The sequence below is a fragment of the Azospirillum melinis genome (genome assembly GCF_013340935.1).
GTDB classification, from domain to species: domain Bacteria; phylum Pseudomonadota; class Alphaproteobacteria; order Azospirillales; family Azospirillaceae; genus Azospirillum; species Azospirillum melinis.
On the sequence record NZ_WHOS01000064.1, the window covers coordinates 1 to 42,252 of the forward strand.

The 42,252-nt window shown below is 68.4% G+C and carries 46 protein-coding genes; 23 read left to right on the plus strand and 23 right to left on the minus strand.

From position 1 onward, the window contains the following. On the minus strand, positions 1 to 1,790 hold a 1,790-nt coding region (locus GBZ48_RS29885; RefSeq protein WP_246307556.1), incomplete at its 3' end, for an ATP-binding protein. A 162-nt stretch (positions 1,791 to 1,952) separates the two neighbouring features. Here GBZ48_RS29885 and GBZ48_RS29890 point away from each other — a divergent pair. Next, positions 1,953 to 2,558 (plus strand): helix-turn-helix domain-containing protein, encoded by a 606-nt coding sequence (locus GBZ48_RS29890; RefSeq protein WP_174474349.1) that lies wholly within the window; start codon positions 1,953 to 1,955, stop codon positions 2,556 to 2,558. Positions 2,559 to 2,569: 11 nt separating this feature from the next. Further along, the gene (locus tag GBZ48_RS29895; RefSeq protein WP_174474350.1) at positions 2,570 to 3,130 is read left to right on the plus strand and encodes a GNAT family N-acetyltransferase; all 561 of its coding nucleotides are present in this window, start codon (positions 2,570 to 2,572) and stop codon (positions 3,128 to 3,130) included. 18 nt (positions 3,131 to 3,148) lie between these two features. Here the strand turns inward: GBZ48_RS29895 and GBZ48_RS29900 are convergent, their stop codons facing one another. The 3 genes from GBZ48_RS29900 to GBZ48_RS29910 form a co-directional block, all read right to left on the minus strand. Continuing rightward, entirely contained in the window at positions 3,149 to 3,604 is a 456-nt protein-coding gene (locus GBZ48_RS29900; protein WP_174474351.1) for a PIN domain-containing protein, read from the minus strand. After that, complete coding sequence (locus tag GBZ48_RS29905; protein ID WP_174474352.1) at positions 3,601 to 3,849, minus strand: type II toxin-antitoxin system Phd/YefM family antitoxin; 249 nt, start codon at positions 3,847 to 3,849, stop codon at positions 3,601 to 3,603. The genes GBZ48_RS29900 and GBZ48_RS29905 overlap by 4 nt, the downstream gene beginning before the upstream one ends. A 105-nt stretch (positions 3,850 to 3,954) precedes the next feature. Then, positions 3,955 to 6,219 carry an NADP-dependent malic enzyme gene (locus GBZ48_RS29910; protein WP_174474353.1) on the minus strand — a complete coding sequence of 755 codons (2,265 nt, stop codon included), beginning with the start codon at positions 6,217 to 6,219 and terminating at the stop codon, positions 3,955 to 3,957. Positions 6,220 to 6,526: 307 nt separating this feature from the next. Between GBZ48_RS29910 and GBZ48_RS29915 the strand changes: the two genes are divergently transcribed. The 5 genes from GBZ48_RS29915 to GBZ48_RS29935 are packed head-to-tail and all read left to right on the plus strand — an operon-like array spanning position 6,527 to position 10,916. Next, the gene (locus GBZ48_RS29915; RefSeq protein ID WP_209798232.1) at positions 6,527 to 7,831 is read left to right on the plus strand and encodes an MFS transporter; all 1,305 of its coding nucleotides are present in this window, start codon (positions 6,527 to 6,529) and stop codon (positions 7,829 to 7,831) included. A 39-nt stretch (positions 7,832 to 7,870) separates the two neighbouring features. Beyond that, positions 7,871 to 8,590, plus strand: coding sequence for a ribonuclease PH (gene rph / locus GBZ48_RS29920; RefSeq protein WP_109074941.1), 720 nt, complete (start codon positions 7,871 to 7,873; stop codon positions 8,588 to 8,590). A 26-nt stretch (positions 8,591 to 8,616) separates the two neighbouring features. Next, positions 8,617 to 9,216, plus strand: coding sequence for an RdgB/HAM1 family non-canonical purine NTP pyrophosphatase (gene rdgB / locus GBZ48_RS29925; protein ID WP_174474376.1), 600 nt, complete (start codon positions 8,617 to 8,619; stop codon positions 9,214 to 9,216). Positions 9,217 to 9,218: 2 nt separating this feature from the next. Further along, complete coding sequence (gene hemW, locus GBZ48_RS29930; protein WP_174474375.1) at positions 9,219 to 10,388, plus strand: radical SAM family heme chaperone HemW; 1,170 nt, start codon at positions 9,219 to 9,221, stop codon at positions 10,386 to 10,388. A 33-nt stretch (positions 10,389 to 10,421) separates the two neighbouring features. Beyond that, positions 10,422 to 10,916, plus strand: a complete 495-nt coding sequence (locus tag GBZ48_RS29935) for a dihydrofolate reductase (protein ID WP_174474354.1) — start codon at positions 10,422 to 10,424, stop codon at positions 10,914 to 10,916. A gap of 27 nt (positions 10,917 to 10,943) precedes the next feature. On the opposite strand, the gene GBZ48_RS29940 is transcribed toward GBZ48_RS29935, so the two are convergent. From GBZ48_RS29940 to GBZ48_RS29970, 7 genes are all read right to left on the minus strand, one after another. Further along, positions 10,944 to 11,855 (minus strand): ParB/RepB/Spo0J family partition protein, encoded by a 912-nt coding sequence (locus tag GBZ48_RS29940; RefSeq protein ID WP_174474355.1) that lies wholly within the window; start codon positions 11,853 to 11,855, stop codon positions 10,944 to 10,946. Continuing rightward, positions 11,852 to 12,649, minus strand: coding sequence for a ParA family protein (locus GBZ48_RS29945; protein WP_063635622.1), 798 nt, complete (start codon positions 12,647 to 12,649; stop codon positions 11,852 to 11,854). The genes GBZ48_RS29940 and GBZ48_RS29945 overlap by 4 nt, the downstream gene beginning before the upstream one ends. A 62-nt stretch (positions 12,650 to 12,711) precedes the next feature. Next, complete coding sequence (gene rsmG / locus GBZ48_RS29950; protein ID WP_174474356.1) at positions 12,712 to 13,326, minus strand: 16S rRNA (guanine(527)-N(7))-methyltransferase RsmG; 615 nt, start codon at positions 13,324 to 13,326, stop codon at positions 12,712 to 12,714. After that, entirely contained in the window at positions 13,323 to 15,203 is a 1,881-nt protein-coding gene (gene mnmG / locus GBZ48_RS29955; protein ID WP_174474357.1) for a tRNA uridine-5-carboxymethylaminomethyl(34) synthesis enzyme MnmG, read from the minus strand. Before mnmG ends, rsmG begins: the two co-directional genes overlap by 4 nt. 115 nt (positions 15,204 to 15,318) lie before the next feature. Further along, a complete protein-coding gene (gene mnmE, locus GBZ48_RS29960; protein WP_174474358.1) occupies positions 15,319 to 16,650 on the minus strand; it encodes a tRNA uridine-5-carboxymethylaminomethyl(34) synthesis GTPase MnmE in 1,332 nt (443 codons plus the stop codon). Between the two features lie 10 nt (positions 16,651 to 16,660). Then, complete coding sequence (locus tag GBZ48_RS29965; protein ID WP_343049722.1) at positions 16,661 to 17,035, minus strand: (2Fe-2S) ferredoxin domain-containing protein; 375 nt, start codon at positions 17,033 to 17,035, stop codon at positions 16,661 to 16,663. Then, entirely contained in the window at positions 17,032 to 17,283 is a 252-nt protein-coding gene (locus GBZ48_RS29970; RefSeq protein WP_014249167.1) for a DUF6489 family protein, read from the minus strand. The genes GBZ48_RS29965 and GBZ48_RS29970 overlap by 4 nt, the downstream gene beginning before the upstream one ends. A gap of 184 nt (positions 17,284 to 17,467) precedes the next feature. Between GBZ48_RS29970 and GBZ48_RS29975 the strand changes: the two genes are divergently transcribed. From GBZ48_RS29975 to GBZ48_RS29985, 3 genes are read left to right on the plus strand one after another with little or no spacing between them, the layout of a single operon-like run. Further along, entirely contained in the window at positions 17,468 to 19,519 is a 2,052-nt protein-coding gene (locus tag GBZ48_RS29975) for a thioredoxin domain-containing protein (protein WP_174474359.1), read from the plus strand. Between the two features lie 19 nt (positions 19,520 to 19,538). Then, a complete protein-coding gene (locus tag GBZ48_RS29980; RefSeq protein ID WP_174474360.1) occupies positions 19,539 to 20,036 on the plus strand; it encodes a methylated-DNA--[protein]-cysteine S-methyltransferase in 498 nt (165 codons plus the stop codon). Positions 20,037 to 20,074: 38 nt separating this feature from the next. Continuing rightward, a complete protein-coding gene (locus GBZ48_RS29985) occupies positions 20,075 to 21,049 on the plus strand; it encodes a quinone oxidoreductase family protein (RefSeq protein WP_174474361.1) in 975 nt (324 codons plus the stop codon). Between the two features lie 51 nt (positions 21,050 to 21,100). On the opposite strand, the gene dnaQ is transcribed toward GBZ48_RS29985, so the two are convergent. The 5 genes from dnaQ to GBZ48_RS30010 are packed head-to-tail and all read right to left on the minus strand — an operon-like array spanning position 21,101 to position 24,766. Then, positions 21,101 to 21,784 (minus strand): DNA polymerase III subunit epsilon, encoded by a 684-nt coding sequence (dnaQ, locus tag GBZ48_RS29990; protein ID WP_174474362.1) that lies wholly within the window; start codon positions 21,782 to 21,784, stop codon positions 21,101 to 21,103. Continuing rightward, entirely contained in the window at positions 21,777 to 22,421 is a 645-nt protein-coding gene (gene coaE, locus GBZ48_RS29995) for a dephospho-CoA kinase (RefSeq protein ID WP_174474363.1), read from the minus strand. Before coaE ends, dnaQ begins: the two co-directional genes overlap by 8 nt. A gap of 10 nt (positions 22,422 to 22,431) precedes the next feature. Next, positions 22,432 to 23,328 (minus strand): shikimate dehydrogenase, encoded by an 897-nt coding sequence (locus tag GBZ48_RS30000; protein ID WP_174474364.1) that lies wholly within the window; start codon positions 23,326 to 23,328, stop codon positions 22,432 to 22,434. Then, the gene (locus GBZ48_RS30005; RefSeq protein ID WP_174474365.1) at positions 23,325 to 23,930 is read right to left on the minus strand and encodes a Maf family protein; all 606 of its coding nucleotides are present in this window, start codon (positions 23,928 to 23,930) and stop codon (positions 23,325 to 23,327) included. The genes GBZ48_RS30000 and GBZ48_RS30005 overlap by 4 nt, the downstream gene beginning before the upstream one ends. Continuing rightward, complete coding sequence (locus GBZ48_RS30010; RefSeq protein WP_109052255.1) at positions 23,927 to 24,766, minus strand: pyruvate, water dikinase regulatory protein; 840 nt, start codon at positions 24,764 to 24,766, stop codon at positions 23,927 to 23,929. Before GBZ48_RS30010 ends, GBZ48_RS30005 begins: the two co-directional genes overlap by 4 nt. 514 nt (positions 24,767 to 25,280) lie before the next feature. Here GBZ48_RS30010 and hemE point away from each other — a divergent pair. From hemE to rho, 4 genes are all read left to right on the plus strand, one after another. Next, entirely contained in the window at positions 25,281 to 26,306 is a 1,026-nt protein-coding gene (gene hemE, locus GBZ48_RS30015) for a uroporphyrinogen decarboxylase (protein ID WP_174474378.1), read from the plus strand. A gap of 81 nt (positions 26,307 to 26,387) precedes the next feature. Further along, complete coding sequence (hemH, locus tag GBZ48_RS30020; protein WP_174474366.1) at positions 26,388 to 27,509, plus strand: ferrochelatase; 1,122 nt, start codon at positions 26,388 to 26,390, stop codon at positions 27,507 to 27,509. Positions 27,510 to 27,550: 41 nt separating this feature from the next. Next, positions 27,551 to 27,979 carry a protoporphyrinogen oxidase HemJ gene (gene hemJ, locus GBZ48_RS30025; protein WP_209798233.1) on the plus strand — a complete coding sequence of 143 codons (429 nt, stop codon included), beginning with the start codon at positions 27,551 to 27,553 and terminating at the stop codon, positions 27,977 to 27,979. A gap of 380 nt (positions 27,980 to 28,359) precedes the next feature. Next, positions 28,360 to 29,616 (plus strand): transcription termination factor Rho, encoded by a 1,257-nt coding sequence (gene rho / locus GBZ48_RS30030; protein WP_109052252.1) that lies wholly within the window; start codon positions 28,360 to 28,362, stop codon positions 29,614 to 29,616. A 139-nt stretch (positions 29,617 to 29,755) separates the two neighbouring features. On the opposite strand, the gene secB is transcribed toward rho, so the two are convergent. Together secB and GBZ48_RS30040 are read right to left on the minus strand one after the other, a co-directional pair. Next, on the minus strand, positions 29,756 to 30,244 hold the full coding sequence (gene secB / locus GBZ48_RS30035; RefSeq protein WP_085086914.1) for a protein-export chaperone SecB: 489 nt from the start codon (positions 30,242 to 30,244) through the stop codon (positions 29,756 to 29,758). A 185-nt stretch (positions 30,245 to 30,429) separates the two neighbouring features. After that, positions 30,430 to 31,077 (minus strand): FxsA family protein, encoded by a 648-nt coding sequence (locus tag GBZ48_RS30040; RefSeq protein ID WP_174474367.1) that lies wholly within the window; start codon positions 31,075 to 31,077, stop codon positions 30,430 to 30,432. A gap of 221 nt (positions 31,078 to 31,298) precedes the next feature. On the opposite strand from GBZ48_RS30040, the gene GBZ48_RS30045 reads away from it, so the two are divergent. Next, complete coding sequence (locus GBZ48_RS30045; protein ID WP_174474380.1) at positions 31,299 to 31,994, plus strand: Tim44/TimA family putative adaptor protein; 696 nt, start codon at positions 31,299 to 31,301, stop codon at positions 31,992 to 31,994. Positions 31,995 to 32,010: 16 nt separating this feature from the next. After that, entirely contained in the window at positions 32,011 to 33,213 is a 1,203-nt protein-coding gene (gene mltA, locus GBZ48_RS30050; protein ID WP_174474368.1) for a murein transglycosylase A, read from the plus strand. 63 nt (positions 33,214 to 33,276) lie between these two features. Here the strand turns inward: mltA and hslU are convergent, their stop codons facing one another. The 3 genes from hslU to GBZ48_RS30065 all read right to left on the minus strand — a co-directional run bounded on the left by hslU (position 33,277) and on the right by GBZ48_RS30065 (position 36,741). Continuing rightward, on the minus strand, positions 33,277 to 34,620 hold the full coding sequence (gene hslU / locus GBZ48_RS30055) for an ATP-dependent protease ATPase subunit HslU (protein WP_174474369.1): 1,344 nt from the start codon (positions 34,618 to 34,620) through the stop codon (positions 33,277 to 33,279). A gap of 5 nt (positions 34,621 to 34,625) precedes the next feature. Then, entirely contained in the window at positions 34,626 to 35,189 is a 564-nt protein-coding gene (gene hslV, locus GBZ48_RS30060; RefSeq protein WP_098740902.1) for an ATP-dependent protease subunit HslV, read from the minus strand. Between the two features lie 103 nt (positions 35,190 to 35,292). Beyond that, on the minus strand, positions 35,293 to 36,741 hold the full coding sequence (locus tag GBZ48_RS30065) for a serine protease (protein WP_246307557.1): 1,449 nt from the start codon (positions 36,739 to 36,741) through the stop codon (positions 35,293 to 35,295). Positions 36,742 to 36,951: 210 nt separating this feature from the next. On the opposite strand from GBZ48_RS30065, the gene hisB reads away from it, so the two are divergent. From hisB to GBZ48_RS30100, 7 genes are all read left to right on the plus strand, one after another. After that, complete coding sequence (hisB, locus tag GBZ48_RS30070) at positions 36,952 to 37,575, plus strand: imidazoleglycerol-phosphate dehydratase HisB (RefSeq protein WP_044550958.1); 624 nt, start codon at positions 36,952 to 36,954, stop codon at positions 37,573 to 37,575. 61 nt (positions 37,576 to 37,636) lie between these two features. Continuing rightward, complete coding sequence (gene hisH, locus GBZ48_RS30075) at positions 37,637 to 38,281, plus strand: imidazole glycerol phosphate synthase subunit HisH (RefSeq protein WP_174474371.1); 645 nt, start codon at positions 37,637 to 37,639, stop codon at positions 38,279 to 38,281. A 4-nt stretch (positions 38,282 to 38,285) separates the two neighbouring features. Continuing rightward, positions 38,286 to 38,825 (plus strand): GNAT family N-acetyltransferase, encoded by a 540-nt coding sequence (locus GBZ48_RS30080; protein WP_109052245.1) that lies wholly within the window; start codon positions 38,286 to 38,288, stop codon positions 38,823 to 38,825. A gap of 49 nt (positions 38,826 to 38,874) precedes the next feature. Then, a complete protein-coding gene (gene hisA, locus GBZ48_RS30085) occupies positions 38,875 to 39,621 on the plus strand; it encodes a 1-(5-phosphoribosyl)-5-[(5-phosphoribosylamino)methylideneamino]imidazole-4-carboxamide isomerase (protein WP_098740906.1) in 747 nt (248 codons plus the stop codon). Continuing rightward, positions 39,621 to 40,406 carry an imidazole glycerol phosphate synthase subunit HisF gene (hisF, locus tag GBZ48_RS30090; protein WP_174474372.1) on the plus strand — a complete coding sequence of 262 codons (786 nt, stop codon included), beginning with the start codon at positions 39,621 to 39,623 and terminating at the stop codon, positions 40,404 to 40,406. Before hisA ends, hisF begins: the two co-directional genes overlap by 1 nt. Next, the gene (locus GBZ48_RS30095; protein WP_246307558.1) at positions 40,399 to 40,794 is read left to right on the plus strand and encodes a phosphoribosyl-ATP diphosphatase; all 396 of its coding nucleotides are present in this window, start codon (positions 40,399 to 40,401) and stop codon (positions 40,792 to 40,794) included. Before hisF ends, GBZ48_RS30095 begins: the two co-directional genes overlap by 8 nt. A 41-nt stretch (positions 40,795 to 40,835) precedes the next feature. Beyond that, positions 40,836 to 41,204, plus strand: coding sequence for a histidine triad nucleotide-binding protein (locus GBZ48_RS30100; protein WP_174474373.1), 369 nt, complete (start codon positions 40,836 to 40,838; stop codon positions 41,202 to 41,204). 21 nt (positions 41,205 to 41,225) lie between these two features. On the opposite strand, the gene GBZ48_RS30105 is transcribed toward GBZ48_RS30100, so the two are convergent. Both GBZ48_RS30105 and GBZ48_RS30110 read right to left on the minus strand, forming a co-directional pair. Then, complete coding sequence (locus GBZ48_RS30105) at positions 41,226 to 41,624, minus strand: helix-turn-helix domain-containing protein (RefSeq protein ID WP_098740909.1); 399 nt, start codon at positions 41,622 to 41,624, stop codon at positions 41,226 to 41,228. 126 nt (positions 41,625 to 41,750) lie between these two features. Continuing rightward, entirely contained in the window at positions 41,751 to 42,104 is a 354-nt protein-coding gene (locus tag GBZ48_RS30110; RefSeq protein ID WP_343049725.1) for a Smr/MutS family protein, read from the minus strand. Positions 42,105 to 42,252: the final 148 nt, after the last annotated feature.

Consider the following 42,252-nt stretch of genomic DNA (forward strand, 5'->3'; position numbering starts at 1 on the left):
CAAAACGGGGGGCGGGGTGGCAGGGGGGCCCCCCCCGGTAAAACGGGGGGTGGGCCCGGGGGAAGGGGCGGGACCAAACCCCCGGGGGGGCCCCTGTTTTTTGTTTTTTTTAGCCCTCTTCCAGCTGGCCCCCCCCCCCCCCCCCCGTCCCCCCCCCCCCCCCCCCCCCCCCCCCCCCCCCCCGGGGGGGGGGGGGGGGGGGGGGGGGGGAGCGCGGCGGGAGCCTTGGGAACAAGACGCAGCGTTTCCCCCTCACCCCGGCCCTCTCCCCGGGGGGGAGAGGGGGAAACCGTCTCCGCCACCGCCGGCAGATAAACCGTGAAGGCGCTGCCGACCCCAACCTCGCTTTCGATGGTCAGCCGGCCGCGGTGGCGGTTCAGGATGTGCTTGACGATGGCAAGCCCCAGCCCGGTGCCGCCCATGGCGCGGGAGCGCGCGGCATCGACGCGGTAGAAGCGCTCGGTCAGGCGGGGCAGGTGGGTGCGGGCGATGCCGTCGCCGCGGTCGCGCACCGACACCGACACCATGGCGGTGCCGCCGCGCCCGACCCGCCTGTCCTTCGCGGCAGCGCCGGGCGCCGGCAGGCCGGTGAAGCCCACCGCCGCACCGTCGGCCAGCGCCACGCTGACGGTCACGTCAGTGTCCTCGCGCGTGTATTTGATCGCGTTGCTGACGAGGTTCTGGAAGACCTGGGTCAGCTGGTCCTCGTCGCCGACGACCGGCGGCACATCCTCCGGCGCCTCCATGCGCAGGCGGATGCGGCGCTCCGCCGCCTTCAGCTGAAGCGCGGCGATGACGTTCTCCAGCTCCTCCACCACGTCGACCCGGTCGTTGGGCGGCATATGCTCGTCCAGCTCGATGCGGGACAGCGACAGCAGGTCGTTGACCAGACGGGTCATCCGGCTGGCCTGATCGTGCATGATCGCCAGGAACCGGTCCTGCGCCTCCGGATCGTCGCGGGCGGGGCCGCGCAGCGTCTCGATGAAGCCGAGCAGCGAGGACAGCGGCGTGCGCAGCTCGTGGCTGGCGTTGGCGATGAAGTCGGCGCGCATCTGCTCCGACCGGCGGGCGGCTGTCACGTCATGCAGGGTCAGGATCGCCATGCGGGCGACGGTGGGTGGACGCGGCGCCAGCTCCTCCTCGATCTCGCCATCCAGCAGCGAGGGGTCGGGTTCCTGCACCAGCCGCTGGAACGGCTTCACCTGCGCTTCGAAGCTGCGCTCCACCGGGACCGGCAGTGTGAACTCGATGATACGGGACGCACCGCCGCGCAGCACCGAATCCACCGCCTCCAGCACCGCCGGCGTGCGCAGGGACGAGGCGAGGTCGCGGTCGACAATCTTGTCGCCGAACAGCTCCCGCGCCGTCTGGTTGGCGCGCACCACCTGCCGGTCGGCATCCATCAGCAGCAAGGGAGCGGGCAGGGCGTCGATCACCGCCTCGTCGGCATCCAGCTGCATCCGCACGCTTTCGGCGCGGCGCAGGCCGACCCGGTGCAAGCGGCCGATGGTGGCGGCCAGCGCCTTCAGCGCGGGCGGCGTGCCGGCCGGGGCCAGTGGCTCGTCGGTTTCGGCCAGCCGGGCGGCATAGTCGGTCACCGCATTGGCGTCACGCCGGTAGGTCCGCAGGATCTGGACCGCCCCCGTCAGGGCGGCGATGCCCGCCGCCAGCGCCAGCCCGCCATGCAAGGCCCCGCTATAGACCGCCCAGGTCAGCACGCCGGCAAGCGGTGCCAGCATCAGCAGGATGGCGGTCAGAAGCGGGGTGGGCGGCGACGCCTTCTGGCGCATGGGGTGGGCACCGGATTTAAGGGTGGGGACGGAACGGGAATGCACGGGTCCAGCCCTTCTACACCATCGCCGCGACGCTCGCGCGGCGGTCATAAAAGATTCATGGCGGGGACTGTGCGGCCGACTGTTGACTCCAACATCCTGGATAGTTATTCTATCTTCATGGAAAATGCGGAAAACGATATCGACAGCAGGCTTGCCATCCGGTTGCGTGCCCTGCGGGCGGAGCGCGGCCTGACGATGGACGGCCTGGCCGAACGGTCGGGCGTCAGCCGCTCGATGATCTCGCTGGTGGAGCGGGGGGAGAGCAGCCCGACGGCGTCGGTGCTGGAGCGCCTCGCCGCCGGGCTCGGCGTGACGCTGGCGACCCTGTTCGCCGAGGCGGAACGCCAGGATGCCAGCCCGGTCGTCCGCCGTGCCGACCAGATCGCCTGGACCGACCCGGCCACCGGCTACCGCCGCCGCAACCTGTCGCCGCCGGGCTATCCGTCCCCCATCGAGCTGGTGGAAGTGGAGCTGCCCCCGGGCGCCCGCGTCTCCTACGACAGCGGCACCCGCGCCGCCATCGTCGAGCAGCAGATCCATCTGCTGGACGGCACCATCGAGCTGACGGTGGGGGAGGTGACGCACCGGCTGGACACCGGCGATTGCCTCGCCATGCGGCTCGACCGGCCGACCGGCTTCCACAACCCGACCGACCGCACCGCCCGCTACATCGTGGCGCTGACCACCGAGGGGCGCGGCGGTTCAAACGCCGTTAAACGCTGAAGGAGCTAACCATGGACGCTGCCTGCCTGGACCAGAACCGGCGGAGTGGAGACGGTGCGGTGATGGTCCGCGTGCTGACGGCGGACGAGGCCGACGGCGCCGTGCCGGGCCTGACCGACGTGCTGCTGGATTGCGTGGAGGGCGGTGCGTCGGTCAGCTTCATGGCCCCCCTCGACCGCGCCACCGCCGAAAGCTTCTGGCGGAGCGTGGCGGCCGGGGTGGAGCGGGGGGAACGCATCCTGCTGGTGGCGGAGGATGGCGACGGCGTGCTTGGCACCGTCCAGCTGGTGGTCGCCCAGCCGCCGAACCAGCCGCACCGCGCCGACCTGTCCAAGATGCTGGTCCACCGCCGCGGTCGCCGCCGCGGCGTCGGCGCCGCCCTGATGCAGGCGGCCGAGGATGCGGGACGCGCCGCCGGCAAGACCCTGCTGGTGCTGGACACCGCCTCACCCGAGGCCGAGCGGCTCTACACGCGCGCCGGCTGGGTGAAGGTCGGCGTCATCCCGAACTTCGCCCTGTGGCCGCAGGGCGGACTCTGCGACACGGCTTTCTTCTACAAGGCGTTGGGGTGAATGACAGTTCGAACGGCTCTAGAAGGTAAGGAGTTCTTCAAGAACCGATGCATTGGCCGAGGCAAATGGGTTCATAAACCGAACCCCTTCAAGCTCCCGGCCGTCTTGCAAATCTTCACTGAAAAGGACACGGCCGCCGGCACGCCTTATCACAGACCAGATCATGCCGTCCCAGAATTGGACGCCATGGTCACGGTGTATGCGCATAGCGTCGACGACATCTGCAAATACCGCCTCACGTATTGGAAAAACTGCGCTCCATACGTCGACATAACGTGAGGCTTGCTCCGGAGAAGCGCGGTACTTCCTGACCGCGACGGAATAAAACTCGGTCAAGGTCTGAAGCGGCAACACCCCACACCCACCAGCACCCAGCCGATCAAGAAGATAGACCGCCCTGCGATGCTTTTCGGGGTCGCCAGCACTATCGACAGCATAGAGAAGAACGTTGGTATCGATCCCAGCCAACTTCATCGCGAATGCACATCGTCGCGGTCGACACCGCCGCAGAAGCCAAGAGGAAGCCCTTGCGAAAGCATCGCCATCATCCGCCGATGCGCACTGCTGCGATCCACGTTCATGGATGCATCGGCAGGCGATAGCACGGCAACCGGTTTGCCATCCTTGGTGATGGTGATACGCGCGCCGCTTTCAACGTCGCGCAGCATTTTCGAAAAGTCGCGGTTCGCTTCCGCCGCACTGACGAGACCGTCCGGCATGGGCATCCCCTCCCAACACATGGTGTCTGGAGCAGAATATAGGATGCCCAGGCCGGCGAGGTCACGCCTCTTCCTCCACCGCGGCGGAAGAAGAGGCGTCTCAGCTCACCACGGCAGCGAGTCATGTGCCGCCAATGCGGCGGCGGTGACGATGTCGTTGACCGAGGCGCCCATGGTGACGATCTGCGCCGGCTTGTCCAAGCCGATCAGCAGCGGGCCGATCATCTGGCCGCCGGCCATCTTGTTCAGCAGCTTGGCCGAGATGTTGGCCGAATGCAGGCCGGGCATGATCAGCACGTTGGCCGGGCCGGACAGCCGGCAGAACGGGTAGACCCGCTTCATCAGCTGGTAATCCAGCGCCACATCGGCCGACATCTCGCCGTCATACTCGAAATCGACCCGGCGGCTGTCGAGGATCGACAGGGCTTCCCGCAGCGGATCGGTGTTCGGATGCGGCGTCTGGCCGAAGTTGGAGAAGGACAGCATCGCGATCCGCGGCTCGTGCCCCATCTGCCGCGCCTTGGCCGCGGCTCCGATGGCGATGTCGGCCAGCGTCTTGCCGTCGGGACGGACATGGACGGTGGTGTCGGCGATGAAGACGGTGCGGTTGCGGGTAATCGAAAGGTGCAGGCCGAACACCGGCTCGCTCGCCTTGGGATCGATGACGCGGCGGATTTCCTCATAGGCGACGCCGAAGCTGCGGGTCAGGCCGGTCACCATGGCGTGGGCGTCGCCCTGCGCCACCATGCAGGCGGCGAAGACGTTGCGGTCCTGGTTGACCATCCGCTGGCAGTCGCGCAGCAGCGCGCCCTTGCGCTGCAGGCGGCGGTAGAGGTGGTCGGCGTAGCGGCGGTTGGCGTCCGACAGGCGGGCGTTGTGGATCTCGAACTGGACGTTGGGCTGCCCCATCGCCGTCAGCTGTTCCCGGATGACCTCTTCCCGGCCGATCAGCACCGGCGTGCCGTAACCGTGGGCCCGGAAGGCCATGGCGGCACGGATCGTCCGTTCCTCCTCGCCCTCGGCGAAGACGACGCGGCGCGGGTTGGTCCGCACCTTCTCCAGGATCAGTTCCAGGCTGTCGGCGGTCGGGTCCAGGCGGGTGCGCAGGGAATGCTTGTAGCTGGTCAGGTCGAGGATCGGCTTGCGCGCCACCCCGCTTTCCATGGCGGCCTGGGCGACGGCGGCCGGGACGGTGACGATCAGGCGTGGGTCGAACGGCACCGGGATGATGTAGTCCGGACCGTAGCGCAGCCGGCGCCCGGAATAGGCGGCATCGACCTCGTCCGGCACATCCTCGCGCGCCAGCGCCGCCAGCGCCTTGGCGGCGGCGACCTTCATCGCCTCGTTGATGGTGGTGGCGCGGACGTCGAGCGCGCCGCGGAACAGGTAGGGGAAGCCCAGGACGTTGTTGACCTGGTTCGGGTAGTCGGAGCGGCCGGTCGCCACGATGGCGTCGCCGCGCACCGCCTTGACCTCTTCCGGCGTGATTTCCGGATCGGGGTTGGCCAGCGCGAAGATGATCGGCTTGGCCGCCATCGACTTGACCATTTCCGGCGTCATCGCCCCCTTGGCCGACAGGCCGACGAACACGTCCGATCCGGCCACCGCCTCTTCCAGCGTGCGCTTGTCGGTCTCGACGGCGAAGGACGACTTCCACTGGTTCATGCCGTTGGTGCGGCCGCGATAGACCACGCCCTTGGTGTCGCACAGGATGATGTTTTCACGTGAAACACCCATCGTGCAGAACAGCTCGGCGCAGGCGATGCCCGCCGCACCGGCGCCGTTCACCACCATCGTCACGTCCTCGATTCGGCGGCCGGTGATGTCGCAGGCGTTGATCAGGCCGGCGGCGGCGATGATCGCGGTGCCGTGCTGGTCGTCGTGGAAGACCGGGATGTCCAGCAGTTCGCGCAGCCGCTCCTCGATGATGAAGCAGTCGGGCGCCTTGATGTCTTCCAGGTTGATGCCGCCGAAGCTGGGGCCGAGGAAGCGCACGCAGTTGACGAATTCATCCACGTCGCGGGTGTCGACCTCCAGGTCGATGCCGTCGACATCGGCGAAGCGCTTGAACAGCACCGCCTTGCCTTCCATCACCGGCTTGCCGGCGAGCGCGCCCAGGTCGCCCAGCCCCAGCACCGCCGTGCCGTTGGAGATGATGGCGACGATGTTGCCCTTGGCCGTGTAGTCGTAGGCGAGCGACGGATCTTCGGCGATGCGCAGGCAGGGCACGGCGACGCCGGGCGAATAAGCCAGCGCCAGATCGCGCTGGGTGGTCAGCGGCTTGGTCGGGGTGATTTCCAGCTTGCCGGGCCGGCCGCTGGAATGCAGCAGCAGGGCCTCTTCATCGGTGACGCGCTTGGTGTCGGACATGGATGTCGTGTTCCTCAACGGAGTGTACAGCCCGTCGGTCGTCGTTGATGCTTTTTGTGCGGTGCGCTGCCGACGGTGGGGCCGCGATGGTACACGCCGCACGCGCAACTCGCCAAGCCTCCAAAGCCTGCTTTTTGTACGAATCATGCATTTCTTTGACGATTGAAGACACATTCAGTTGGGATTGCGTCCTATCTGCTGCGCTCGCCTTGCATGACCATGGCGTTTGGAAGGGCCGGGCGGCGGCTGTTACCATACGGTGCGCCCCCGCAACCCGCGCTTTTCCGCCTCTGCCGGAGCCTCCATCTTGTCCCAGGCCACACGCCCTGCGGCACCCACCGCTTTGACGCCTGACGAACGCCGCATCACGCTGGTCATCGCAGCGGTGCAGTTCATCAACATCCTGGACTTCATGATGGTGATGCCGCTCGGTCCCGACTTCGCACGGGCGCTCGGCATCCCGGCGGCGCACATCGGCTATATCGGCGGCAGCTACACCGCCGCCGCCGCGGTGGCCGGGCTGATCGGGTCGATGCTGCTCGACCGCTTCGACCGGCGCCGCGCGCTTGCCGTGGCGATGGCCGGGCTGATCGTTTCCACCGCGCTCGGCGGTCTGGCCTGGGATTTCCCGTCACTGCTGGCGGCGCGTGTGCTGGCCGGGCTGTTCGGCGGCCCGGCCGTCGCGGTCGCCATCGCCACGCTGACCGATCAAGTGGCGCCGCAGCGGCGCGGGCAGGCCATGGGGGCCGTCATGTCGGCCTTCTCGCTGTCGGCCATCGCCGGGGTGCCGGTGGGGCTGGAACTGGCGTTCTATGGCGGCTGGCGCCTGCCTTTCTTCGCCGTGGCCTTTGCCGGGCTGGTCGTCGCCGTCGCCGCCATCGCCATCCTGCCGCCGCAGCGCGGCCATCTGACTGCCGGAACCGGGGCAGGGGTGAAGACCGGCGCCTGGGTGCGGATGACGGCGCTGCTGTCCCGCCGCAAGGTCTGGCTGGCCTACGCCACGGTGGCGCTTGTGCAGGTCCAGCAATTCATGATCGTCCCCAACATCGCCGCCTATGTGCAGGGCAATCTGGGCTTCCCGCGCGACCATCTCAGCCTGGTCTACATGACCGGCGGCGCGCTGAGCTTCTTCGCCTCGCGCTGGGCCGGCCGGCTGGTCGACCGCCATGGGTCCAGCGCCATCACCTTCGTGGCGACCGTGGGGTTGAGCGTCGTGATCTTCACCGCCTTCGTCGGCTATCGCCCCTGGATGCCGGTGCTGGGACTGTTCCCCTTCTTCATGACCTTCGTCGGCGTCCGCATGGTCGCCAACGGCGCCGCCTTCTCCCGCGTGCCCGACCCGCAGGAGCGCGCCGGCTTCATGGCGCTGGTGTCGGCGGTCCAGCATCTCAGCTCGGCCTTCGGCGCCTTCCTGTCGGCGGAGATCCTGACCAACGCGCCGGACGGCCGGCTGGAGCATGTCTCGACCATGGCCACGGTCTCCATCGCCATAGGGCTTGCCATCCCTGTGCTGACGCTGTGGCTGGAGCGGGCGACGCGCCCGGTGGTGACGCCTTCGCCTGCCACGATGATCACGGACACCGTGCTGGACGGGGCGGGGCAGAGCCGTTAGCTTGCCGCCGATCTGCAAACGACCTTCGGAATGATGCCCATGCGCCCCTCCGGCCGCGCCTTCGACCAACTGCGCACCGTCTCTCTCGAACCCGGCTTCAGCCGTTATGCCGAGGGGTCCTGCATGGTGCGTTTCGGCAACACGCATGTGCTGTGCACCGCCAGCGTCGACGAAACGGTACCGCGCTTCCTGAAGAACACCGGGCTGGGCTGGGTCACCGCCGAATACGGCATGCTGCCGCGCTCCACCCACAGCCGCACCGACCGCGAGGCGGCCAAGGGCAAGCAGTCCGGCCGCACCCAGGAAATCCAGCGCCTGATCGGCCGCGCGCTGCGCGCCGTCACCGACCGCTCGGCGATGGGCGAGAAGCAGATCAAGATCGACTGCGACGTGATCCAGGCCGACGGCGGCACCCGCACCGCCGCCATCACCGGCAGCTATGTCGCCCTGCATCTTGCCTTCCAGCACCTGATGCAGATCGGCGCGCTCAAGACCATGCCGCTGACCGACCAGGTCGCCGCCGTCTCCTGCGGCCTCTATCAGGGCAACGCCGTGCTCGACCTCGATTACGACGAGGATTCCAAGGCGCAGGCCGATGCCAACTTCGTCCTGACCGGCAAGGCCGGCATCGTCGAAATCCAGGGCACCGCCGAGGAAACCCCCTTCTCCGAGCCGCAGTTCATGGAGCTGCTGGCGCTCGCCCGCAAGGGCGTCAACGAGCTGGTGGCGTTGCAGAAGCAGGTTCTCGGCATCAAGTAAGACCGTTTCAGCAGAGGTTCATGACCATGTCCGCTCCCCGCCGCTTCACCGGCGACACCCTCGTCATCGCCAGCCACAACAAGGGCAAGGTGCGCGAGATCGCCGAGCTGCTCGGCCCCTATGTCGCCACTTTCACCTCGGCCGGGGAACTGGGCCTGCCCGAACCTGAGGAAACCGGCACCAGCTTCATCGCCAATGCCGAACTCAAGGCCAGGGCCGCGGCCGCCGCCGGCCACATGGCGCTCGCCGACGACAGCGGGCTGGTGGTGCCGGCGCTGAACGGCGACCCCGGCATCTACTCCGCCCGCTGGGCCGGCCCGGCCAAGGACTTCGCCATGGCGATGCAAAAGGTCGAGGACGGGCTTGTCGGCAAAGCCGACCGCAGCGCCTATTTCGTCTGCGCCCTGTCGCTCGCCTGGCCGGACGGGCATGTCGAGACGGTGGAGGGCCGCTGCACCGGCACGCTGGTGTGGCCGCCGCGGGGGCCGCATGGCTTCGGCTATGACCCGATGTTCCTGCCGGACGGCCACGGGCTGACCTTCGGCGAGATGGACCCGGTGAAGAAGCATGAGATGAGCCACCGCGCCGACGCCTTCCGCCAGCTGGTGGAGCGGTGCTTCCGGTGACCATGTCCGATCCCGGCTTCTCCGGCCCTGGTTTTGCCATCTACGTCCATTGGCCCTTCTGCAAGTCGAAGTGCCCCTACTGCGATTTCAACAGCCATGTCCGCGAGCGGGTCGACCATGACCGCTGGCGGGCCGGGCTGCTGCGAGAGTTGGACCATTACGCCGACCTGACCGCCGGGCGCACCGTCACCTCGATCTTCTTCGGCGGCGGCACCCCCTCGCTGATGGAGCCCTCCACCGTCGGCGCCATCGTCGACCGTGTCGCCAAGCGCTGGACGGTCGCCGATGGGCTGGAAGTGACGCTGGAGGCCAACCCAACCTCCGTCGAAGCCGACAAGTTCCGCGCCTTCCGCAGCGCCGGGATCGACCGGGTTTCGCTGGGCATCCAGGCGCTGGACGACGCCAGCCTGAAGTTCCTCGGCCGCGAGCACAATGCGGCGGAGGCGACCGGCGCCATCGAGCTGGCTGCACGGACCTTCGACCGCTTCTCCTTCGACCTGATCTATGCCCGTCCGGGCCAGACGGTGGCGGGGTGGCAGGCGGAGCTGGCGCGGGCATTGGACTACGCGGTCGGCCACCTGTCGGTCTATCAGCTGACGATCGAGCAGGGCACAGCCTTCTATCCGCTCCACGCCCGCGGCGATCTGGTGCTGCCCGACGAGGATCTGGCCGGCGATCTCTATGAGGCGACGCAGAGCCAGCTGACGGCTGCCGGGCTGCCGGCCTACGAGATTTCCAACCACGCCCGTCCGGGCGAGGAAAGCCGCCACAACCTGACCTACTGGCGCTATGGCGATTATGTCGGCATCGGTCCCGGTGCCCATGGCCGGCTGACGCTGGACGGCGAGAAGTTCGCCACCCGTGCCCATCGTGCCCCGGAAATCTGGCTGGAGCGGGTGGAGCGCGACGGCCACGGCGCCGCCGCTCCGGATCCCATCGACCGCGACGCCCGCGGGACCGAGCTGCTGATGATGGGGCTGCGCCTGACCGAAGGCGTGCGGCTTGCCCGCCTGACGGAGGAAACCGGCCGGAGCCTGGACGATTTTGTCGATCCGGCAGCCCTGTCCTGCCTGATCGATGGCGGTTTCCTGGCCCGCGATGCCAACCGTCTGGTTGCCACACCGGAGGGGCTACAGCGTCTGAACGCGGTGCTTGGCGCAATTCTGGCGTAAAATCGGTCAGCTCCAGCAGGGAAAGGGCATGGGATGCTCATCACTCTGATCGTCGCCGCCGCAACGAACGACGTGATCGGCCGCGATGGCCGGCTTCCCTGGAGCCTTCCCAGCGACCTGCGCCGGTTCAGGGAGCTGACGATGGGCAAGCCGATCCTGATGGGTCGGAAGACCTGGGAATCCCTGCCGCGCCGTCCGCTTCCCGGCCGGGACAATCTGGTGATCAGCCGTCAGGCTTCCATCGGCGAAAAGGACGGTGCCCGCTGGTTCAGCGGGCTGGGTGCGGCGGTGTCGTGGGCGCAGGCGTCCGGCGCCGCCGAACTCTGCGTCATCGGCGGCGCCGCCCTGTTCCGCGAGACGATGCCGATTGCCGACAGCCTGCACCTGACCCGCATCGAAAGCGCGGTCGACGGCGACACGCTGATGCCGCCGATCGGCGCGGACTGGGCCGAAGTGTGGTCGAGCGCCCCCATGGAAGAGAACGGGCTGATCTACCGTTACATCGACTTCGGGAAGGTGAGGGGGTAGGGGGCAAACGCCCCCGGCAAAGCTCCGTTACTCCTCCCCGCCCAGCCGGTGCAGCACGTCGTCCAGCTGGTCGAGCGTCTGGTAGTGGATGGTGATCGTCCCGCGCTGACCCTGCGGATTGATGGCGACCTTCAACCCGATGCGGGCGGAGATTTCCTCCTCCAGATTGATCAGGTCGACGTCCTTCATCGCAGGCGCGGCTCCGGCTCCGCCGGCCGCGGCCTTGCCCTTCTTCGCCTTGGGCTGGTCGCCGCGCATCAGGTCTTCGGTCTGGCGCACGTTCAGGCCGCGGGTGACCACCTCGCGGGCGACGGCGGCCGGATCCGGGGCGGTCAGCAGGGCGCGGGCATGGCCGGCGGTCAGGGCACCGTCCTGCACCATCGACTTGACCGGCTCCGGCAGGGCCAGCAGGCGCATCATGTTGGCGACATGGCTGCGGCTCTTGCCGACGGCGCGGGCCAGATCCTCCTGGGTGTGCTCGAACTCCTCCATCAGGCGGCGATAGCCTTCCGCCTCTTCCAGAGGGGTCAGGTCCTGGCGCTGAATGTTCTCGATCAGCGCGATTTCCAGCGCCTCGCGGTCGCTGAGATCGCGGATGATGACCGGAACCTCGTGCAGGCCGGCGATCTGCGCCGCGCGCCAGCGCCGTTCGCCCGCGATCAGCTCATAGGAATTCGCGTCCTCGGCGTCGCGGCGGACCAGCAGCGGCTGGAGGATGCCCTTGTCCCGGATGGACTCGACGAGGCCCTGGATCGCCTCGTCGTCGAACTTCCGCCGCGGCTGGTACTTGCCGGGATGGACGAACTCGATCGGCACCTGCTTGGACTGCCGCACCTTGTCGAGCGCCGAGTAATCCTCGGTCGCCTCGCCGAACAGGGCGGACAGGCCGCGGCCCAGGCTGGCGCGGCGGGCGCCGCCTTGTTTGGTGTCGTCGATCATGCGGTCAGTCTCTTCTCACGGCGAAGCACCTCGCCCGCCAGATGGATGTAGGCCTGCGATCCGGGGCAGCGCATGTCGTAGATCAGCACCGGCTTGCCGTGGGACGGCGCCTCCGACACCTTGACGTTGCGCGGGATCACGGTATCGTACACCTTCTCCCCGAAGAAGCCGCGGACATCCGCCGCCACCATGTCCGACAGATTGTTGCGCTTGTCGAACATGGTCAGCACGACGCCGTGGATGTCGAGGTTGGGGTTGAAGGCACGCTTCACCCGCTCGATGGTGCGGACCAGATGGCTGAGACCTTCCAGCGCGTAGAACTCGCACTGGAGGGGAACCATCACAGCATGCGACGCGACCAGCGCGTTCAGCGTCAGCAATCCCAGCGCCGGCGGGCAGTCGATCAGGACGTAATCATATTCCAGCGCACTGTTGGCGACCGCCTCGCGCAGGCGGAACTCGCGGCGCTCGGCACCGACCAGTTCGATCTCCGCACCCGACAAATCGACCGACGAGGTGATGATCGACAGGTTCGGCACGGAGGAGGGGGTGGCGGCCTCCTCCAGCGACACGTCGTCGAACAGCACGTCGTAGATGCCGACGCGGCGGTCGGAGCGGGGGATGCCGAGACCGGTGGAGGCATTGCCCTGCGGATCGAGGTCGATCACCAGCACCCGCTTGCCGATGACGGCGAGAGCGGTGGCGAGGTTGATCGTCGTCGTGGTCTTGCCCACGCCGCCCTTCTGGTTGGCAATCGCAACCACGCGGGCAAGGGGACGGGTGACGGCAGACATGGCAGCCTCTCGGGAGTCCGGTTGGCGGGAAGAGGGCGGGGGAACGGTGTCAGGCACGGTCTTCACGCACGCTCAAGATGGCTCACACGCAGGATGGTCCCGCTCGGATCGGTGCGGCTGTCGAATCGCTCAGGAACCAGTGTCCAATATTGCGTTGCAGCGGTCAATTCGTCGTCCAGTGCCGCGCCTTTCAGGAACAGGCACTTGCCGCGCGATCCGATGAAGGGATAGGCCCAGCCGAACAGGTCGGCCAGCGGTGCCAAAGCGCGGGCGGTGACGACATCGGCTTCGATGCCGCTGACGGTTTCGATGCGCTTGGTGTGGACGGTGACCGGCGCCTCGCAGACGCGGGCGACCTCGCGCAGGAAGGCGCACTTGCGCACGTCGCTCTCGATCAGGTGCACCTGCGGCACCCCGAGGATGGCGAGCACCAGACCGGGGAAGCCGGCACCGCTGCCGAGATCGACCAGCACCCGCGTGCCGTCCGGCAACAACGGATAGAGCTGGGCGGAGTCGAGGACATGCCGCTTCCAGGCGTCCGGCAGGGTGGAGGGGCCGACCAGATTGATCTTCGGCTGCCACTTGCGCAGCAGAGCCTCATAGGCGATCAGGCGGTCGAGCGTTTCACGTGAAACACCGGTGGCCTCCTGAAATGCAACCGCATCGAATCCGCTCATTCCGCAGCCACCCCGGACGAAGTGACATCGCGGCGCTTCACGTGGCGGAGCAGGGCGACCAGCGCCGCCGGGGTCATGCCGGGGATGCGCGCAGCAGCGCCCAGCGTCGCCGGGCGCGACTGCCGCAGCTTCTGCCGGATTTCGGCGGACAGGCTGCCGATGCCGTCGACATCAAGATCGTCAGGCAGGGCGAGCGACTCGTCCTTGCGGAAGGCGCGGATGTCGGCCTCCTGCCGGCCGAGATAGCCGGCATATTTGCCGTCGATCTCCAGCTGCTCGGCAATCTCAGGGGCGATTTCGCCAAGCTCCGGCCACAGGCGGGCGAGGGCGGCGAGATCGATGTCGGGATAACGCAGCAGGTCGGCGGCACTGCGGCGCACGCCGTCCTGGTTCACCGCGACGCCCTGGCGTGACAGTTCGACCGGCGTCGCCTGCAGCGATGCGACCAGGGCGCGCCCGGCGGACAGGGCGGCGCTCTTGGCGGCAAAGACATCGCGACGCTGGGAGCCGACGCAGCCGATGGCAACGCCCTTGGCGGTCAGCCGCTGGTCGGCATTGTCGGCGCGCAGCAGCAACCGGTATTCGGCGCGCGAGGTGAACATGCGGTAGGGCTCGTTGGTGCCCCGGCCGATCAGATCGTCGATCAGCACGCCGATATAGGCGTCGGCACGGTCGAGCACGAAGCCGTCCCGGTTGCCGCTCGCCGCCAGCGCCGCGTTGATGCCGGCCATCAGCCCCTGCGCCGCCGCCTCTTCATAACCGGTGGTGCCGTTGATCTGGCCGGCCAGGAACAGGCGGGGCGCCCGGCGGGTCTCCAGAGTCGGCTTCAGCTCGCGCGGATCGACATAGTCGTATTCGATGGCGTAGCCGGGACGGATCATCACCACTTTCTCAAGCCCCGGCATGCTGGCGAGGATGCCGAGCTGCACGTCGCGGGGCAGGGAGGTCGAGATGCCGTTCGGGTAGACGGTGGGATCGTCCAGCCCTTCCGGTTCGAGGAAGATCTGGTGCTTCTCCTTCTCGGCGAAGCGAACGACCTTGTCCTCGATGGACGGGCAATAGCGCGGGCCGGTGCCGGTGATCTGGCCGGAATACATCGGGGCGCGATGCAGGTTGGCGCGGATCAGTGCATGCGCCTCATGCGTCGTCCAGGTGATCGCGCAGTCGATCTGCGGCGTGTCGATCCGCTCCGTCATGTAGGAGAAAGGCGGCGGCGGCATGTCGCCGGGCTGCTTCTCCAGCGCATCCCAATCGATGGTGCGGCCGTCGAGACGCGGCGGGGTGCCGGTCTTCAGACGGCCGAGCGGGAAGCCGAGACGGGCCAGCGTGTCGGACAGGCCGATGGACGGCGCCTCACCGACGCGGCCGGCGGGAGTGCGCTCCTCGCCGATGTGGATCAGTCCGCGCAGGAAGGTGCCGGTGGTCAGCACCACGGCGCCGGCGCGGATGGACTCGCCGGCCCCGGTGACGACACCGGTGATCTTCTGCTCGCCATCGACAATCAGGTCTTCGGCACCGCCGGCCTCGATGAACAGGTTCTCCTGGTCCGCCAGCAGAGCCTGCATCGCCTGCCGGTAAAGCTTGCGGTCGGCCTGGGCGCGCGGGCCGCGGACGGCCGGACCCTTGCTGCGGTTCAGGATGCGGAACTGAATGCCGCCGCGGTCGATGGCCTTCGCCATCACCCCGTCCAGCGCATCGATCTCCCGCACCAGATGGCCCTTGGCCAAGCCGCCGATGGCGGGGTTGCAGGACATCTCGCCGATGGTTTCGACCTTGTGGGTCAGCAGGAGCGTGCGCGCGCCCATGCGCGCTGCCGCCGCGGCAGCCTCACAGCCGGCGTGACCGCCGCCGACAACGATGACATCATAGCTTCGCATGCGCGGGACCATAGCGGAACGACGGCGCGGATCCAAGAGGGAGGCGGGGAGGCAGGCGAGGACAAGTGCCGCAGGTCAGCCCTGTTTCACGTGAAACACGCCCTCACTTCCCCTCTCATTTGCCGATGCAGAAGTCCCGGAAGATCACGTCGAGCAAATCCTCGACATCGACGCGCCCAGTGATGCGTCCCAGCGCCCGGCTGGCGAGACGCACATCCTCCGCCGCCAGTTCCGGCAGCGGCGCGTCCAACGCCCGCAGCAAAGACTCCCGGCAGTCGGTCAGCGCGGCCCGGTGACGGGCGCGGGTCAGCGACGGCGCGCTGCCGATGGCAAGCCGGTCGGCGCTGAACTCCGTCAACTTTTCTTCCAGCAGCTTCAGCCCGTCACCGGTCCGGGCGGAGACCAGGATCGGCGACAGATCCGGCCGCAGGTCTACCGCTGTCGCAAGATCGGTCTTGTTGAAGACCACCACGGTGTCGCTGTCGATCAGGGCCAGCGTCGCCGGGTCGAGATCGGGCAGGGTGGCAGCATCGAACACCGCGACCTTCACGTCGGCGCGGGCGGCCCGGTCCCGGGCGCGGCGGATGCCTTCCTCCTCGACCTCGTCGGCGGCGGCCTCCCGCAGGCCTGCGGTGTCTGCCAGCACGACCGGATAGCCGCCGAGGTCGAGATGCACCTCGATGATGTCGCGGGTGGTGCCGGCGCGGGCGGAGACGATGGCGGCGTCCCGGCGGGCCAGCGCGTTCAGCAGGCTCGACTTGCCGGCATTGGGCGCGCCGACGATGGCGATGTGCAGGCCCTCGCGCAGACGCTCGCCACGGCCGCCGTCATCGAGATGGCTGGCGATTTCCCCGGCCAGCCCGGCGATCACCGGGCGGACGGCATCGGCGACGCCGCCGGGCAGGTCGTCCTCGGCGAAATCGATGTCGGCCTCGATGTGGGCGAGCGCGCGGGTCAGCCGCTCCCGCCAGCCGTCATAGAGCTTGCCGAGCGCACCCTCCATCTGCCGCAAAGCCTGCCGGCGCTGCGCGGTGGTCTCGGCGTCGATCAGGTCGGCGACCGCCTCGGCCTCCGTCAGGTCGAGCTTGCCGTTCTCGAAGGTGCGGCGGGTGAACTCGCCGGGTTCGGCCAGCCGCAGGCCGGGCAGGGTGGCCAGCGCCTCGATCACGCCGGTGACGACGGCACGGCCGCCATGCAGATGCAGTTCCACCACATCCTCGCCGGTGAAGCTGGCGGGGGCGGTGAAGCGCAGCACCAGCGCGTCGTCCAGCGCATCGCCGGTCTTCGGATCGCGCAGCTTGGTCAGCACGGCGCGACGTGGCGCAGGCAGGGGTCGGCCGGTCAATGCCACGAGGGCGGATCCGGCCTCGGGTCCCGAAATGCGAACCACCGCCACACCGGATCGTCCGGGGGCGGTGGCGAGCGCGTAGATGGTGGTGAAGGACATCGCCGTCGGATCAGCCCTGCTGCTCGGGCCGCAGCTCGCGCTGCTCCGTGGTCAGCATCAGCCGCTCGACCCGGCGGCCCTCGACCAGATGGGTCTGGAGAATTTCATCGACGTCGCCGGTGCTGCGGTAGGTGTACCAGACGCCTTCCGGATAGATCACCAACGTCGGCCCCAGCTCGCAGCGGTCGAGACAACCGGCGGAATTGATCCGCACCTTGCCGTCGAAGCCGAGTTCGCGGGCGCGGGCCTTCATATAGTCGCGCAGCTTCTCCGACCCGTGGGCGGCGCAGGATCCGCGCCGGTGCCCGTCGGGGCGGCGGTTGGTGCAGCAGAAGACATGGGCTTCGAAGTAAGGCTTCTGGGAATCGATCGAACGGTCGGTCACTTTCTTCCTTCCTGGCCCAGGGCCGAGGCCATCTGGGACCAAAACATCTTCTGCATCTGCTCCATGCCCTGGATGCCGGCGGGGAGCCAGGTCTTGAGCATGGTCTCCGGGTCCATGGCCTGGAGGTTGGCACGCATCCGTTCCTGGATCTCGTGCATCATGGCATCCTGCATCGGCTTCACGTCGGGCAGGCCCAGGAAGTGCCGTGCCTCGTCCGGGGTGCAGTCGATGTCGACGGTGATTTTCATGGGAACCCCCTCCAGAGCCGGAGCCGGCACCCGTGGAGGGAGCTGTCCAGCCATTGGCCCTTGTTGATTTTGGGGTTGAGCGCCGCGGCGGCTCATGCCCCACTATACAGATAGGATGCACTGGCGCAACGCCACCCCGGCGCCACCTATTGTCTAACGACACACCAACAGATCGGACACCGCCATGCCCGCCACTCCGTTGGGCGCGAACCTGCTAGGCCGGGAGACCAGCCCCTATCTGCTGCAGCACAAGGACAACCCGGTGCACTGGATGCCCTGGGGCCCGGAGGCCTTCGCCCGTGCCAGGGCGGAGAACAAGCCGGTGCTGCTGTCGGTCGGCTATGCCGCCTGCCACTGGTGCCACGTGATGGCGCATGAAAGCTTCGAGAATCCCGAGATCGCCGGGCTGATGAACGAGCTGTTCATCAACATCAAGGTCGACCGGGAGGAGCGTCCGGACCTCGACACCATCTACCAGTCGGCATTGGCGCTGCTGGGACAGCAGGGCGGCTGGCCGCTGACCATGTTCCTGACGCCGGATGCCGAGCCTTTCTGGGGCGGCACCTATTTCCCGCCGGCGGCGCGCTATGGCCGCGCCGGCTTCCCCGACGTGCTGCACGGCATCGCCGACACCTATGCCAACGAGCAGGACAAGGTCGTCAAGAATGTCGACGCGCTGAAATCGGCCCTCGCCGGGATGGGGGAGAACCGGTCGGCCGGCGCTGTCGATGCCGCGGTGCTGGACCAGGTGGCGCAACGGCTGCTGCGCGAGGTCGATCCGATCCATGGCGGCATCGGCAGCGCGCCGAAATTCCCGCAGGTGCCGCTGTTCGAACTGCTGTGGCGGGCCTGGCAGCGCACCGGGCGCGAACCCTTCCGCGAGGCGGTGACCCACACGCTGGCCAACATGGCGCAGGGCGGCATCTACGACCATCTCGGCGGCGGCTTCGCCCGCTATTCGGTCGATGAACGCTGGCTGGTGCCGCATTTCGAGAAGATGCTCTACGACAACGCCGAACTGCTCGACCTGATGACGCTGGTCTGGCAGGAGACGCGCGACCCGCTGCTGGAGACCCGCATCCGCGAGACGGTGGGCTGGCTGCTGCGCGAGATGATCGCCGACGGCGGCGGCTTCGCCGCGACGCTGGACGCCGACAGCGAGGGCGAGGAGGGACTCTTCTATATATGGCAGGAGCATGAGGTCGACCGGCTGCTCGGTCCCGCCCTCGGCGACAACGGGCTGGCGACGTTTAAACGCGTTTACGAGGTGCTGCCCCAGGGCAATTGGGAAGGCGTCACCATCCTGAACCGGCTGGGCGGCCTGACGCTCGCCGACGACGCCACCGAGGCGATGCTCGCCAAGGGCCGGGACATCCTGCTGCGGGCGCGGGCCAAGCGGGTGCGGCCGGGCTGGGACGACAAGGTGCTGGCCGACTGGAACGGCCTGATGATCGCCGCCCTGACCCATGCCGCCCTGGCGCTCGACGAGCCGGAGTGGCTGGACGCCGCCGGCCGCGCCTTCGCCTTCGTCCGCGACCGCATGGATACGGACGGGCGGCTCTGCCACAGCTGGCGGCACGGGCAGGGCAAGCACGCCGGCATGCTGGACGACTATGCCCACATGGCGCGCGCCGCCCTGGCGCTGCATGAGGCGACCGGGGATCCGGCCGCCCTCGACCGGGCCAGGGTCTGGGTGGCGACGCTCGACGCCCATTTCTGGGACGGCGCCAACGGTGGTTATTTCTTCACCGCCGACGATGCGGAGGGTCTGATCGTCCGCACCAAGAGCGTCCACGACAACGCCACCCCCAGCGGCAACGGCACCATGCTGGCGGTGCTGACCACGCTGTTCCAGCGCACCGGCGAGGATGCGTACCGCGAGCGGGCGGAAGCGCTCGCCGCCGCCTTCTCCGGCGAGCTGACGCGCAACTTCTTCCCGCTGCCGACATTCCTCAACGCGGTGGAGCTGATGACGGCGCCGTTGCAGATCGTCATCGTCGGCCCGCCCCGGACGGCGGAGACGGAAGCGCTGCGGCGGACGGTGCTGGAGCGCTCGCTGCCCAACCGCATCCTGACCGTGCTGGCACCGGAGGCGGATCTGCCCGCCGGTCATCCGGCGCAGGGCAAGGGGATGCGCGACGGGATCGCCACCGCCTATGTCTGCCGCGGCATGACCTGTTCGGCCCCGGTGACGGCGCCAGCGGATCTGGCGGCACTTCTGACGACGAACAGCTGACTTACCGCGGGAGGACCCCATGGCGCGCCTTTCCATCGACAGCCCGCTCGGCCCCCTGATGCTGGCCGGGGACGGATCCGCCCTGACCTCGGTCGGCTGGGGCCGCTTCGATCATGACGAGCCGGACGCTGTGCTGGTCGAGACGGCGCGTCAGCTGGACGCTTATTTCACCGGACGGCTCCAGCGCTTCGATCTGCCGCTGAAGCCGGCGGGCACCGCCTTCCGTCAAAGCGTCTGGGACGCGATGCTGGCGATCCCCTATGGCGGCACCGCCACCTATGGCGGGATGGCGAAGATGCTGGACAGCGGGCCGCGCGCGGTCGGCGGGGCCTGCGGTGCCAATCCGATCCCCATCGTCATCCCCTGCCACCGGGTGCTGGCCAGCGGCGGTGCGCCCGGCGGCTATTCCGGCCATGGCGGGCTCGACACCAAGGCGTGGCTGCTGGCGCTGGAGCGCCGGCATGCCGGCATAAGTCAGGGCAACGGCGCGGCGGCGGAGCAGTTCGCGCTGCTCTGAAACGCCTGAGAACTCAAAAGAAGGGAGACCAAACCACCATGGTTCACGCGATCCGCATCCACGAGCACGGCGGGCCGGAGGTTCTGCGCTGGGACGAGATCGAGGTGGGAGAGCCCGGTCCGGGACAGGTGCGCATCCGCCAGACCGCGGTCGGGCTGAACTACATCGACACCTATCACCGCTCCGGCGCCTACAAGCTGCCGGATCTGCCGGCTGTGATCGGCATGGCGGGCACCGGCGTGGTGGAGGCGCTGGGTCCGGACGTCACCACGCTGAAGCCCGGCGACCGCGTCGGCTACGCCATGTCCATCGGCGCCTATGCCGAGAGCCGGCTGATCGCCGCCGACCGGCTGGTGCCGCTGCCGAGCTGGCTAGACGAGCAGGCGACCGCGGCCACGCTGCTGCAGGGGCTGACCGCGCAGTATCTGCTGCGCAGCACCTATGCGGTCCAGCCCGGCGACACCATCCTGGTGCAGGCCGCCGCCGGCGGGGTGGGGCTGCTGCTGTGCTCCTGGGCCCGGCATCTCGGCGCCACGGTGATCGGCACCGTCGGCTCGGAGGAGAAGGCCGAACTGGCGAAGGCCCATGGCTGCCACCACACCATCGACTACACCCGCGAGGATTTCGTCGTCCGGCTGAAGGAGCTGACGGACGGGCAGGGCGTGCCGGTCGTCTATGACGGCGTCGGCAGGACGACCTTCCTCAAAGGGCTGGATTGCCTGCGGCCGCGCGGTCTGATGGTGCTGTTCGGCGCCGCGTCGGGCGCGCCGGAGCCGCTGGATCTGGGGCTGCTGGCGGCGAAAGGATCGCTCTACGTGACGCGGCCGACGCTGGCGACCTACACCGCCAAGCGCGAGGATCTGATGGCCTCGGCCGCCGATCTGTTCGATGCGGTGAGGAATGGCGGGGTGACGTTCACCGTCAACCAGCGCTTCGCGCTGAAGGACACCGCCGACGCGCACCGGGCGCTGGAATCGCGGGCGACCACGGGGTCGACGGTGCTGGTGCCTTAAAAACTGGAACCGAGGGGCGGAGAGCCGGATCCGCCCCTTCCTTCCACCGCCTCACTCCACGGCCCAGAGCGGGTTCTTGATCTTCTTCAGCATCTCGGCATGAGCCGCGGCCTCGTCGTCGCTGACGGCGAAGACGCGGGCTTCGCGGAAGGGGCGGTCGATACGGACCGGGCTGGCGACGCCGCCCTTCGAGGCCGGCCCGCCGGCGAAGGACAGGCCGGTCTGCCGGCCGCCCAGCAGCTCCAGATAAACCTCGGCCAGCAGCTGGGCGTCGAGCAGCGCGCCGTGCAGGGTGCGGTTGGAGTTGTCGACGCCGAAGCGCTTGCACAGCGCATCGAGGGTGGCGGGCGAGCCGGGGAACTTCTGCCGGGCCATCAGCAGGGTATCGACGGCACGGTCCTTCGGCATCACCGGATAGCCGGCGATCTTCAGCTCCCAGTTCAGGAAATGCATGTCGAAGGCGGCGTTGTGGATCACCAGCGGCGCGTCGCCGATGAACTTGACGAAGTCGGCGGCGACGTCGTTGAACAGCGGTTTGTCGGCCAGGAACTCCGTGCTCAACCCATGGACGGCGAAGGCCTCCGGCGGCATGTCGCGCTCGGGGTTGAGATAGACGTGGAAGCGCTCACCGGTGGCGAGGTGGTTGACCAGCTCGATGCAGCCGATCTCGACCAGCCGGTGACCTTCCTCCGGCTTGAAGCCCGTGGTTTCGGTGTCGAGAACGATTTCACGCATGATGGATCTGCCCTGGTTGATAGCCGCGCGGCGGCCAGTGCCTTCCGGTCCGCCGTACCACGTCGCGCACAATGCCCTGAAGCGCCCGCCGCGTCACCAGCCGACCGGCGCCGGTCGGAACGACATAGTCGGCACGCTGCCGCTTTTCCATATCCGGCATCTGGCGGGCGAGGATGCCGGCGAACTTCTCCGCCGTCATGCCCGGCCGGGCCAGCACGCGGGCGCGCTGGACGGCGAAGGGGGCCGAGACGACGATGGTCGCATCGACCCGCCGCTCGCCCCGGGTTTCGAACAGCAGCGGGATGTCCAGCACCGCGATCCTGGCACCGCGACGGGCGGCACGGGCAAGGAAGTCGCGCTGTGCCGCCTGGACCATCGGATGCAGGATCGCTTCCAGCCGCTTCAGCGCATCCCCGTCGCGGAACACCGCAGCCCCCAGCGCCGGCCGGCTGACCGCCCCGTCGACCACCACGCCGGGAAAGGCGGCGTCGATCACCGGCACCGCCCAGCCGCCGCGGCCAAGCAGCCCATGCACCACCGCGTCGGAATCGCAGACCGGGGCGCCCATCGCCTTCAGCATGCGGGCGGCGGTGCTCTTGCCCATGCCGATGGAACCGGTCAGGCCCAGCACGATCATCGCCCTTGCCTCAGCCTTCCAGAACGAAGCGGACCAGATCCGGGGTCACCTGCGGCTCGACGCCGAACCAGGCCTTGAAGCCGGGACGCGCCTGATGCAGCAGCATGCCGATGCCGCCGGCCACCGGGTTGCCGCGCGCCCTGGCCTCGGCCAGCAACGGGGTTTCCAGCGGCACATAGACGATGTCGTTGACGACGGCGGAGGCGGGCAGGGCGCGCAAGGACAGGTCCAGCGCCGGCTGGCCGGCCATGCCCTGGGTCGTGGTGTTGACCAGCAGGGACGCACCGTCGAGCGCGGTTTCACGTGAAACCCAATCGACCACAGTCACGCCGCCGTTGAGACCGACCGCAGCCAGATCCGCCGCCAGTTCCTCGGCACGGGCGCGGGTGCGGTTGACCAGACGGACCTCCGGCGCCCCGGCGTCGAGCAGCGCGACCACCACGGCGCGGGCGGCCCCGCCGGCACCGATCACCACCGCCGGGCCGCGCTCCGCCGTCCAGTCCGGCTGTTCGGCACGCAGATTCTCGATGAAGCCGAAGCCGTCGGTGTTGCCGCCTTCCAGCGCGCCGTCATCGGCCACCACGATGGTGTTGACGGCTCCCATCCGCCGCGCCGTCCCGTCCAGCCGGTCGACGGTGCGGAAGGCGATCTCCTTCAGCGGGACGGTGACGTTGCAGCCGCGGAAGCCCAGGGCGGGCAGGGCGCGGATCGCCTGCTCGGCACGCTCCGGCGCCACCGCCAGCGGCACATAGGCGCCGTCGATTCCATATTGCCGCAGCCAGAATCCGTGCAGCCGGGGCGAGCGCGAATGGCCGATGGGCCAGCCCATCACGCCGGCGATCTTCGCCTTGCCGCTGATCGCACCGCCGCTGATCCCCCCGGCACCGCTCGAAGAATCCGCCGTCATTCCCTGCCCACTCCATGCACGCGCAGAAAGCCGAGCAGCGGCAGAAGCGGCAGCCCGAGGATGGTGAAGAAGTCGCCCTCGACCCGGTGGAACAGCTGCGCCCCCAGCCCTTCCAGCTGATAGGCGCCGACCGAGTGCAGCACGTCGTCGCCGACGCGATCAAGGTAATCGTCGAGGAAGGCTTCGCTGAAGTTGCGCATGGTCAGGCGGGCGCTGTCGGTCTTGTGCCACATCCGCTCGCCGTCGCGCACGACCACGGCACAGCTGACCAGCTGGTGGGTCTTGCCGCGCAGGTCGAGCAGCTGGGCGCGTGCCGCGGCGCGGTCGGCCGGCTTGTCGAACCAGCGCCCCTCGCAGTCCAGCATCTGGTCGGCGCCGACCACCAGCGCGCCCGGATGGCGGCGGGTGATGCGCTGGGCCTTCAATTCGGCCAGGGCCTCGGCGACGGCGTCGGCGGGAACGCCCTCGGCCCGGCCGGTGGCCTTCACCTCGTCCTCGTCGACCAGCGGCCTGTCGAGGATGGCGGGAAGGCCGGCCTGCTCCAGCATCGCCGCCCGCGTGCGCGAGCCGGACGCCAGGACGAGCTTGGGAGCCGCGCTCACGTCTTCTTCCCTTCCGGGCTGAAATTGCCGCTCTGGCGGCGGGCGAGCAGCATCATGATCTCGGCCGCGGTCTCCTCGATGGAGCGGCGCGACACGTCGATCACCGGCCAGCCTCGCCGGCTGAACAGCCGCCGCGCCTCCTGCACCTCGGCACGGACCAGCTCGGGATCGGCATAGCTGGAGCCCTCGCCCTGGTTCAGCAGCTTCAGCCGGTTGCGGCGAATCTGCACCAGCCGGTCGGGGTCCTTGGTCAAGCCGACGATCAGCGGCCGGGTCAGCAGGTCCAGCTCCGCCGGCAGCGGACTGCCCGGCACCAGCGGGATGTTGGCCGCTTTGATGCCGCGGTTGGCCAGATAGATGCAGGTCGGCGTCTTGGAGCTGCGCGACACGCCGATCAGCACCACGTCGGCCTCGTGCAGGTCCCAGTTCGACTGGCCGTCGTCATGGGACAGGGCGAAATCGACGGCGTCGATCCGGCTGAAATATTCGGCGTCGAGGACGTGCTGGCGGCCGGGCTGGCGCTGCGATTCCACGCCCAGGAAGGCGGCGAGCGCGTTGATCAGCGGATCGAGCACGGGGATGCAGGGCACCTGCATCTCGCGGCAGAAATCCTGGAGCCGGCGGCGCAGCGTCTCGTCGACCAGCGTGAACATCACCAGCCCGTGGTTGTCCCGGATTCCCTCCAGAACGAGGTCGAGCTGGCGGTCGGTCCGCACCAGATTCCAGAAATGTTCGATCGGCCGCACGTCGTCGAACTGGATGACGCAGGCGCGCGCCACGCTGTTGATCGTCTCGCCCGTCGCATCGGATACGAGATGTAGGTGGAACTCTTTCATCCGTCCCCAACATTCTGTGGAGAATCCGGCCCAGATCTGTGGACAACCGGATTCACCGTCGTTTCGTCCCGGCTGGGGGACTCCTCCTCCCCGATACGGCCAAGCGCGGAACAACTCCGCCGACCGCTTCGGAAGCTGGGAAGATCCGGTCCCGTCCGCCCGGTTATCCACGGGACTCCCGCTCGTCCAGCTATAGCATTTCCGCCGTTTCCGGCGGTAGTGCTCCGAATCGTCCACAGATCCGCACACATGCCCGCACAAGCCCCCGGATCTGTGGACAGATTCTCCAGAATCGGGGATCACCGTTATCCACAGCCATCCACCTCATCCTCTTCCTTTCTCCCTTTAAAAAATATAGTGAAGAAGAGGGGATAAACCCGTCCCGGATTCTGGCGCGGAATCGGCGCCGGAATCGCACGGGGCTTTTCGGATTCGCATGTCAGGGGAACGCACCGTCTTGTCCGCCACCAGCTCCGACGTCCAGAATCGGGCTTCCAAGCCTGCCCTGAAGCCGATGCTCGCCGCCCTGGCGGGAGAGGTGCGGCCGCGCCCGCCCTTCTGGCTGATGCGTCAGGCCGGACGCTATCTGCCGGAGTATCGCGAACTGCGGGCCAAGGCCGGCAGCTTCCTCGACCTCTGCTACAATCCCGACTTCGCGGTCGAGGTCACCTTGCAGCCGCTGCGCCGCTACGGCATGGACGCGGCGATTCTGTTCTCCGACATCCTGGTGGTGCCGCATGCCCTGGGGCAGCCGCTGGCCTATCTGGAAGGGGAGGGGCCGAAGCTGGATCCTGTCCGCAGCGTCGAGGACCTCAAGCGCCTGTCGCGCGACCGCTTCCACGAGACGCTGGCGCCGGTCTACGAGACGGTGCGCCGGCTCTCCACCGCGATCCCCGCAGAGACGACGCTGATCGGCTTTGCCGGGGCTCCCTGGACCATCGCCTGCTACATGGTCGAAGGGGCCGGCTCCAAGGAGTATGCCCACGTCAAGCGCTGGGCCTACGGCGATCCGGTCGGCTTCGGCCAGCTGATCGACCTGATCGTCGAGGTGACCGCCGACTATCTCTGCCGCCAGATCGAGGCCGGGGCCGAGACGGTGCAGCTGTTCGACAGCTGGGCCGGCGTGCTGCCGGTGGCCGAGTTCCGCCGCTGGGTGATCGAACCGACGCGGCGGATCGTCGCACTGGTGAAGGCGAAGCACCCGGACACGCCGGTCATCGGTTTCCCGCGCGGCGCCGGCCACGCCTATGAGGAGTATGTCGCCGGGTCCGGCGTGGACGCCGTCGGTCTCGACACCACCGTTCCGCCGGTGTGGGCGGCGCAGACCCTCCAGACGCGGCTGCCGGTGCAGGGAAACCTCGATCCGATCATGCTGGCTGCCGGCGGCAAGGCGCTGGAGACGGCGACCCACGACATCCTGGCGGCGTTGGCCGGTGGGCCCTTCGTGTTCAACCTGGGCCATGGCGTCATCCAGTCGACCCCGCCGGCCCATGTGGAGGCGCTGACGCGCATCCTGCGGGACTGGCCGGGGCAGGGCTGAGGCCATCGGTGCTAAGCGGCTGAAAAAGCGACGGCGGGGGTCTGGACAGAGCGGCGGCAACGCTCCAGTTTAGCGGGCACCATGAGCCAGCAATTCCCCCAGACCTCCGCCTCGACCCCTGCCGGCCCCGGCGACCGAATTTCTGGGAGCCGGCCGCGTCGCGTCGCCGTCGTGCTGTTCAACCTCGGCGGTCCGGACGCGCCGGAGGCGGTGCGGCCCTTCCTGTTCAACCTGTTCGCCGATCCGGCCATCATCCGGCTGCCGAACCCGTTCCGCTTCCTGATCGCCAGCCTGATCAGCGGACGGCGGGCGAAGCCGGCGACGGCGATCTACGCGCAGCTCGGCGGCAAGTCGCCGCTGCTGGAGAACACGGAAGCCCAGGCGGCGGCGCTGGAAGGGGTGCTGGCGGCGGATCCGGCGGCCGGTGGCGCGGAGACCAGGGTCTTCATCGCCATGCGCTACTGGCACCCGATGAGCGCCGAGACGGCAGCAAAGGTGAAGGCCTACGACCCGGATCTGGTCGTGCTGCTGCCGCTCTACCCGCAATTCTCGACCACCACCACGGCGTCGAGCGCCAAGGCGTGGCATCAGGCGGCCAGCACCGTCGGGCTGACGGCGCCGACGAAGCTGCTGTGCTGCTACCCGACCCAGGCCGGCTTCATCGACGGCACGGCGGACCTGATCCGCCCGCTCTACGAGGCCGCCAAGGCCCATGGCAAGCCGCGCGTCCTGTTCTCCGCCCATGGGCTGCCGAAGAAGGTGGTGGCCGCCGGCGACCCTTATCAGTGGCAGTGCGAGCGCACGGCCGAATCCATCGCCGCGGCGCTGGGCATCGACGATCTCGACTGGATCAACTGCTACCAGAGCCGCGTCGGCCCGATGGAGTGGATCGGTCCCAGCACCGACGCCGAGATCCGCCGCGCCGGCCAGGACGGCGTGCCGATCCTGGTGGTGCCGATGGCCTTCGTGTCGGAGCATTCCGAGACGCTGGTGGAGATCGAGGTCGAATACCGTCACCTCGCCAAGGAGGCGGGGGTGCCGCACTTCACCCGCGTGCCGACGGTGGGGGTGCATCCCGGCTTCATCGACGGGCTGGCCAAACTGGTGCGGCAGACGGTCGCGGGCAAGGCGGCGATCTGCTCGCAGAAGGGCGACCGGATCTGCCCGTCCAACTTCTCCGGCTGCCCGCAGGCGCGGGGCTGAACCGCAACGGCTGAACAGTAAAGAAAAAGGGGACACGCCCGGTGCTGTACGAATGGATCAAGGCGCTGCACGTCATCAGCATCATCGCCTGGATGGCGGGGCTGCTCTATCTGCCGCGCCTGTTCGTCTACCACTGCCAGGCGCCGGCCGGATCCGAGGCGTCGGAGACCTTCAAGGTGATGGAACGCCGCCTGCTGCGCGCCATCATGAACCCGGCGATGATCGCGGCCTATGTGTTCGGCATCACGATGATCGTGCTGACGCCGGAATGGATGAAGCAGGGCTGGCTGCACGCCAAGCTGCTGTTCGTCCTGCTGCTGACCGCCAGCCACATGATGATGGCCCGCTGGCGCCGGGACTTCGCAGAGGACCGCAACACGCGGCCGCAGCGCTTCTACCGCATCGCCAACGAGGTGCCGACGCTGCTGATGATCGGCATCGTCATCTTCGTCATCGTGAAGCCCTTCTGACCGGTGGACAGGTGAATCCCCGGCCTTCCATCTCCCGGAAAAAGCGGAATCCGCGACCTTTGGCGGTTTCGCTTTCGTTTGACTTGCGTCCGCCGATCCGATAACCATGTCAGGACCACGGGGTTTTCGCCCCGCGGCCTCCCACGCCCACATCTGCCGATCCGACGCTCTGATCTTGAGCCGGGCCTGGTGGCTGGCGAATCGCTCCCGTGCGGCCATTTTCCGGACGCCCTGGCGCGCCTTCGCCGAAGCGCCACCCGCTGCCCACCCGACGCGACCGCGTTGCGGCGTCCGCCGCCCCCAGCCGCCGTCGGCCGGACCCTCCGGCACTCCCCACCTCCAAGGCCACTCCCCCGCATGACGATTTCACAGGCAATCCGATGCATCTCCAAGAGCTGAAGTGCAAAAGCCCCGCCGAACTGCTGGCGTTCGCGGAGGAGCTGCAGATCGAGAACGCGAGCACGCTGCGCAAGCAGGACATGATGTTCGCGATCCTGAAGCAGCTGGCGGAAAACGACATTCCGATCTTCGGCGACGGCGTGTTGGAGGTGCTGCAGGACGGGTTCGGCTTCCTGCGTTCGCCGGAAGCCAATTATCTGCCGGGTCCCGACGATATTTACGTCAGCCCCAGCCAGGTGCGCCGCTTCGGCCTGCGCACCGGCGACACGGTGGAAGGGCAGATCCGCTCGCCCAAGGACGGTGAGCGCTATTTCGCCCTGCTGAAGGTCAACACCATCAATTTCGACGCGCCCGACAAGGTCCGTCACCGCATCAACTTCGACAATCTGACGCCGCTCTATCCGGAAGAACGGATCCGGATGGAGGTCGAGGACCCCACCAAGAAGAACCTCACCGGCCGCATCGTCGACCTGGTGGCGCCGCTCGGCAAGGGGCAGCGCGGGCTGATCGTGGCGCCGCCGCGCACCGGCAAGACGGTGATGCTGCAGAACATTGCCCACTCGATCGCCACCAACCACCCCGAAGCCTATCTGATCGTCCTGCTGATCGACGAGCGTCCGGAAGAAGTGACGGACATGGCCCGTTCGGTGCGCGGCGAGGTCATCAGCTCCACCTTCGACGAGCCGGCCACCCGCCACGTCCAGGTCGCGGAAATGGTGATCGAGAAGGCCAAGCGCCTGGTCGAGCACAAGCGCGACGTGGTCATCCTGCTGGACAGCATCACCCGCCTGGCCCGCGCCTACAACACCGTCGTGCCAAGCTCGGGCAAGGTGCTGACCGGCGGCGTCGACGCCAACGCCCTGCAGCGGCCCAAGCGCTTCTTCGGTGCCGCCCGCAATGTGGAAGAGGGCGGGTCGCTGACCATCATCGCCACCGCGCTGATCGACACCGGCAGCCGCATGGACGAGGTGATCTTCGAAGAGTTCAAGGGCACCGGCAACTCGGAAATCGTGCTGGACCGCAAGCTCTCCGACAAGCGCACCTTCCCGGCCATCGACATCTCCAAGTCGGGCACCCGCAAGGAGGAGCTGCTGGTCGACAAGGGCACCATGTCGAAGATGTGGATCCTGCGCCGCATCCTGATGCCGATGGGCGTGACCGACGCGGTCGACTTCCTGGTCGACAAGCTGAAGCACACCAAGTCGAACAACGAGTTCTTCGAAAGCATGAACCAGTAAGGTCGTGCCGGATCCGCCCCCTTCTCTGCGGAGGGGGCGGCCTGCCGTCGCGGCACAGAAAAAGGGCGGGGACCTTCCGGTCACCCGCCCTTTTCTTTTTCAACTCAACCCGGTCCCTTCGACCGATCCCTGAGCGGGATCAGAAGGGCGGCTGCTGCGGCTGTTCGGCCTGCTGGGCCGACTGGCGGTGGTACAGCTCGGCGAAGTCGATCGGGTTGATCATCAGCGGCGGGAAGCCGCCTTCGCGGGTCGCGCTGGAGACGATGGCGCGGGCGAACGGGAAGATCATCCGGGCGCCTTCGATCATCAGGACCGGGCGGTGATGCTCTTCCGGCAGGCCGGGGAACTGGAACAGCGCGCCATAGGCCAGCTCGACCAGGAAGGCGACGGACTCGCCCTGGCGGGCTTCGCACCGCAGGTTCAGCGTCAGCTCGTAAATGTCGTCGCCGACCTTCTGGCCCTGGACGTCGACGCCGATGTTGACCTGCGGCTGCGGCTGGTTCGGCAGCAGGCTCTGCGGGGCGTTGGGGTTCTCGAAGGAGAAGTCCTTCACATACTGCGCGAGGACATGCATCGGCAGCGAAGACGTCTGCTGCTGCTCGGCGCCGTTGCTCATCTGATCGGACATAACGGACTCCTAATCGCCGGCCCGCTTTCCATCCCCGGTCCCGGTATGGACGGGGGGCAGGGGTCGCAGGCCGACCCGGATGTGAGGTGACAGGGTTTGGTTCGCGACGGTTGTGCCTTCGCCCAAAGGGCTGGCTATCATGGATCGACCGTCCTGCCAACGGAAACCGCCGACGGATTGGCGGCTCAGCGCCGCTCATCTGGACGGTGCTTCCCCCATTGGGAATCGGTCAGCCGCGGCGCGTCGCGATCCTCGCCGTTCCTGTCCTCCGGGGTGACGTCGCGGAAATCGCCGTCGATAACGCCGGGCACGCCGGGAGCGGAGCGGAAGGGATCGTCGCCGCGGCGCGGACCGCCGGTGCCGAAACCCCCATTGCCGAACCCCTGGTCGCCGGTGGCGGGGCCGCCGGCACCAGCCCCGAAACCGGGACCGAAGCTCCCGGCTCCGAATCCACCCCGGCCCGTGGTGGTGAAGACCGGCATGCCGGCGCCGATCCGGCTGAACAGCCAGCGGCCGATGCCCCGGCGCAGCGGCCGGATCAGCAGCAGGATGCCGAGAATGTCGGTGAGAAAGCCGGGGATGATCAGCAGGATGCCGGCCAGCACGGCGCAGAAGCCGTCGAGCACGGTGCCGATGGGCGCCTCGCCGCGCGCCGCCGCCGCCTGGGCCTTGCTCAGCGAGGCGAGCCCCTGGTGACGGACGATCAGCATGCCCACCACCGCCGACAGGGCCAGCAGCCCGATGGTCGGCCCGGCGCCGATCCAATCGCCGACCTGGATGAATCCGACGATCTCCAGGATCGGCAGAAGAAGGATCAACAACAGGGGATTCATGGTGTCCTTGCTCTTCGGGCTCGCTGCCCCTATCTAGGTTTGGATAGGTCGTCCGGTCGAAAGACCGCCGGCCTCATCCAATTGGCGGTTCAATCGGCAATTACTGGCGGGCAAGCAACACGTAATGCCGACCGGCCGCAAGGTCCAGAGGCGGGCCGGATCCGCCGGCGATTTCGCCGCGGCACAATGCTCACGACAAATCGTATTGGAAGGAACAGATGATGGGAGACGGGTTCGTGTTCATCGAGATCGTGATCTTCGCGATGATCGCGGCCTTCCTCGTCTATCGGCTGCGCAGCGTCCTCGGCCGCCGGACGGGGGAGGAGCGGCAGCGGTCCAACCCCTTCACCTCCGCTCCGGGTGCTGCGAAGCCGGACAATGTGGTGACCCTGCCGGAGCGCAACCGGGCGCGACCGGATGTCGCACCGGGCGCCGATGTCGTGTCGTCGGACGAGCCGCTGTCGCTGGCCGCGTCCATCGACCAGATCCGTGCCGCCGATCCCAACTTCGACGAGAAGCATTTCCTGGAAGGCTCCAAGGCCGCCTTCGCCATGATCGTCGATGCCTTCGCCCGGGGCGACACCGCGACGCTGCGCCCGCTGCTGGCCGACGACGTCTATGACAGCTTCGCCCAGGTCATCCGCGACCGTCAGGCCGCCGGCGAACAGCATGAAGCCCGCATCGAGCAGGTCCGCGAGGCCGAGGTGGTGGAGGCGAAGCTGGATGCCGGCCGCACCGCCCGCGTCACCGTGCGTCTGGTTTCCGATCAGGTGAATGTGGTGCGTGATCGCAACGGCGCCATCGTCGACGGCGATCCCAAGGCGCTGGTGGAGAACACCGACGTCTGGACCTTCGCCCGCAACCTCCGTTCCCGCGATCCGAACTGGGCGCTGGTCGAGGTGCGGCCGGTCCAGTGAGGAACGACCACCAGCAATGACACATCGTCACCGTACCGGTTTCAGCGCCATCGCCCTCTTCGGGGCGGTGGCGTTGCTGTTTTCGGCCTGCGCTCCCAAGGAGGAGATCAAGCCGCCGCCCGACGCCCTGACCCTGGCGCCGTTGTCCTTCGCCGATCTGCCGGGTTGGCGCAGCGATCCGGTGGCGCAGGCGGTGCCGGCGCTCGCCCGGTCCTGCGCCCGCTTCCGGAGCCTGCCCGCCGACCGGACGGTTGGGCCCAACGGGGTGGCCGGGACCATCGGCGACTGGCAGGGCCCCTGCGCCCGTCTGGCGGATCTGCCTGCCGGTGACGATGCCGCCGCCCGCGCCTTCTTCGAGGCGACTTTCACCCCTTACGCCGCCGGCAACAACGGCAGCCGCGAGGGCCTGTTCACCGGCTATTACGAGGCCGAGCTGGAGGGCAGCCTGCGCCCGGATCCGGCCTATCCGGTTCCGCTCTACCGCCGGCCGCCCGATCTGGTGATGGTCGATCTCGGCGATTTCTCCGACCGCTGGAAGGGCGAGCGCACCGCCGGCCGCGTGGTCGACGGCAAGCTGAAGCCTTACGAGGATCGCGCCGCCATCATCGCCGGATCGCTGAAGGGCAAGGGGCTGGAGCTGGTGTGGGTGAAGGACCCGATCGGCGCCTTCTTCCTGCAAATCCAGGGGTCGGGCCGGATCCGGCTGGCCGACGGCAGCGAGACGCGTGTCGGTTACGCTGCCCAGAACGGCCACAAATACGTCGCCATCGGCAAGGAGCTGATCGACCGCGGCGCGCTCAAGCGGGAAGAGGTTTCATTGCAGACCATCCGCGCCTGGCTGCTGGCGCATCCCGATCAGGCCGCGGCGGTGATGAACGTCAATCCGTCCTACGTCTTCTTCCAGACGCTGGCCGGCGACGGCCCGAACGGTGCCCAGGGCGTGGCGCTGACGCCCGGCCGCAGCCTGGCGGTCGACTCAAAGTTCATGCCCTATGGCGTTCCGGTGTGGCTGGATGCCGAGGACCCGGTCGATGGCGGGCAGCGGCTGCAACGGCTACTGGTGGCGCAGGACACCGGCGGAGCGATCCGCGGGCCGGTGCGTGGCGACGTCTTCTGGGGCCATGGTCCGGAGGCGGAGCACAGGGCCGGACTGATGAAGAGCCGGGGGAGCTATGTGCTGCTGCTGCCGAAAAGCGTGAAGGTGGCTGCCGGAAGCTAGGCGCGGGCAGGGCGATGTTTCACGTGAAGCAGAGGGGCGCCCGAGCGGACGCCCCCCATGCCGTCACAGAATGAACTTCGACAGGTCCGCATTCTTCGCCAGCCCGCCGACCCGTTCCCGCACCAGCGCGGCGTCGATGGTGACCGTCTCGCCGGCGCGGTCGCTGGCGGCGAAGCTGATCTCCTCCAGCAGGCGTTCCAACACCGTGTGCAGGCGGCGCGCGCCGATGTTCTCGACGGAGCTGTTGATCTCCGCCGCCAGCCGGGCCAGCTCGTCGATGCTGTCGTCGGTGAAGACCAGATCGACCTCCTCCGTCTTCATCAGCGCCTTGTACTGGCGGATCAGGCTGGCTTCCGGCTCGGTCAGGATGCGCTTGAAGTCGTCCTGGCTCAGCGCCTTCAGCTCGACGCGGATCGGCAGGCGGCCCTGCAGCTCCGGCAGCAGGTCCGACGGCTTGGCGATGTGGAAGGCGCCCGACGCGATGAACAGGACATGGTCGGTCTTCACCGGGCCATGCTTGGTCGACACCGTGGTGCCTTCGATCAGCGGCAGCAGGTCGCGCTGGACGCCTTCGCGGCTGACGTCGGCGCCGCGCGCGTCGGAGCGGGCGGAGATCTTGTCGATCTCATCGAGGAAGACGATGCCGTTCTGCTCGACCGCCCGGATCGCCTCCGCCACCACCTTTTCCTGGTCCAGCAGCTTGTCGGACTCCTCGGCCATCAGCACCGTGTGGCTCTCGGCCACCGTCATGCGGCGGGTCTTGGTGCGGCCGCCCATCATCTTGCCGAACATGTCGTTCAGGTTCAGCATGCCCATCTGGGAGCCCGGCATGCCGGGGATGTCGAAGGTCGGCATGCCGGCCGGCGCACCGGTGTCGGCGACCTGGATTTCGATCTCCTTGTCGTTCAGCGTGCCCTCGCGCAGCATCTTGCGGAACTTGGCGCGTGTCTCGGCACTGGCGCTGTCGCCGCACAGCGCGTCGAGCACCCGCTCCTCCGCCCGCAGTTCGGCCTTGGCGGCGACCTCCTTGCGCAGCCGCTCGCGGGTCAGGCCGATGGCGGCCTCCACCAGATCGCGGACGATCTGCTCGACATCGCGGCCGACATAGCCGACCTCGGTGAACTTGGTCGCCTCGACCTTCAGGAACGGGGCCTGGGCCAGCCGGGCGAGGCGCCGCGCGATCTCGGTCTTGCCGACGCCGGTCGGGCCGATCATCAGGATGTTCTTCGGCAACACCTCTTCCCGCAGCCCCTCGGGCAGCTGCTGCCGGCGCCAGCGGTTGCGCAGCGCGATGGCGACCGCGCGCTTGGCCTCGTTCTGGCCGACGATGTAGCGGTCGAGTTCGGAGACGATCTCGCGCGGGCTGAAGGCGGCGGTGTCGGCGGAAACGGATGCGGTCTGGCTCATGGCGCTCACAGCTTTTCCAGGGTGACGTTTTCGTTGGTGTAGACGCAGATGCCGGCGGCGATCTTCATCGCCTTGCGCGCCACGGCTTCCGCATCCATCCCGTCGATGTCGATCAGCGCGCGCGCCGCCGACAGGGCGTAGGAGCCGCCAGAGCCGATGCCGATCAGCCCGTCCTCCGGCTCCAGCACGTCGCCGTTGCCGGTCAGCACGAGGCTGACGCTCTTGTCGGCCACCGCCATCATCGCTTCCAGGCGGCGCAGATAGCGGTCGGTGCGCCAGTCCTTGGCCATCTCGACGCAGGCGCGGGTCAGCTGGCCGGGATACTGCTCCAGCTTGCCTTCCAGCCGTTCGAACAGGGTCATCGCATCGGCGGTGGCGCCGGCGAAGCCCGCCATCACCGTGCCGCCGGCCAGCCAGCGGACCTTGCGCGCGTTGGCCTTCATCACCGTCGGGCCGACCGAGACCTGCCCGTCGCCGGCGATCACCACCTGACCGTTCTTGCGCACCGACAGGATCGTGGTGCCGTGCCACTGGATGGGATCGTGAGGATTGGACGCTGGATAGGTCATGCGGGAACCACGCTGGAGAATGGGAAACGGTCCCGCCGCCCCGGATCCGGGGCGCCGTCGCAGGCGCATGGACCTTGCAAGTCGTGGCGGCAGGGCATCCGGTCTATGTGGGAGGGGCGCTGTCCCCGTCAAGCATATCGGCCTCTGGCTCGTCCTCATCCCACAGGGACTCGACCAGGGCGTTCCGGCGCGTTTTGCCGGTTTTGGGCGGAGCGGCGGATGGCATGGGGCCGGCCGGATCCGCCCCCAGCCGGTCGAGCAGCGGACCGAGCGCCAGGAACTCGACCAGACCGGCCGGGGTGGCGGCCGAAGTGGCGATGAAGCGGCCGGCGGAGGGCGCGACGCCGACCAGCGCGCCGCTGCCGTCCAGCAGCGGATCGCCCGCCTCGGTCACCGCGGTGAGCAGGGCGGCCGAGCCCAGATCCGCCTGGATCAGCGTGGCGGCATCCCCGTCATCGGCCGGCAGCCCGCCGACGATGCCGGCGATCTCCCGTCCCCGTCCGCCCGGGATCGCCCGCACCGGCTCGCTGACGCGCAGGGCCGCGGTGCGCAGGGGCAGGGCGGGCAGCCGGGCCGGCACCCGCACCAGGGCGAAACCGCTGGCCGGGTCGCGCCCAACCACCCAGCCGGTCAGCTCCACCCCGCGGGCGGGCCGGACGGTGACGTTGGGGTCGGATCCGGGCAGTGGGGCCAGCAGCACCGCCTGGACCTCGCCGGCCGCATCGGTCTCGCCGATCACCAGCCCATGCGACCCGCCGACCGGCAGTCTCGCCGCCGCCGGCCGGCCGGATCCGGCCCCGGTCCGCAGCAGCAGGCGGCCCGGACGATATGCCGCGGACCCCACGGCCAGGGCAGGGGATGCGGCGTCCGGCGTCAGCGGCGTGGGTCCGGATCCGGCCGGCGCCGCCACGGGAAACAGGGCCGGCGGAGCCACCGACGGGGGCTGGGACCGGGGCGGGGCGCCGCCCGACAGCAGGGCACGGAAGCCGCCGTCGGCGGCGAGCGCCTCGACCGCGGCGGCGAAGGCCTCCTCGACCAGCAGGGTGTCGCCTTGCGGCACGCCGCTCTCCTGGGCAATGGCGCCGGTGGTGACCACGCGGTGCACCAGCCCGCCGCCGCGCGCGTCGTAGACCGTCCATTCCACCTTGACGCTGCCGGTGCCGGAACTGCCCTTGCTGCTGCCGGTCAGCCAGTTGGTGCGGTGGCACAATTCCAGCTGCACGTCGCGCAGGTCGCCCTGCACGGTGAAGCGGGCGCGGCTGCGGTTGCCGTCGGGGTTGTCGGGACCGCCGGGCCGGCCGACCACATCGAAACCGGCGGCGGTCATCGCCTCGGCGAACCGCTCGTCGAAGGTGGAGCCGCGCCGCATGTTGACGCCGCTGGTCCAATAGACGTCGTCGTAGGGCGGGGCGCAGTCGATGCCCCAGACATAGCGGCCGATCTGCATCCCGCGCCGCATCGACCCGATGGTCAGCTCGCCGAAGCGGAACGGCGCCGTGGTCCCGGCGGCCACCGGCGGCGCTGTCCTGGCGACCGGCGGGGGCGCGGACATACCGCCGCATCCGGCCGGTAGCAGGCCGAGGAGCACGGTCAGGGCTGCGGCGGAAAAGCGCGGATGGTCGGTCATAAGCGGATATGCACGCAGGAAGTGTATCGAACTCTACCCTGCACACGTCCGTAGGACAATCGTCGGAATGGACAGGGCGCGCATCAATCGTGCCGGATGCTGGCGCGCAGGGATGCTTCCTGCTACAAAACCGCCATGGACCAGACCCCCATCAATGGCGGCCGCCGCGCCTCGATCGAGCGGAACACCACGGAGACCCGGATCCGGGTCGCGCTGAACCTTGACGGCACCGGCGTCTACGACGTCAAGACGGGGGTCGGCTTCCTCGACCACATGCTGGAACAGCTGTCGCGCCACAGCCTCATGGACCTGACTGTCCTGGCCGACGGCGACCTGCACATCGACTATCACCACACCACTGAGGACACCGGCATCGCCATCGGCATGGCGGTGGCGAAGGCGCTGGGCGACCGCAAGGGCATCCAGCGCTACGGCCATTCCTATGTCCCGATGGACGAGACGCTGACGCGGGTGGCGCTGGACTTCTCCAACCGGCCCTACCTGATCTGGAAGGTGAACTTCACCCGCGACAAGATCGGCGATTTCGACACCGAGCTGTTCCGCGAGTGGTTCCAGGCCTTCGCCATGGCCGCCGGCGTGACGCTGCACGTCGAGAACCTGTATGGCGAGAACAACCACCACATCGTGGAAAGCTGCTACAAGGCGCTTGCCCGCGCGCTGCGCGCCGGGGTGGAGATCGACCCGCGCAAGCGCGATGCGGTGCCCTCCACCAAGGGCACGCTCGGCGGATCGCTCTGACGGCGGGGACCGCGGTCCAGCCATCCCCCTCCGCCGTCCTATCGGAAGGTTTGTCACGTTCATGGAAACGGTCGCGCTGATCGATTACGGCTCCGGCAACCTGCGCTCCGCCGCCAAGGCGATCGAGCGCGCGGCCGGCGAAGCCGATGCGTCTTACACGGTCCTCGTCACCTCCGACGCCGATGCCGTCCGCCGGGCCGACCGCGTGGTCCTGCCCGGCGTCGGCGCCTTCGCCGACTGCAAGCGCGGCCTGTCGGAGGTGCCGGGCATGCTGGAGGCGCTGGAGGAGGTGGTGCACCGCCGCGGCCGGCCCTTCCTCGGCATCTGCGTCGGCATGCAGCTGATGGCGGAGCGCGGCCGCGAATATGGCGTGACCGAGGGGCTGGGCTGGCTCCCGGGCGAGGTGGTGAAGCTGGAGCCGGCCGATCCGGCCCTGAAGATCCCGCACATGGGCTGGAACGAGCTGAACATCCGCCACCCGCACCCGGTTCTGGCCGGCCTGCCCGAGGGCAGCCACGCCTACTTCGTCCATTCCTACCAGTTCAGGCTCGCCGATCCCGACACGCTGATCGCGTCCGCGGATTATGGCGGGCCCTTCGCCGCGGTGGTCGGGCGCGACAATCTGGTCGGCACCCAGTTCCATCCGGAGAAGAGCCAGGCGACCGGCCTGGCGCTGATCGCCAATTTCCTGCGCTGGAAGGTCTGACGAGATGGCCGAGATCGCCATCGACAAGGTCGATGCGCTGAAGACCGCCGACCTGCACGACCTGTGCGACGCCGCCGATGACGCCATCCGCGCCGGCGGCGGCTTCGGCTGGGTCGAGCCGCCGCCGCGTGACGTGATGGAACGCTATTGGAAGGGCGTTCTGGTGGTGCCGGAACGGGTGATGTTCGTTGCCCGCCTGGACGGGGTGGTTGCCGGATCCGCCCAGCTGGTCAAGCCGCCGCGCAACAACGAGGCCCAGGCCCACGCCGCCCAGCTGACCACCAGCTTCGTCGCTCCCTGGGCGCGCGGCCACGGCCTTGCCCGCCGCCTGACCGTGGCCGTGCTGGAGGAGGCGCGCGCCGTCGGCTTCAAGGTGCTGAACCTCGATGTCCGCGTGACGCAGGATGCGGCCATCGCGCTCTATGAATCGCTCGGCTTCAAGCGCTGGGGCACCCATCCCTTCTACGCGCTGGTGCAGGGCAAGCCGCTCGCCGGACATTACTACTGCAAGGATCTCGAGCCTGCGCAACAGCCGCCGGCCTGATGACCGCCCGCCTGACAACCGCCAGCCACGCCATAGGAAGACGCCCGCGATGATCATCTACCCCGCCATCGACCTCAAGGACGGTGCCTGCGTCCGCCTGCTGCGCGGCGAGATGAGCCAGGCCACGGTCTTCAACACCGATCCCGGCGAACAGGCCCGCCTGTTCCAGAGCCAGGGCTTCGAATGGCTGCATCTGGTCGACCTCAACGGCGCCTTCGAAGGCAAGCCGGTGAACGGTGCGGCGGTCGAGAGCATCCTGAAGTCGGTCACCATCCCGGTGCAGCTCGGCGGCGGCATCCGCGACCTGACCACCATCGGCATGTGGCTGGAGAAGGGCATCAGCCGCGTCATCCTGGGCACGGTGGCGCTGCGCGATCCGGAGCTGGTGAAGGCGGCCTGCCGCGAGTTCCCGGGCAAGATCGCCGTCGGCATCGACGCGCGCGAAGGCTATGTCGCCGTGGCCGGCTGGGCCGAGACCTCCGACATCAAGGCGCTGGATCTGGCGCTGAAGTTCGAGGATTGCGGCGTCGCCGCCATCATCTACACCGACATCAACCGCGACGGCGCCATGGGCGGCGTCAACGTCGAATCCACCTCCGACCTCGCCTTCCACCTCACCACGCCGGTCATCGCGTCCGGCGGCGTCTCGTCCATCGAGGATTTGAAGGCGCTGAAGGTCGAGGAGGACACCGGGATCGAGGGCGTGATCTGCGGCCGGGCGCTGTACGATGGCCGGATCGATCCCAAGGAGGCGCTCGCCCTGCTGTCCGCCCCCGCCGTCGAGGACGCCGACTGATGCTGAAGATGCGTGTCATCCCCTGTCTGGACGTCAAGGACGGCCGGGTGGTCAAGGGGGTCAATTTCGTCGATCTGGTCGATGCCGGCGATCCGGTGGAGCAGGCCCGCGTCTATGACCGCGAGGGGGCCGACGAGCTGACCTTCCTCGACATCACCGCCAGCCACGAGAACCGCGACACCATCTTCGACGTGGTGCGGCGGACGGCGGAGCAGGTCTTCATGCCGCTGACCGTCGGCGGCGGCGTGCGCACGGTGGACGACATCCGCAAGCTGCTGCTGGCCGGCGCCGACAAGGTGTCGATCAACACCGCGGCGATCCACCGTCCGGACTTCGTGCGCGAGGGGGCCGAGAAATTCGGCGCCCAGTGCATCGTCGTCGCCATCGACGCCAAGAAGGTCGCTCCCGGCAGATGGGAGGTCTTCACCCATGGCGGCCGCAACGCCACCGGCATCGACGCGGTGGAATGGGCCAAGCGGATGGAATCGCTGGGGGCGGGCGAGATCCTGCTGACCTCGATGGACCGCGACGGCACCAAGAGCGGCTTCGACCTGGAGCTGACGCGCACGGTGGCGGACAGCATCCGCGTCCCGGTGATCGCGTCTGGCGGCGTCGGCACCCTCGACCATCTGGTGGAGGGCATCCGCGAGGGGCACGCCACCGCTGTGCTCGCCGCCTCGATCTTCCATTTCGGCACCTACACCATCGGACAGGCCAAGGCCGCGCTCGCCACCGCCGGCATTCCGGTGCGCCCGGCCAAGGCGCTGGAGACGACGAATGGGTGACAAGAAGGCCGCCGAAAAAGCCGTCGAGAAGGCTGCCGAGAAGGTTCAGGCCCTGCCGTCGGCCACCCCGTCCGCCGAGGTGCTCGACCGCCTGTTCGTCACCGTGCAGGCCCGCAAGGGCGCGGATCCGGAAACCTCCTACACCGCCAAGCTCTACAGCCGCGGCACCGCCAAGATCGCCCAGAAGGTGGGCGAGGAGGCGGTGGAGGCCATCCTGGAGGCCGTACGCGGCGACAAGGCGGCGCTGGCGGCGGAATCCGCCGACCTGCTCTATCACCTGCTGGTGCTGTGGGCCGATCTCGGGCTGGATCCGGCGGAGGTCTGGAGCAGGCTCGCCCAGCGCGAGGGCACCAGCGGCATCGACGAGAAGAAGTCCCGCAAGGCCTGAGCAGGGCTTGATCGAGACTCCCCAGCAAGAGGACGCATGCGATGGCCAAGAGCTATGACGCCAACAACGTGTTCGCCCGCATCCTGCGCGGCGAAATCCCGTGCAAGAAGGTGCACGAGACCGAACACGCGCTGGCATTCCACGACATCGAGCCGCAGACCCCGACCCATGTGCTGGTGATCCCGAAGGGCGCCTACATCGACATGGACGACTTCACCGCCAAGGCGTCGGAGGCGGAGATCGCCGGCCTGTTCCGCGCGGTGGGCGAGGTCGCCCGTATGGTCGGCGCCGACGGCCCCGGCTATCGCATCCTGTCCAACTGCGGCGAGGCCGCGCATCAGGAAGTGCCCCACCTGCACATCCACCTGTTCGCCGGCCGCGACCTGGGGCGGATGATCGGCAAGGCTTGAGCCGCCCGGCGCCGGTAGCCTCTACCGCCGCCGCATCCCCACCCGGCGCCGTGTCCCCTTCTTCGGCGGCACGGCGTCGAGGATCGCCAGGATCGCCGCGATCCCGTCCTCGTCCAGATCGCCGATCCGTTCCGACAGAAGGTTGGCGAGTTCCGTCGCCCGCGCGCTCAGGCCGGAGGTGTCCACCGTCACGCGCGGGTGGGACAGATCCGCCAGCCGTTCCAGCTCCTCCGCCTCGTCCCAGATGATGCCGAAATAGGCGCAGATCTGCCGGACCAGCTGGGGGGAGGGCTGGCCGCGCTTGCCATGCTCCAGCGCCGACAGATAAGCGGACGAGATGGACAGGTCGGTCGCCATCTGCTTCAGCGTCACGCCCCTGGCGTCGCGCAGCGACCGGACCCGTTCGCCGAACGGGGTCATGTGGAGTCCCTGACTGTTTGGGACCTGGAGACCATCCGACGCTTACCAAAGCGTCGGATGGTCTCCAGCCATTCGATTTTGCGTGCGATTCACGCTTCGGACGAGTCCGTCCGAACCGATCGCACTTTAGTCCTTACGGTCGCGCCGCCGTTTGATCAAGACATACAGCGCACCGTCGCCGCCATGCTTGGGCTGGGCCGGCTGGATCGCCAGCACCATCGGGCGCAGGCCCGGATCCGCCAGCCAGCGGGGGGTCGCCTGCCGCAGCACGCCCAGGCTGCCGAAACTGCCCTTGCCGGTGATCACCAGCACGCAGCGCCGCCCCTCGTTCCAGGCGCGGTGGACGAAGCCGGCGAGCGCGTGGTGGGCCTGGGCCTGGGTCATGCCGTGCAGGTCGATGCGGCCGTCGATCTCCAGCTCGCCGCGGCGGAAGCGGTCGCCGGTGCGGCGGTCGATGTTGGCGGTCGAACCGGGCGTCAGGGGCGGGGGGGGGCGCCCCCCCCCGCCGCCCCGTTTGGTTCTTTTTCACACCTTTGCCCCGCCCGCCAAAAAAAAGGGGGGTGTCTTAGGGGTGGGCGCGCTCTGAAGAAAAAAAAACAAAGGACGCGTTATGTTGTCACGAAGTAGT

Coding starts and splice junctions, on each gene's coding strand:
- mltA (WP_174474368.1), top strand. CDS start 32,011: ATGACACATCGTCACCGTACCGGTTTCAGCGCCATCGCCCTCTTCGGG.
- hemE (WP_174474378.1), top strand. CDS start 25,281: ATGCTCGCCGCCCTGGCGGGAGAGGTGCGGCCGCGCCCGCCCTTCTGG.
- rph (WP_109074941.1), top strand. CDS start 7,871: ATGCGCCCCTCCGGCCGCGCCTTCGACCAACTGCGCACCGTCTCTCTC.
- hslU (WP_174474369.1), bottom strand. CDS start 34,620: ATGAGCCAGACCGCATCCGTTTCCGCCGACACCGCCGCCTTCAGCCCG.
- GBZ48_RS30010 (WP_109052255.1), bottom strand. CDS start 24,766: ATGAAAGAGTTCCACCTACATCTCGTATCCGATGCGACGGGCGAGACG.
- GBZ48_RS29895 (WP_174474350.1), top strand. CDS start 2,570: ATGGACGCTGCCTGCCTGGACCAGAACCGGCGGAGTGGAGACGGTGCG.
- GBZ48_RS30045 (WP_174474380.1), top strand. CDS start 31,299: ATGGGAGACGGGTTCGTGTTCATCGAGATCGTGATCTTCGCGATGATC.
- GBZ48_RS29970 (WP_014249167.1), bottom strand. CDS start 17,283: ATGAAAATCACCGTCGACATCGACTGCACCCCGGACGAGGCACGGCAC.
- GBZ48_RS30000 (WP_174474364.1), bottom strand. CDS start 23,328: ATGACGGCGGATTCTTCGAGCGGTGCCGGGGGGATCAGCGGCGGTGCG.
- GBZ48_RS29980 (WP_174474360.1), top strand. CDS start 19,539: ATGGCGCGCCTTTCCATCGACAGCCCGCTCGGCCCCCTGATGCTGGCC.
- GBZ48_RS30080 (WP_109052245.1), top strand. CDS start 38,286: ATGGCCGAGATCGCCATCGACAAGGTCGATGCGCTGAAGACCGCCGAC.
- GBZ48_RS30065 (WP_246307557.1), bottom strand. CDS start 36,741: ATGTCCGCGCCCCCGCCGGTCGCCAGGACAGCGCCGCCGGTGGCCGCC.
- GBZ48_RS29975 (WP_174474359.1), top strand. CDS start 17,468: ATGCCCGCCACTCCGTTGGGCGCGAACCTGCTAGGCCGGGAGACCAGC.
- GBZ48_RS30100 (WP_174474373.1), top strand. CDS start 40,836: ATGGCCAAGAGCTATGACGCCAACAACGTGTTCGCCCGCATCCTGCGC.
- GBZ48_RS29890 (WP_174474349.1), top strand. CDS start 1,953: ATGGAAAATGCGGAAAACGATATCGACAGCAGGCTTGCCATCCGGTTG.
- hisH (WP_174474371.1), top strand. CDS start 37,637: ATGGAAACGGTCGCGCTGATCGATTACGGCTCCGGCAACCTGCGCTCC.
- secB (WP_085086914.1), bottom strand. CDS start 30,244: ATGTCCGATCAGATGAGCAACGGCGCCGAGCAGCAGCAGACGTCTTCG.
- GBZ48_RS30095 (WP_246307558.1), top strand. CDS start 40,399: ATGGGTGACAAGAAGGCCGCCGAAAAAGCCGTCGAGAAGGCTGCCGAG.
- hemH (WP_174474366.1), top strand. CDS start 26,388: ATGAGCCAGCAATTCCCCCAGACCTCCGCCTCGACCCCTGCCGGCCCC.
- GBZ48_RS29940 (WP_174474355.1), bottom strand. CDS start 11,855: ATGATCGACGACACCAAACAAGGCGGCGCCCGCCGCGCCAGCCTGGGC.
- GBZ48_RS29905 (WP_174474352.1), bottom strand. CDS start 3,849: ATGCCGGACGGTCTCGTCAGTGCGGCGGAAGCGAACCGCGACTTTTCG.
- coaE (WP_174474363.1), bottom strand. CDS start 22,421: ATGATCGTGCTGGGCCTGACCGGTTCCATCGGCATGGGCAAGAGCACC.
- GBZ48_RS30040 (WP_174474367.1), bottom strand. CDS start 31,077: ATGAATCCCCTGTTGTTGATCCTTCTTCTGCCGATCCTGGAGATCGTC.
- hisF (WP_174474372.1), top strand. CDS start 39,621: ATGCTGAAGATGCGTGTCATCCCCTGTCTGGACGTCAAGGACGGCCGG.
- mnmE (WP_174474358.1), bottom strand. CDS start 16,650: ATGTCCTTCACCACCATCTACGCGCTCGCCACCGCCCCCGGACGATCC.
- GBZ48_RS29945 (WP_063635622.1), bottom strand. CDS start 12,649: ATGTCTGCCGTCACCCGTCCCCTTGCCCGCGTGGTTGCGATTGCCAAC.
- hisA (WP_098740906.1), top strand. CDS start 38,875: ATGATCATCTACCCCGCCATCGACCTCAAGGACGGTGCCTGCGTCCGC.
- GBZ48_RS29985 (WP_174474361.1), top strand. CDS start 20,075: ATGGTTCACGCGATCCGCATCCACGAGCACGGCGGGCCGGAGGTTCTG.
- hisB (WP_044550958.1), top strand. CDS start 36,952: ATGGACCAGACCCCCATCAATGGCGGCCGCCGCGCCTCGATCGAGCGG.
- GBZ48_RS30105 (WP_098740909.1), bottom strand. CDS start 41,624: ATGACCCCGTTCGGCGAACGGGTCCGGTCGCTGCGCGACGCCAGGGGC.
- GBZ48_RS29900 (WP_174474351.1), bottom strand. CDS start 3,604: ATGAAGTTGGCTGGGATCGATACCAACGTTCTTCTCTATGCTGTCGAT.
- GBZ48_RS29910 (WP_174474353.1), bottom strand. CDS start 6,219: ATGTCCGACACCAAGCGCGTCACCGATGAAGAGGCCCTGCTGCTGCAT.
- hslV (WP_098740902.1), bottom strand. CDS start 35,189: ATGACCTATCCAGCGTCCAATCCTCACGATCCCATCCAGTGGCACGGC.
- mnmG (WP_174474357.1), bottom strand. CDS start 15,203: ATGCGAAGCTATGATGTCATCGTTGTCGGCGGCGGTCACGCCGGCTGT.
- rdgB (WP_174474376.1), top strand. CDS start 8,617: ATGTCCGCTCCCCGCCGCTTCACCGGCGACACCCTCGTCATCGCCAGC.
- GBZ48_RS29935 (WP_174474354.1), top strand. CDS start 10,422: ATGCTCATCACTCTGATCGTCGCCGCCGCAACGAACGACGTGATCGGC.
- rho (WP_109052252.1), top strand. CDS start 28,360: ATGCATCTCCAAGAGCTGAAGTGCAAAAGCCCCGCCGAACTGCTGGCG.
- rsmG (WP_174474356.1), bottom strand. CDS start 13,326: ATGAGCGGATTCGATGCGGTTGCATTTCAGGAGGCCACCGGTGTTTCA.
- hemW (WP_174474375.1), top strand. CDS start 9,219: ATGTCCGATCCCGGCTTCTCCGGCCCTGGTTTTGCCATCTACGTCCAT.
- dnaQ (WP_174474362.1), bottom strand. CDS start 21,784: ATGCGTGAAATCGTTCTCGACACCGAAACCACGGGCTTCAAGCCGGAG.